43 protein-coding genes, 2 tRNA genes, 1 other RNA gene and 1 pseudogene (2 of these 47 cut by a window edge) are annotated in these 57,671 nt (G+C 44.6%); 9 read left to right on the forward strand and 38 right to left on the reverse strand.

Translation table 11 applies throughout. The annotated features are described in order from the left end of the window. From BACSA_RS08910 to BACSA_RS08930, 5 genes are all read right to left on the reverse strand, one after another. Positions 1-127, reverse strand: the 5' portion of a protein-coding gene (locus BACSA_RS08910; RefSeq protein WP_041584327.1) for a Fur family transcriptional regulator. The gene continues 335 nt to the left of window position 1, outside the view; the window shows 127 of its 462 coding nt (coding positions 1-127); the start codon lies at positions 125-127; the stop codon falls past the left edge of the window. Between the two features lie 73 nt (positions 128-200). Next, positions 201-467, reverse strand: coding sequence for a hypothetical protein (locus BACSA_RS20195; RefSeq protein WP_041583963.1), 267 nt, complete (start codon positions 465-467; stop codon positions 201-203). Positions 468-663: 196 nt separating this feature from the next. Next, positions 664-1,320 (reverse strand): DNA alkylation repair protein, encoded by a 657-nt coding sequence (locus BACSA_RS08920; protein WP_013617781.1) that lies wholly within the window; start codon positions 1,318-1,320, stop codon positions 664-666. 218 nt (positions 1,321-1,538) lie between these two features. Beyond that, positions 1,539-3,497, reverse strand: a complete 1,959-nt coding sequence (locus tag BACSA_RS08925; RefSeq protein WP_013617782.1) for a dipeptidyl-peptidase 3 family protein — start codon at positions 3,495-3,497, stop codon at positions 1,539-1,541. Between the two features lie 3 nt (positions 3,498-3,500). Next, on the reverse strand, positions 3,501-3,968 hold the full coding sequence (locus BACSA_RS08930; RefSeq protein WP_041583964.1) for a helix-turn-helix domain-containing protein: 468 nt from the start codon (positions 3,966-3,968) through the stop codon (positions 3,501-3,503). Positions 3,969-4,140: 172 nt separating this feature from the next. On the opposite strand from BACSA_RS08930, the gene recQ reads away from it, so the two are divergent. Then, a complete protein-coding gene (gene recQ / locus BACSA_RS08935) occupies positions 4,141-5,961 on the forward strand; it encodes a DNA helicase RecQ (RefSeq protein ID WP_013617784.1) in 1,821 nt (606 codons plus the stop codon). A gap of 59 nt (positions 5,962-6,020) precedes the next feature. Here recQ and BACSA_RS08940 read toward each other — a convergent pair. Next, a tRNA-Phe gene (locus BACSA_RS08940) sits at positions 6,021-6,093 on the reverse strand. A 182-nt stretch (positions 6,094-6,275) separates the two neighbouring features. Here BACSA_RS08940 and ssrA point away from each other — a divergent pair. After that, positions 6,276-6,672: a transfer-messenger RNA gene (gene ssrA, locus BACSA_RS19030) on the forward strand. 538 nt (positions 6,673-7,210) lie between these two features. Here ssrA and BACSA_RS08950 read toward each other — a convergent pair. The 12 genes from BACSA_RS08950 to BACSA_RS09015 form a co-directional block, all read right to left on the reverse strand. Further along, positions 7,211-8,368 (reverse strand): lipocalin family protein, encoded by a 1,158-nt coding sequence (locus BACSA_RS08950; RefSeq protein WP_013617785.1) that lies wholly within the window; start codon positions 8,366-8,368, stop codon positions 7,211-7,213. A 7-nt stretch (positions 8,369-8,375) separates the two neighbouring features. Continuing rightward, a complete protein-coding gene (locus BACSA_RS08955; protein ID WP_013617786.1) occupies positions 8,376-8,738 on the reverse strand; it encodes a hypothetical protein in 363 nt (120 codons plus the stop codon). Between the two features lie 377 nt (positions 8,739-9,115). Beyond that, on the reverse strand, positions 9,116-9,676 hold the full coding sequence (locus tag BACSA_RS08965; protein WP_013617788.1) for a hypothetical protein: 561 nt from the start codon (positions 9,674-9,676) through the stop codon (positions 9,116-9,118). Positions 9,677-10,274: 598 nt separating this feature from the next. Further along, positions 10,275-10,550 carry a Txe/YoeB family addiction module toxin gene (locus BACSA_RS08970; RefSeq protein ID WP_013617790.1) on the reverse strand — a complete coding sequence of 92 codons (276 nt, stop codon included), beginning with the start codon at positions 10,548-10,550 and terminating at the stop codon, positions 10,275-10,277. Further along, positions 10,538-10,828, reverse strand: coding sequence for a type II toxin-antitoxin system Phd/YefM family antitoxin (locus BACSA_RS08975; RefSeq protein ID WP_041584328.1), 291 nt, complete (start codon positions 10,826-10,828; stop codon positions 10,538-10,540). The genes BACSA_RS08970 and BACSA_RS08975 overlap by 13 nt, the downstream gene beginning before the upstream one ends. A 133-nt stretch (positions 10,829-10,961) precedes the next feature. Further along, on the reverse strand, positions 10,962-11,978 hold the full coding sequence (locus tag BACSA_RS08980) for a DUF3871 family protein (protein ID WP_013617792.1): 1,017 nt from the start codon (positions 11,976-11,978) through the stop codon (positions 10,962-10,964). Positions 11,979-12,451: 473 nt separating this feature from the next. Continuing rightward, positions 12,452-13,108: a hypothetical protein gene (locus BACSA_RS08985; protein ID WP_013617794.1), complete on the reverse strand. Its 657-nt coding sequence runs from the start codon at positions 13,106-13,108 to the stop codon at positions 12,452-12,454. Continuing rightward, positions 13,068-13,253, reverse strand: coding sequence for a hypothetical protein (locus BACSA_RS20600; RefSeq protein WP_013617795.1), 186 nt, complete (start codon positions 13,251-13,253; stop codon positions 13,068-13,070). Before BACSA_RS20600 ends, BACSA_RS08985 begins: the two co-directional genes overlap by 41 nt. A gap of 396 nt (positions 13,254-13,649) precedes the next feature. Continuing rightward, positions 13,650-14,741 carry a hypothetical protein gene (locus tag BACSA_RS09000; protein WP_013617797.1) on the reverse strand — a complete coding sequence of 364 codons (1,092 nt, stop codon included), beginning with the start codon at positions 14,739-14,741 and terminating at the stop codon, positions 13,650-13,652. Between the two features lie 263 nt (positions 14,742-15,004). After that, positions 15,005-15,904: a hypothetical protein gene (locus tag BACSA_RS09005; protein WP_013617798.1), complete on the reverse strand. Its 900-nt coding sequence runs from the start codon at positions 15,902-15,904 to the stop codon at positions 15,005-15,007. Positions 15,905-15,981: 77 nt separating this feature from the next. Beyond that, entirely contained in the window at positions 15,982-17,202 is a 1,221-nt protein-coding gene (locus tag BACSA_RS09010; RefSeq protein ID WP_013617799.1) for a site-specific integrase, read from the reverse strand. 128 nt (positions 17,203-17,330) lie between these two features. After that, positions 17,331-17,405 (reverse strand) — tRNA-Pro (locus BACSA_RS09015). A 348-nt stretch (positions 17,406-17,753) separates the two neighbouring features. Between BACSA_RS09015 and BACSA_RS09020 the strand changes: the two genes are divergently transcribed. Continuing rightward, a complete protein-coding gene (locus BACSA_RS09020) occupies positions 17,754-18,659 on the forward strand; it encodes an ADP-ribosylglycohydrolase family protein (RefSeq protein ID WP_052306027.1) in 906 nt (301 codons plus the stop codon). A gap of 363 nt (positions 18,660-19,022) precedes the next feature. Beyond that, a complete protein-coding gene (locus BACSA_RS09025) occupies positions 19,023-19,805 on the forward strand; it encodes a hypothetical protein (protein WP_013617801.1) in 783 nt (260 codons plus the stop codon). 74 nt (positions 19,806-19,879) lie between these two features. Here the strand turns inward: BACSA_RS09025 and aroB are convergent, their stop codons facing one another. Next, positions 19,880-20,941, reverse strand: a complete 1,062-nt coding sequence (gene aroB / locus BACSA_RS09030; protein ID WP_013617802.1) for a 3-dehydroquinate synthase — start codon at positions 20,939-20,941, stop codon at positions 19,880-19,882. 157 nt (positions 20,942-21,098) lie between these two features. Between aroB and BACSA_RS09035 the strand changes: the two are divergent. Together BACSA_RS09035 and BACSA_RS09040 are read left to right on the forward strand one after the other, a co-directional pair. Further along, positions 21,099-23,946 (forward strand): annotated as a pseudogene (locus BACSA_RS09035) (TonB-dependent receptor). Between the two features lie 298 nt (positions 23,947-24,244). Beyond that, positions 24,245-28,654: a hybrid sensor histidine kinase/response regulator transcription factor gene (locus BACSA_RS09040; RefSeq protein ID WP_013617803.1), complete on the forward strand. Its 4,410-nt coding sequence runs from the start codon at positions 24,245-24,247 to the stop codon at positions 28,652-28,654. A gap of 219 nt (positions 28,655-28,873) precedes the next feature. On the opposite strand, the gene tamL is transcribed toward BACSA_RS09040, so the two are convergent. Further along, on the reverse strand, positions 28,874-31,198 hold the full coding sequence (gene tamL / locus BACSA_RS09045) for a translocation and assembly module lipoprotein TamL (protein ID WP_013617804.1): 2,325 nt from the start codon (positions 31,196-31,198) through the stop codon (positions 28,874-28,876). Between the two features lie 27 nt (positions 31,199-31,225). Beyond that, complete coding sequence (locus BACSA_RS09050) at positions 31,226-35,824, reverse strand: translocation/assembly module TamB domain-containing protein (protein WP_013617805.1); 4,599 nt, start codon at positions 35,822-35,824, stop codon at positions 31,226-31,228. A gap of 137 nt (positions 35,825-35,961) precedes the next feature. Here BACSA_RS09050 and BACSA_RS09055 point away from each other — a divergent pair, with 137 nt between their 5' ends. Next, positions 35,962-36,867 (forward strand): glycosyltransferase family protein, encoded by a 906-nt coding sequence (locus BACSA_RS09055; protein WP_013617806.1) that lies wholly within the window; start codon positions 35,962-35,964, stop codon positions 36,865-36,867. 188 nt (positions 36,868-37,055) lie between these two features. After that, positions 37,056-38,369 (forward strand): NAD(P)-dependent oxidoreductase, encoded by a 1,314-nt coding sequence (locus BACSA_RS09060; protein WP_013617807.1) that lies wholly within the window; start codon positions 37,056-37,058, stop codon positions 38,367-38,369. Positions 38,370-38,423: 54 nt separating this feature from the next. Here BACSA_RS09060 and BACSA_RS09065 read toward each other — a convergent pair whose 3' ends face one another. The 6 genes from BACSA_RS09065 to BACSA_RS09085 all read right to left on the reverse strand — a co-directional run bounded on the left by BACSA_RS09065 (position 38,424) and on the right by BACSA_RS09085 (position 41,997). After that, positions 38,424-39,062 carry an FKBP-type peptidyl-prolyl cis-trans isomerase gene (locus BACSA_RS09065; RefSeq protein WP_013617808.1) on the reverse strand — a complete coding sequence of 213 codons (639 nt, stop codon included), beginning with the start codon at positions 39,060-39,062 and terminating at the stop codon, positions 38,424-38,426. An 11-nt stretch (positions 39,063-39,073) separates the two neighbouring features. Beyond that, complete coding sequence (locus BACSA_RS09070) at positions 39,074-40,618, reverse strand: glycine--tRNA ligase (RefSeq protein WP_013617809.1); 1,545 nt, start codon at positions 40,616-40,618, stop codon at positions 39,074-39,076. Positions 40,619-40,741: 123 nt separating this feature from the next. Further along, entirely contained in the window at positions 40,742-40,927 is a 186-nt protein-coding gene (locus tag BACSA_RS20200) for a hypothetical protein (RefSeq protein ID WP_041583969.1), read from the reverse strand. Between the two features lie 224 nt (positions 40,928-41,151). Continuing rightward, positions 41,152-41,307: a hypothetical protein gene (locus BACSA_RS20205; RefSeq protein ID WP_169311453.1), complete on the reverse strand. Its 156-nt coding sequence runs from the start codon at positions 41,305-41,307 to the stop codon at positions 41,152-41,154. Positions 41,308-41,651: 344 nt separating this feature from the next. Next, positions 41,652-41,822 carry a hypothetical protein gene (locus tag BACSA_RS20210; protein WP_158098125.1) on the reverse strand — a complete coding sequence of 57 codons (171 nt, stop codon included), beginning with the start codon at positions 41,820-41,822 and terminating at the stop codon, positions 41,652-41,654. After that, the gene (locus BACSA_RS09085) at positions 41,809-41,997 is read right to left on the reverse strand and encodes a hypothetical protein (protein WP_041583970.1); all 189 of its coding nucleotides are present in this window, start codon (positions 41,995-41,997) and stop codon (positions 41,809-41,811) included. The genes BACSA_RS20210 and BACSA_RS09085 overlap by 14 nt, the downstream gene beginning before the upstream one ends. 40 nt (positions 41,998-42,037) lie before the next feature. On the opposite strand from BACSA_RS09085, the gene BACSA_RS09090 reads away from it, so the two are divergent. Beyond that, entirely contained in the window at positions 42,038-43,393 is a 1,356-nt protein-coding gene (locus BACSA_RS09090) for an MATE family efflux transporter (protein WP_013617812.1), read from the forward strand. A 27-nt stretch (positions 43,394-43,420) separates the two neighbouring features. Here BACSA_RS09090 and BACSA_RS09095 read toward each other — a convergent pair whose 3' ends face one another. The 11 genes from BACSA_RS09095 to glgX form a co-directional block, all read right to left on the reverse strand. After that, positions 43,421-43,822 (reverse strand): VOC family protein, encoded by a 402-nt coding sequence (locus tag BACSA_RS09095; protein WP_013617813.1) that lies wholly within the window; start codon positions 43,820-43,822, stop codon positions 43,421-43,423. A gap of 202 nt (positions 43,823-44,024) precedes the next feature. After that, entirely contained in the window at positions 44,025-44,570 is a 546-nt protein-coding gene (locus tag BACSA_RS09100) for a nitroreductase family protein (protein WP_013617814.1), read from the reverse strand. A 10-nt stretch (positions 44,571-44,580) separates the two neighbouring features. Further along, a complete protein-coding gene (locus BACSA_RS09105) occupies positions 44,581-47,064 on the reverse strand; it encodes a non-ribosomal peptide synthetase (RefSeq protein WP_013617815.1) in 2,484 nt (827 codons plus the stop codon). A gap of 14 nt (positions 47,065-47,078) precedes the next feature. After that, the gene (locus BACSA_RS09110; protein WP_013617816.1) at positions 47,079-49,439 is read right to left on the reverse strand and encodes a TonB-dependent receptor plug domain-containing protein; all 2,361 of its coding nucleotides are present in this window, start codon (positions 49,437-49,439) and stop codon (positions 47,079-47,081) included. Beyond that, positions 49,436-50,275, reverse strand: a complete 840-nt coding sequence (locus tag BACSA_RS09115) for a sensor histidine kinase (protein WP_013617817.1) — start codon at positions 50,273-50,275, stop codon at positions 49,436-49,438. The genes BACSA_RS09110 and BACSA_RS09115 overlap by 4 nt, the downstream gene beginning before the upstream one ends. Positions 50,276-50,309: 34 nt before the next feature. After that, on the reverse strand, positions 50,310-53,324 hold the full coding sequence (locus BACSA_RS19345) for a sensor histidine kinase (protein WP_013617818.1): 3,015 nt from the start codon (positions 53,322-53,324) through the stop codon (positions 50,310-50,312). Positions 53,325-53,329: 5 nt separating this feature from the next. Further along, complete coding sequence (locus BACSA_RS09130; RefSeq protein WP_013617819.1) at positions 53,330-54,880, reverse strand: WD40 repeat domain-containing protein; 1,551 nt, start codon at positions 54,878-54,880, stop codon at positions 53,330-53,332. Positions 54,881-55,070: 190 nt separating this feature from the next. Further along, positions 55,071-55,634, reverse strand: a complete 564-nt coding sequence (locus BACSA_RS09135) for a DJ-1/PfpI family protein (RefSeq protein ID WP_013617820.1) — start codon at positions 55,632-55,634, stop codon at positions 55,071-55,073. After that, a complete protein-coding gene (locus tag BACSA_RS09140; RefSeq protein ID WP_013617821.1) occupies positions 55,621-56,034 on the reverse strand; it encodes an ATP-binding protein in 414 nt (137 codons plus the stop codon). Before BACSA_RS09140 ends, BACSA_RS09135 begins: the two co-directional genes overlap by 14 nt. 12 nt (positions 56,035-56,046) lie before the next feature. Then, positions 56,047-56,358, reverse strand: coding sequence for an STAS domain-containing protein (locus BACSA_RS09145; RefSeq protein WP_013617822.1), 312 nt, complete (start codon positions 56,356-56,358; stop codon positions 56,047-56,049). 43 nt (positions 56,359-56,401) lie between these two features. Continuing rightward, on the reverse strand, positions 56,402-57,671 hold the 3' portion of the coding sequence (gene glgX / locus BACSA_RS09150) for a glycogen debranching protein GlgX (RefSeq protein WP_013617823.1). It continues 848 nt past the right edge of the window; the window shows 1,270 of its 2,118 coding nt (coding positions 849-2,118); the start codon falls outside the window, past its right edge — the gene reads right to left on this strand; its stop codon occupies positions 56,402-56,404.

Consider the following 57,671-nt stretch of genomic DNA (forward strand, 5'->3'; position numbering starts at 1 on the left):
CAAAATGACCTTTGATGGTATAGATAGTATCAAGTATGGCATAGCGTTCGGGCGTCTTGCGATGTCCGTTCTTCTGCAGGTAATCTGTCAGAATCTGCTTTACCTTTTCTCTGATATTCTCTTCCATCCCTTCGTCATTTTGCGTCAAAGGTAATCTTTTTTACGTAATTTAGAAAAGGAATCTTCAAGGAATTAAGAATCTACTCAAAATTTCTACTGAAATTATACGAATTCCGCATTTTACCCAATTTCGGTGTGCTAATCAAACGCAGAGACGCAAAAGCACAGAGGAATAATTTAGAAACTGTTTTGAATTTCTCCAAAAAGTTTTTCTTGGCTTGATGTATCCGTTTTCGTGTGTGCTTTGGGCGATTTTTTGGTCCTTTTCGCTCCTGTTCTTCGTTAGATAGCCCGCTATCTTCCTCATCACACAAGCGAAAATGCCTCAAAAACTCATCCCAAATCATCGCACGATAAATTCAAAACAGTTTCTTAGACCATAGGAGAATTCATTTCCACAGACATCCGCTGTAGGGGCGTATTGCATACGCCCGAATGCGTTAACTAATCCGCCGTGACGTTAACATTCATTATTCAATTTCTCTAATTTATTCCTCTGCGTCTTTGCGTCTCTGTGTTCGATTTCTTAGAATAGTTTCCACTTCAGAACACGGGAAGTACATTTTCCGCCCACAAGCGCACATCGGGTTTCTCCGATTTCAGATACGGAGACAACTGCTTATGAAGCTTCTTGCGATTGGGCTCTGATTGCTCTGCAAACTTGCGCAACGCCAACGCCGTAGCCCGGCGTACCGTAAGGAATTCACTTTCAACCGAAGCAAATGACTGATCCAGAAATTCAGCTTCGGCACGCTCGTTCAATATCAAGCCTTTCCCCAAAAGGCGCGCCATAAGCAAGAAGCCGCACAACTGGAAATATTCACGTTCGTCCGCTATCCATGCAAACACAACTTCCGATGCATACGGAAGACGCTGGAAAAGATTCATGACGGTATACTCCGCCAGTTCGGGATAACGCATGCCTTCTATCCATATCTCTGCTATTTCGGGATAAAAAGTCTCGGCGGGCTGAAGCAAGCCTGCCATAATCTTGCATTCGCGGATATCTTCTTTCCACAAAGCCTGCGCCAGTTCATGACTCATCGGATATGCCGCGGCAATCTCCTTGACGCGGGGATATTCGATGCCGAAATTGACTTTATAATCCATCCCCTTCTCGCGCATGCTTTGCGATACCGGCCCGTTCATGAACAAACGGAACCTTGACTTGATTTCCTTTATCGTTTCGTGTAAATCCATTTTTAGTTGAATAGATGATTAGGAACCAGGCGAGGGTGTATCAAAATAAAGAATGACTACCAAAAAGTAATGCCATTCTGAGCAAAGCGAAGAAACAACGTCCGACGAAGTCAATCTCGCATGCATCAGCTTCTGTTTTCGAGATCCTTCACTACGTTCAGGATGACAAAATGAAAACTAATTTCTATTTTGATACATTCTCATATAGTACATAGTACCTAAAGATTTGAATACTCACGGCTATACCGTAACATCTGTTCGGCATACCCTTCCGTGTAAGCTATTTGTACATCGGTCACATTGCCTTCCGCATCGGTTTGAAGCGTGTAAACCGGATTGACAAAACCTTTATAAGGAGCCAAATGCAAACGCTCATAACGCTGCAACACTTCGGCATGCAACGCCGGATCTATCTGTACGCCATACGTTTCTACCAAACGGCGCGCAGCTTCATAGTCGCCTTCGCTCTTGATGCGTTGCACTTCCGCCAATAATTTTCCGAACAAGGCACGGAGCTGCACATAGTCGTTGACCCGCACGTATGTTTTCCCTTCACGCACAACCAACTCTACCACCTTCGCTTCCCTGCCTTGCTCCAATACCCAACGGGCTATCAGCTGACGGTTCCGCATGTGTGCTTCTTCTACCGTACGCCCCGGTTCTATCCGTACCAGTTGAGTCATCAGCCCGTTCATCATATAAGAATAATATTCTGCCTTATAAGCCTCGGCATCGGGAACAAGCCCCCATTCCACCAGCTTGGCATCGGCAAGATAATACAATCCGAACAAGTCGGCACGAGCTTCTTCAATGGTCGAACCGTACGCCCGCAGCGCATCGGCGTCTACGCCCGGAAGCAATTTGCCCGAGCCATGCCCCACACATTCGTGCAAATCGGTATGCAGGTCGTCGGTAATGTCGGCATACGTATCCAACAGCTTGCGTTCTACATCACTATACACAAACTCTTCGCGGAACCCGTTTCCACGTGCGGCACGGTTATAGGCTTCGGTCAAATTTCCGATAGTAACCGATTTCGAGCCATGTACGCTCCGAATCCAATTAGAATTGGGCAGGTTGATGCCGATAGCGGTCGAAGGATACAAGTCGCCTGCCAAGATTGCCGCAGTAATGACTTTAGCCGAAACGCCTTTTACCGCCTCTTTCTTGAAGCGGGCATCCACCGGCGAGTGGTCTTCAAACCATTGCGCATGGCTGCTGATAAGTTCGGTACGCCGGGTAGCTTCGGCATCCTTGAAATCTACAATCGACTCCCAACTGGCTTTCATGCCCAAGGGGTCGCCGTAACTTTCGATAAACCCGTTTACGAAGTCAATATGCGAGGCTGTATCTTTCAGCCAGGCGATGGAATACACATCGAATGTATGCAGGTCGCCCGTGCGGTAAAAATCTATCAAGAGACGGATGACTTCATGCTGGGATTCATTTTCGGCATATTCTCCGGCTTTCTCCAACCATCCGATGATTTTCCCGATGGCTGCCGAATACATGCCTCCTACCTTCCACACCTGTTCCTGAATCTGTCCGTCCACCTTCGCCAAACGGCTGTTCATGCCATACATAACCGGTTCCGTAGGACTTCCTTCCGCTTTCCGGGCTGCATAGAAGGCCTCAGCCTCAGCCTGCGTCACTCCTTCGTAATAGTTTGCAGCCGAAGTCAATACCAAATCCTCACCATCTGCCTGATTTACCCGCTTGGGCATTACATCCGGATTGAAAATTACAGGAAAGAGCTTGTCGCACATTGCCCGGACGCTTTCTCCTTTATTTACAGGAAGGACTGAGGGGTCTACCGATGCCATCAAATGGGTAAGATATTCCGCCGAGAAGCCGGGTACAAGCTTATCACACGCATAATGATGATGAATGCCGTTCGAGAACCAAATCCGTTTCAAGTAAATTTCGAACTGCTGAAAATCTTCCGTCGTACGGTCGCCCTGATAATGTATATAAACGGCTTCAAGCAACTTCCTGATTTGCAGGTTGTATTTCCCGTTCTGATCGAACAGGATATCCCTTCCTTCCAATGCAGCCTGCGAAAGGTAATACACCAGCATCTTTTGCTTCAGAGACAATCGCTCAAAGCCCGGCACACGGTAGCGCAAGATTTGCAGGTCTGCAAACTGCTCTACCGTATAATGAAATGTTTCCTCCATATTTTATTTGTTTGTAAGTTTCCGCTTCCGATATCCGTTCGGAGTTTCGCCCACATTCTTGTAAAAGGCAGCATAGAACGACTGGCGATTGGAGAATCCTACCATGACACTGATTTCTTCTATATTCTTATTGGCATACCGTTTGTCAATCAGCAGGTGCATGGCATCTTTGATGCGATATTCGTTCACCAAACACGAATAGTTCATCCCGAAACGGGAATTGATGACTGCCGACAAGTAACGCGTATTGGTTTTTAATTCCTTTGCCAACTCCTTTGCAGAATAATTCGCATCCTTATATTTTTTCTGCATAACCAAAATGTTCAGAATCTTATCATACAGTTCATCTGCAAGTTCAGCCCGGATCATATCGCGGTAAGCAGCTTCCTTGATTTTACGTTCTCGCATGTTGTAGGGCTTCCTCATAGGAGTTTCGTTAGGTTCTGTTTCTGTTTTGAAATCCTCTCTCATCTGTCTTATATTAATTGAATAGTTATATTTATACAAAAATCGAAGTTTTTTTTCTATTTCACAACATATTTACCGCTTATTTTTGGGAGAACCTCATTTTTTAGCAATAATTTCCATTTCCGAGGTATATTCGCATTATTCATTATCTTTGCACCGGAAATTTCAAACGCTTATGTTAAAGACACTCAAATCTTATTTCGGATATACAAGTTTCCGTCCTTTGCAAGAGGAAATCATCTCGTGCGTTCTCCAGAAGAAAGACACGCTGGTCTTGATGCCGACCGGAGGAGGGAAATCGCTCTGCTATCAGATTCCGGCATTGCTGACGGAAGGGACAGCCATCGTGGTCTCTCCCCTGATTTCATTGATGAAAGACCAGGTAGAGGCATTGCAGAATAACGGCATCATTGCCCGTGCACTGAACAGCAACAACGATGAGACCGCCAATGCCAACATCCGCTTCGAATGCCGCCAGGGAAGAGTGAAACTGCTTTACATCTCCCCGGAACGCTTGCTGGCTGAGATAAATTATTTACTGAAAGACATACACATTTCGCTTTTCGCCATTGATGAAGCGCACTGCATTTCGCAATGGGGACATGATTTCCGCCCAGAATATACCCAACTGGCTGTATTGCGCGAACAGTTTCCGCATGTGCCGATTATCGCACTTACCGCCACAGCAGACAAAATCACCCGGGAGGACATCGTAAAACAACTGGCAATGCGGGACCCGCAAATATTCATTTCGTCTTTCGACCGTCCCAATCTAAGCCTTGACGTAAAGCGGGGGTACCAGCAGAAAGAGAAAAACCGTGCCGTCCTCGAATTCATAACCCGCCACAAAGGAGAAAGCGGCATCGTTTATTGCATGAGCCGGAATACGACCGAAAAAGTAGCGGACATGCTGGAAGAACACGGTGTCAGCACTGCGGTATACCATGCCGGACTAAGCTCCACCATACGCGACAAGGCACAAGAAGACTTTATCAACGACCGTGTACAAGTGGTTTGCGCCACCATCGCATTCGGCATGGGCATCGACAAGTCGAATGTACGATGGGTCATTCATTACAACTTGCCGAAAAGCATCGAAAGCTTTTATCAGGAAATCGGACGCGCCGGACGTGACGGGCTGCCAAGCGATACCTTATTATTCTACTCATTTGCAGACATTATCATGCTTTCGCGGTTTGCCAGCGAAAGCGGACAGCAAGAAGTGAACATGGAGAAACTGAAACGCATGCAGCAATATGCCGAAGCCGATATTTGCCGGAGACGCATCTTGCTGAACTATTTCGGCGAGACAATGGACCACGATTGCGGCAATTGCGACGTATGCCGCAATCCGCCCCAACGCTTCGACGGAACGATACTGGTACAGAAAGCACTGAGCGCCATTGCCCGTACCGGACAACAGATTGGCACAAGCATCCTGATTGACATTCTGAAAGGAACAGCCAGTGCCGACGTAATCGAACGGGGATATGACAAACTGAAGACTTATGGAGCAGGACGCGATGTGCCGGCACGCGACTGGCAAGACTATTTGTTGCAAATGCTCAACTTGGGGTACTTCGAAGTGGCATACAACGAGAAGAATCATCTGAAAATCACCGAAGCAGGCAAAAAGGTGCTGTTCGGCCATGAACAGGCACAGCTGGCAGTCATCAAACGTGAAGAATACCCGTCTAAAACGACACGCCGGAAAAAGAAAACCGAACATCCGGCTCCAGCACCCGTCATCCCCTTGGCTTTCGAAGACGAAGACCAATCGCTATTCGAAGCCCTTCGCGCCCTTCGCAAGAAACTTGCCGACCAGCAAGCCATCCCTGCCTACATCGTCTTGTCCGATAAAGTCCTCCACCTGCTTGCTTCTTCCAAACCGACCACAATCGAAGCCTTCGGAGAAATCAGCGGCATTGGAGAATATAAAAAAGAGCGTTACGGCAAAGACTTCATCCAAGTCATCCGCCGCTTCACCTCCTCATAAAGACTGCCATAAAAGAAAAAGCAGCTATCTTTGCAGATAGCTGCCTGATTTTCGTCCGGTGGTGCCAACGGGAATCGAACCAGTGACACAAGGATTTTCAGTCCTTTGCTCTACCAACTGAGCTATGGCACCGAGATTTTTATTTTATGCCGCAAAGGTAAGCAAAATTTTCAGAACTGCAAACTTTTTGGAAAGAAAGTACATTTTTCGGTCAAGAAACATAGGACGTTATTGTCTCACCAAGATTTTTTCGTGGAAAAAGCAGATAAAATCAAAAATAATATGTACCTTTGCACCGAATCATATATACCGAAGGGCTTGACTGGATTTGACAGCAAGAGATGTGGTATGTAAGCATGCAGTGCGTCAGTGATTTGCACTATAATCTCAGTTACTGAACAATTATCTGGCAACGAAAACTATGCTCTCGCTGCTTAATCGAAGTACAGTAGATTAACTTTATTTCCGTCACAGTGACGGAAACGAGACATCGCTCAAAAGCTCTTGTTCCGAGGCGTTTGATCAAGCGGTGCAGCAAAATCGGGAATAGTTCCAGTCTAGCCTTGCGGCTGGAATGAAATTTTAAAGGCTAAGGCGCAAGTGGGTGGCTCTGGTCTTGCTTACGCACGAAAACCGGAGGCAGAGATAAGCATGTAGAAAGCATATGGCTTCCTTGTTTGGACGAGGGTTCGATTCCCTCCAGGTCCACTGGTTAAACGACAAAAAATCCGCTGAAAATCAGCGGATTTTTTGTTTTGATATGCCATGACCTGTTGAAATGTTGTAGATTTTTTGTAGGAGGAAAACAAAAAGGAGCTAAGTTTATCACTTAACTCCTTCATTTTCACCAGTCGGGGTGACTGGATTCGAACCAGCGACCACACGCCCCCCAGACGCGTACTCTATAGCGTAATAATCTTTGATTATCAGCACCGTATATTTCTCTTTAACTATTGGTTGACTTTATGGTTGACTTTGCAGCCAAAAACCAAGAATGAATTAATAATAAAGTTAATAATCTCTTTGTGACTAAAACCACATTACAAATATAATAATTTCACTTCTTAAAGACAACGGGATTGCGATATTTGTTGCTTCGTATATATATCTTTTTATGATTGTGCCTACTACAACATTTTAGTGAGTGGGGTTATATATGAAAGTTTCTCTTAAAAATGTAGTAGCCCTATAAAAGAAAAACAGCATAAGAGTTCCCTCAAATGCTGCTTCCTTATATATGTTTACTTGATTATTGCTTGAAATAGACCTCTGTATGTCCGTCCTCGTAAGTCAGTTTCATTTCATTGCCAGCTATTTCATAGCGGTAGGTTTCAGGCGAGCCGTCTCCAAAATCAATGATAACCTCATTCTCATTCACAGTATAAGAGAATGTATCTGTGCTTGAACTGTTATCATAAATATCTATGGATTCCCAACTTCCTGTATTGTCGCCATTGAAAGTAATAATTTCCTTGTTTCCTGCCCCTGTTGTATAGAGCCATTTGCCAATTAAAGGAGAAGCATTGGGGTTTTCAGAGATAGTACCATTATCTATATTTAGATAGAATGTATAGTCTCTTTGCTCTCCGCTATAATATAAAAGATGTAAGTTGTATTTCCATATATTAGTGGAACTGTCAAGCAAGGTATATTCTTTTTGGGTATCGCTAAGGACTTCAAAAGGAAGTTCATATTCTGTATTCCAAACTGTCTGCCCTGACTTACAATTATCTCTTGAAGCAAGGATATATTGCGGCTTATAGCCATAATTTATAGAAACACTAATAGCTTCCTCATAAGAAATGGGTACACCTCCAATAGTACCGTTTGGAAATGGACTTACATATATTGTGTCTCCCATGTCATTGTAGCAACAGTTTCCTACAAACACGGATTCCTTGTACCAATCAACAACGTATGACTGCTTAGCGTCTTTCATTTCTTTTAGATTACCTGTTGCTGTTTGAAACAGAATATTGTATTCGCTGTATGATTCACCGCTAAAGCAAACACTTGCCACGAATATGTTATTCTTGACACAAGCCCCATAGGTAGTAATGCTTGATATTTCAATATCCTTATATTCTCCATAACCTAAGTGTACAGTCCGCTTTCTATCAAAAGACCTGCTGTCAGTCCATTCCAATAATCTCTCTTTAGTAGTTCTGTCATAAGCACTAATCCACAAATGGTCATCTTTTAATCCTGAGAAATAGTTAATATTTCCCATATAGTTTGACCCTCTACATTCATAATCCATGATATTTAATCCATAAGTAGAAAAGGAATCTCCATTAGGATATATTTCTTCCATTTGAACTTGTTCCAATTCATCATCCCCACAGGAACTAATTCCCATGCTTAATGCAACCAATAAGGAGGTTGCTAATAATCTAAATGCTTTCATATTTATTTTAAAAGTAAAATCTATAAGTATTATCAGACTGGGAAACAAGCTCTACTTTAGAATATTGACAACCGTATAATGCCGAAGCATTCAGTAAGCCATTTGCATTATGTACGGTTACAGCGAGCAGTTTGTCATTATCGCCAACGTATATAACCATTGAACTATGTTCCGCTTGGCAAGCACTTGTTGGGAATATCTGAATGAATATTCTATTTGCAAAAGATAAATCTATATTTTCTGACATAGCGCATATCTTAGAATAGGTAAACATGTCATATTCCTCACTATCATTGATGATAGTATAAGGGATATAGTTATCAGACAAATAGTTTCTAACATTGCGAACGAAAATCTCTGAATTTACCATATAAACAGTTGTAAATTAGTTGTTCAATTTATTATAAAGATGTGGTATTTTTCCATTCTTATAAATATCCATAATCGCATGAATTATAAAGCCTATCATCCATTCCCTTGTTGGGTTAGGTGGATAGTGATAGAGTTTATAATCCCAATAATGAACTTCAACTCTCCAAGCAAAAGACTTATTATCCAAAATATATCTGTAATCTGTCTTGTCCTTAAAGAATATAAGTTGTACTCTATCTCCCCAATGCCTACCGTACCAAATAACCATATTGGTACATTCTTTATAGTAATCTTTTTGGTCTTGGTCTATATTGGATTTAATCCATATAGAATAAACGGATAAACATTGCTGATATGTATGGAGATTCGACTGCATTAAAAAGAAAGGTTTCCTTTTATTCTATGATTGGCATATATCATTCCTATGCAAAACATGGTTGTACATGTATCTTTCCATGCTTGCCATTTGGTTTGCCCATCCGTTGCATTATAGATATAGCATAAATCATTAAATGTGTCTTCACTACATTGGGTCAGCCAACCGTTTATAATAAAATCTTCCCTTGCATCCATATTTATTGCATCTTCAACATTTTCTATTAATCTTGAAATGTTGTTTATCGTAAATATTTGGAATAAGGCACTTTCATTTACAAAGCCTCTTTTCTTAAATTCATAAGTGGCTAACATTCCAGCAAAAGCACAAGATTTGAAAATTAATCTTGTTTGCTGACCGTCAGGCAAAGTAGAACGTATATTCTCAAAATATTGCCACATCATTTTAGTTATCCGCTCTGAAATGTTGTGTTCTATGGTAAGTAACTCTGGTATTTCCAAGACTTCGTTGTTGGGAAGTTGCCCCAAATTCACGCCTAAATTTATGGCATTCTTTTTAACCTCTACAAGTCCTTTAATTCTTGATAATGCGTCTATCATATTTTGCATATATTATGCTCACCTGTCCCCTATGGATAAGCAATAAAAAATAAGGTGTGGGAACTATATTTGTCTTATCCTGTGATGGGGCTTCTCGCATTGCCTTGACTGTGGATAAAACAATAGCAACCCACACCAATTTGACAATATCTAAGCCTTACAGATATAAGGTAAGTATATATCAATGGTGTGGTGCTATTGCTATCATCTTCACAGTCAGTTGAAATTTTGCGAGAATTTCATCACGAAGATAATTTCAATAACACCTTTCGTTAATTATGTCCTTTCAGTTTCCCAACTCAATGGGTTGCTGAAATTGGATGCAAAGATAACGAAAGGTATTTGAATAAGTATAGTCATAATAGAATAAATCCTGTTCTACATGTTCCAAAGCATATATACTGGTATAAAACAGGCTATATTTACACCTTGACTTTATAAATTGGGGTAGGTATCAAAATGAAGAATCCCCTTATAAAGACAGAATTTCTCAATTTGTTACCCACCTTGATTTATAAACTTCATTTGCCGATGTTTTTCATTTTATGTAAAAAAGAAAAGGACACCTCAACTTTAAGATGTCCTTTCCTCGTAAAAGTTATTTCTTTGAATAATGGTATCTCATGGAGAATATATAAACCTCTATGGTATCATCATGTACAGAATAAACAATCCTATGTTCCGAATTGATGCGCCTTGACCATTTCCCTGCCAATTCATATTTAAGAGGTTCGGGCTTGCCGATGCCTGTGTAGGGATGTGTTGCTATATCTTCCAACAAAACCCTAATTTTGTTCAGAATCGCTTTATTCCCGCTTTGCGAGAAGTATAGGTATTCTTTCCGTGCCTGTTCTGATAATGTTATTCTGTACATGCCACCCGTTTTAAGAAGTCCTCCATGCTTTCACCTTCGTTTTGAGAGATGCAATTACCATTCTTAATATCTTCTTCCCCCTTGCGTATAGCTTCCATTGTTTCGGGTGACGACATGATATATTCGGTTTCCTTTAAAGAATTGTATTCATCCAAAGAAATCATTACAACTCCCTTACCATTTCCACGATTAACTACAACGGTATCGCAATCATCAATGACCGAATCAATGTAACTTTTCAGATTAGTTCTTAAATCTGTGTAATTGGCTGTTCTCATACTTCCTCCTTTGTTGTGCTGCAAAGATATGTACTTATTTGCGTACTTACAAATATAAATGGTTAATTATTGAATATTTAAGGAAAGGACACCCATAAAGAATGTCCTTTCCTTTCTCAATCAATAAGCCCACTTAATCAATGAACCATTTGTAACGCTCATCCCCATGTAAAGCCGCATTGATTCCCAAAGCCATTTCAGTAGCATTAAGAGAACGGTCTAAGAATGAATCAATATAGCTTGACTTATTTGCACCCGTAAGCAGGTTATAAAATTTCCACATATTAAGCTCACTTCCAAAGCTGCCAAAGTTTTCATCGTGAATGTATGCTTTGGCTACGCTGTTAATCTGTGTATCTGTAAGCAACATTCTTGGCAATGCCTTTTGGTATCCTGTTGGCAGACATTGGTAAAGCCGCATCTTGCCCAATATCTGTGCGAACTGGTGTTCACTCATGGAAGTGTTGCCTAATTGCTGCATCAGATAAAGATGTTTGGCAGGGTTGTAGTTCCCAAACAGTTCCAATGCTGCACGATAGAGTTCTGTCGTGTTGCTTGCCCTCAAATCATCCTTGTAGCCATTGGTAAAGATGCACATGTTACAACAGACTTGGTTTTTAAAGCCTATTGCAAGACGGAACAATTCAGGAACTTTCTTTGAATAAAGATTCATCTGATTGTACGCCCTTACGCCTACAATAGAAAGATTCAGCCTGTTTCCTCCAACAGTTTCATAAATGGTTGGAATGTCAATGCTGAAAGCCGCCCTTTCATAGTAGATAGTCTTGTCAGATTCCAAAAGTTGGTTGGCAGGTTTGTGGATGGCTTCAGGGATTCTGCCTTTAATGATATGGCTTACACGAATGTCTGCCTGTCTTACGGTTTCACCACTAAAGAAAGACAGTGCCGCTTCTTGTATGGTTTCCACAAATGCGGCATGGTTAATGGTCAGTTCGTTGTCTTTGGCGAACACGGGAGTAATGCAGTCATGTTTCAGATGATGCAAGGTCACTTCCTGCGTGTTGGCTTCAATGAAATGGTTGGCAGGTCTTACAGGTTCGTCCACGATAATGGTTGCTTCTTCTGCAAATTCACCCAAATTCATTCTCTCACGGTTCTGTGCCTGTAGCATGATAACTAAATTTCTCATAATGATAAATTGTTTAATGGTTATTGATTGATTTAACTTTGGAATTGCACAAAGCCCATATCGCTTTGGATTGCTCCATAACGATTTTTGCTTTACTACAATTCGCTGAATTACTTTTGAGTGTTATTACAGTTAGACTATCTTACATTTATGCTGTATTGTGCCGCTCATTAGCAAGTCAATCAATAGGGTTGGGGTGGGTAATAAATTTTATGAAGTTGGCGGGGTGGGTAGGTGTCTGCCAATTTTCATTTTTCTTTTGCAGGGTGAGAGGGGGCGTAAATTGGTGGTATGGTATCTCCTGCAACATTTTGGAGATTGGGATTATAAAACTCATTTTGCATCCTGTATGTTGCACCCAACTAAAAAAATCAGACTTTATGTGCTTATAAAGTGGAATTAAGGTAGGACGGGGATTTTTCGTACCATCTATTAATTTAATAATAATCAGTATAAAAAATCCCCACTACCTGTTATTTGGACTTGAAAGCCATTTTAAGAAGGTCTTTTGGGGGTTGGATAATCCACTCCTTACGTTGCTTGGCTATATCATTGTCTAATAATAGCTCTTTTGGGGTAAGCTCTAATCCGTTGGGTATGAATTTCAACAAACCTGCATTATATAAATCCAAATTGTAACTTTCCACACTCTTTTTACCCATTTTTAATTTTTCAGCCAGTTTGTTAGAAGTAAGCAATATCTTGTTATCCTCCGCTATCAATAGGAGCTTGATATAATATCCTTTCACTTTAATATCCAAATCCACTTTCATAAAGAGGTGGGACAGGGTTATAAAGTTGGGGCGTTCTATGGGTGGGATGCAGTAAAGACTTCTCATTATAAAATCAAGATAGGGAATTGATGTAGGTACAGGGTATCTCTTTCTGACCAACACGGCTTCTATATCCTTATTGAAATTCTTTAGTGCAGTTTCTTCCTCTCCAGTCCGCTTAGCTAAATCCTTAATTCTCCATCTGACTTTATAATAGTCATTTCTGTATAAGGACAGGCAGAAGAACCTGTACATGTTGGGTGGGGTGAGTTTATCCACTATGGATTTGTTAATGGTGGCATAATCCTGTCTGGTGCTACTTACCCTGTTTTGCAGGTGCTTTAATCGTATCTTCATATTCATTAGTAGCTGATTGAATAGTATTGGTAAACTTTAAATCTTTTTTCTCACGTTCCATTTTATAATAGTAGGCAGTTCCAAAGTATATCTTGGCTTCCTTTCTGTTATGGAACTTCTTCCCTGTTGGCAAATGAATTATCATGTAAACTCAAGTATTAGTAAGTTAATAAGCCAGTTTCTGCAATGAGATATAATAGGTAGTAACCTTTCCATTCTTCTTTCTCCTTGTCTTTAGATAGTTGTTGAGATTAGCCCACAACCCAATATGGACTTTGTTATCTTTCACTCCTTGTCTAAGAGCCTTAGCCCTTATCTGCTCATAGGTAAATTCTTCCATTTTAGAAATTCTGAATAGTTTGTAGTCCGTCAATCTATGTGGTGGAATTATCTGTCTGTGGTACTGTAAAGATAATAATTCCATAAGTGGGGAACTAATGGTAAGACCACACATTTAGTAATCAGACTTTAAACTATTCAGAATGTCTAAGAACTTGGGGAGAGCAAGCCCACCTGTCACATGGGCTTTGTTGTTGGTGGCTTATGCTTCCAGAGCCTTTTTCAATATTTCTATAAAGTCATTTTCTTCTTTGACCTCTTTCCAGTCTTTTTCTGTATAGTTCAGCTCTTTCAATTTGTTTAATGCTTCAAATGCCTGTTCCTCGCTTGTGGATTTGGCATAACTGTTGAAGTCTTTGATGAAGTAACGTTTGGTAATGAAACTGACGCTCATATTGGCAGCCTTGCATAAGTTGATGAAATTGTTACCTCTTTCTATTTTAATTTCTACGCCATTGGGAAATGTTATTTCCTCACCTTTTAAAGCCTTGTTCACTTGTTTGTCAGATATGCTTTTACCTGTATAAATCAGCATGGCGGTAGATGGATTGAAACCTTCATTCAACAATTCTGCCACATTTTGGAATAGTTCATCTTTAGTGGTCAGAGAAGCTACAATCAATCTGTCTTTCTTATCCCAACTGCTGCCTACATTATTAATATCAACCAAATATTCTCCTACGTTTTCAATGTCTCTTACATGAACATTTGGAATCAGATTCTGATATTCTCCAGTTGCAATCAATTTGGCAAACGCTGTACTTCTGTGCTGCCCGTCAAGGATAACGAAGTAGTCTTTGGCTTCCTCTTTAGTCAGTTCCTTTCCATTGATGTCCGTTACAGTATAACCAGCTTCAATCAGTTTGGATGCTTCCATTACGATAATGGGGAAAGCCTTGTCATATTTATTGGCGGCTATCAAAGCCATAAAACCATCCACTTTCTTGGAACTTACAGGTCGGTTGTTCTTGACAAATGCTATCTTCTTCTGCTGTTCAGTTCTTGCACCTGTTTCTTCATCCACTACTGAGAAAGTGAAAGAACTATTAACTGCTTTCTCTTTGGATATTCTTTCAAACTCCTGTGCCTGTTCCATTTGAGCTTTGGCTTCATCAACCACTTTCTGCTGTGCGGCGATTACAGCATCGTTTCTTTTGCCTTTTATAAGGCGGTTCAATTCTTTTTCTTCTTGTTTAAAGACCTTAGTCAGTTCTTCTATGTTAACCATAGTTACGTTGTTTGATTTTGTACTCTTATTTTCCATCTCTACTGCTTTAATATTCAAAGTTTCCATATTCTTTTCTTTTTTAATTGTTATTAAAATGTTCTGTGTAACCGTCCAACCTATGTACACTTGGCTTTCTGATTACGCTGCAAAGGTGAGAACTTTGGAGAAAATTAAAGGAGAGTAAAATTTTGAGGATTTTGGTTCTCCCTTAACTTGCCGCTTTGCAAGTCCTGTCCCTTTGACGCTGCAAAGGTGGGGAGAAACCATGAGGATAAGTGAGAGTAAAAAATAAGGGAGATGTTACTCTCCCTTAGACAAATGTTTGATTTTCAATAATTCTTGTTCTGTACATTCCATGCAAATTTCTTGTTCTTGCTTAAATATCCTTTTAGTGTAGTCTTGTCTGAGAGGAAATTATCATTGTCTGAGATTCCTGTTAGATAGATAAGCTGTGATATTAGGAATGTGACATCGTATGCGTTCTTTCTACCTTTCCTATAATTGGTGTCAAAAGGTGATAGGAAATTGAAGAACATTTTGAATGTTTGGGCAAACAGGCAGATTCTTTTCGTGTAGCTTGTTGTAATTTGCTGTTGTTTGGGATAAGTGCTTACCATTTCTATATTGTCATATAGGTGTTCTGTGTCAAACTCATCTTTAGGGTTCAAATCATCCAAATGTTCTTGGCAACATGAAAGTATGAACTTGATTGCATTGGCGGTTTCTATGGTATGTATGGTTTTCCCATTCACTTGTAAGGATAAGGTCAGTTCTTCCTTGAATGTTATATGCTCTGTAAGGGGATTGGCATTGGGATGTTCTTCATATTGGGATATGTTTTGGAAAAGTTTCTTTATCTCGCTTGCAGGTGTTTCCCCATATTCAAACGCTTGCCAGCACTTACCGTCCACGTAATCCTTTATAAACAGAATGATAAACCAAAACTTATCCTTGTCTAACTGCAAAGCTGATAGGGCAGTTTGAATTTCCTTGTCCTTTTTATATTCCTCATAAGTCAGCGGCATTTCAATAAGCCTGTTGTTGTACCTTTCTTTAAAGGTGGGTATGGCTTCGCTTCCCTCTAATGTCCCTCCCTGTACTTCTTTAGGCATTGCAGGATGTATTATCATGGCAAACTGCCAAACATAATCTAAAATATCATCTTCCTCTTTTGCTTCTAAAGTGGGGTAAACCGCATCTATATTTGTGAACTTGTCTATTGGTTGCATATTCTTATGTAATGGTTGTATATGCAAAGTTAATGAATAAACCCTACCTGCATGGAAACAGATAGGGTTATTTAAGATTAGAGTAAATTCTTCATGGCATCATCCACCTGCTCATTATCAAATTTACTTAAATAAATCTGTGTGGTTTTTATATCTTGGTGTCCCAATGCTTGTGAAATGATTCCTATGTTTACTCCTGACTTCTTCAAAATTGTGGCGAATGAATGCCGCGCAACATAAGTGGTGACTTCTGCCGTAATGCCTAACTCCTTTGCAAATGCTCTTAATTCTGTATTGATTTGGTGGCAAATTTTATGCACCCTATTGTTTTGCTGCATAGGTGTAACATGGCGTTTGTTATGAAGTATAGGAAACAGATAGCCAGTCTGACGCTGATAGTAGCTATATTTTTGAATAATCTGTTTGGCTCTGTCTGTTAGCATTAAATTTATGCTCCCATGCGTCTTTTGCCTTTTATAAAGCAATCTATCTTCCACAATATTTGTCCCTGTCAAGTGGGCTATATCTACAAATGAAATTCCACCACACAAATAAGAGAACGTAAATATATCTTGTGTAAACTGTCGTCTCTCGCTTGCATGGCTGCAATCTGCATCTATAATTTTAAGAATATCATCTTTAGATAACGCTCTCTTGGCTGTCTTGGTATTGAAGCGACTTAGTTTGTATTCAATGAATGGAGTTTTATCCCTGCTGACAATTTTGGCTTCAATGGCTTTGTTAAATGCAGCCCTTAGACTTCTGAACTGATAACTTATGGTAACATCGTTGTTGCCTTTCCTGCGCATCCATTTCTCAAATTTCTTACAAAACTCTACATCAATATAGCTAAAGGTGTAATTTAGTTTCTTCCCTTTATTGAAGTTCTTTAGTGTTCTGTATGAATTAAGGTAAGCATAGCTTGTCCCTATCCTACCGTCCTCTTTCAACTCTTTTATTAAAGACAGGTAGAACTCTTCCACCGTTTGGGCTTTGATGTTCTTGCGTTGTTCATAAACTAAAGAAGTCGCTGTAAACTCTTCCTCTCTTGATAATTTTTCTATTACCTTAGTATGGTATTCCGCTTTGACTTTTAAAATGATGCTTTGAATTAATTCCTTGTTAGGACATTTGGGCTTTGGCTCTCCTTTGGTAAAATCCCAATATTGGGGATTAACGGAAATGCCCAAACTTTTCATTACTCTTTTTCTGTCTTGCGTGATTCTTAACATCAAAGGATGTTCCCCATTGGCAAGTGTCTTGCTCTTGAAACAAACTACTGCAATCGTTACGCTCATAATTTTGCGGTTTACACAGCGGTTTACACAACTACCCTTGCGAGGGTATGTTTGGGAGCATATAAACAAAAGGCATAAAAACTAAAAAAGGACTGACAATCGTTTGATTATCAATCCTTTTTCACCAGTCGGGGTGACTGGATTCGAACCAGCGACCACACGCCCCCCAGACGCGTACTCTAACCGGGCTGAGCTACACCCCGTCACTTTTGTTTTGCGAGTGCGAAAGTACACATTTACGGGGAAATAGCAAAATATTAGAGCACTTTTTTGCTATAAAATATGCTTTAATTTCGATTTCAAAAGATAACGCACTGTATATTAGAGGCATACGTTCGTCAGTCGTTTTTCCTTTATTTGTATAGAGTCATATCTAATATTTTAGGATGAACTTCTCGAATTTATCCTGTGCATTGGAATATCGCAACTATTACTTGCGATTATTCATGAAGAAAATATTCGATAAATATTTTGACAATCAATACTTTTCAAATATATTTGCATATAAAGACAAACGGAAGATTTTCAGCCGTATAAACAATGATAAACTTATGATAGGAGCAATAACGGGTGACATAATAGGTTCTGTATATGAATTTAACAACATAAAAACAAAGGATTTCCCTTTGTTCAGCAAAGATTCAACTTATACAGACGATACCATTATGACGATAGCAGTGGCTGATTGGCTATTGCATGGAGGTGATTTGGCTAAAGTCATGCAACATTATGGAAGGAAATATCCTAATCCTATGGGAGGATATGGAGGACGCTTCTCGATGTGGTTGCACGAAAAAAATCCGAAGCCTTATAACAGCTGGGGAAACGGAGCGGCTATGCGTGTAAGTCCTGTAGGTTGGTATTTCGATACGTTAGAAAAGACAATGGAGGTTGCAAAAGAAACCGCTATGGTCACTCATAATCACGAAGAGGGAATCAAGGGAGCACAAGCTGTAGCAGCCGCTATATTTTTGGCTCGAAAATCATATTGGCCAGATGATTTTGCCGATTATGATGACGACAGGAAAAAAAGAGAACGCATCAAGAAGTTCATAGAAGAGACTTTCGGTTATGACTTGAATCGGACTTGTGACGAGATTCGTCCTACTTATGGCTTTGACGAAAGTTGCCAAGGTACAGTTCCGGAAGCTATCATAGCGTTTTTAGAAAGTAAAGACTATGAAGATGCCGTGAGACTAGCTGTTTCGTTAGGAGGCGATAGCGATACGCTGGCTTGTATTACAGGTGGAATTGCACAAGCCTATTATCTATACAAATTTCCTCTTGACATATGGAAAAAAGTTTACTCTCTATTAGACAAAGATTTACAGAATATATATATGGAATTTCATCGTGCCAGATTTGAATGGTTTGTACATCCCAGGTGGTGGGAACCTCACGATGTTAGATTAATAGAAGGCTCGAAAGAGGAAAAAGAAAGACTTGAAAGAACGTGAAGAATAAATCAAAAAACAAACTCTTCGAGAAATGGCAGAAAATAGAAAAAGAAACGAAGAAAAACGATAGTTAGATGAATCTAAGAGAAAGAATGAAGCATAGTATCTTTAAATGTTGTTTTGCGACATAAGCAGATTGCATTTATTCTACAATTTATAAATAATCCTACATTATCGTAAAACAAAATTGGTTTACGAAAAATAGAATAGAACACAGAGACACAAAGGCACAGAGTTTTATTTTTGAGAGAACAGAGTTCACGGAGAGTTGCCTAAAACTAAAAGAAGAACTATCTTTAGGCACGAATGACTAACACTTGAAATTATGAGAAAATTATCTGCTAATTTAAAATTAAAACAATAATGACTAAAGAAGAATTCTTAAACGACAAAAACGTTGCCGGATTTATCCAATGGTTCAGTCACAAGCTATCGGATTTTCCCTATTCATATTACAACCATAGAGAAAAGAAAAATTGGCGATGCAGTTCTTTTTATGAAGCATGTGAAAAATACAACTGGAATAAAAGTAACTGGAAAGATACTCAAAAAAAATTAGAGAATTTTTCTAGCCGCTTAAGAGAAAGCATCAGTCATGCCAACAATGACGCTTGTAAAGATGTATGCTGTGATATTCTAAAATGGGGCGGTGTCCTAAAAGGGAATCAAACAAAATTAGAAGAAATCAACAATAAAGAAGGACTCTGTTCTTATCTGATAAAAGCAAAAGTTTTTCTCAGCCACGATTCTATCGGTAATCCCGAAGAGGAAATCTTCATGAATTCCGGATTTACCAAAATCTATTCCTTATATATTGACGATTTCATTATTTACGATAGCCGTGCAGGAGCCGCATTATGTTACATGGTGAAACTCTATTGTGAGGAGCAAAAACTAAAGGAACTTCCGGTTCCGTTAAAATTCGCTTATGGCAATAGCCGAAATCCGAAAGTCAACCGAAATCCCAATAACGACACTTATAAATTTTCATTACTCGATCAAGGTAAAATCCATATAGAATGTAATATGAAAGCCAATTGGCTGCTAAAAGAAGTGCAAAATGCACCCATATGCGAATTCAAAGATTTGCGTTCATTAGAAGCTGCCCTATTTATGATTGGATATGATATTCCACGAGGCAAATAATCTGCAAAATATTATGGGGATATATCATAATAACATATCCCCATTTATCTGTTGAAAGCACTTATATCATACGTTTACCCCATCGTTTCAGAATAAAAGTCCAGCATGTCGTAAATGTCGTCTTGCGTGGCGGTCTGGTTGATATGAATATCACCTACTTCGCTTATCAAAGTAAAATTAACCTGCCCTTCGGTGCCATTCTTCTTATCGTGCCGCATAAAGTTATAAAGACGCTCGTAATCCTCACACGTGAAAGCTATACGACCGTAATTTTCCTTGATAAACCGGATGGTCTGGCGAAGCTTGTCCTTGGGGAAGCCCATACGGAGATGCGAATAGTACAATTCGCAAACCATTCCGGCGGCTACGGCATAGCCATGCAACACCGGATGTCCGACCGCTAAAGCAAAACTTTCAAAGGCATGCCCTGCGGTATGCCCGAAATTCAGCGCTTTACGGATGCCTTTCTCGAAGGGGTCTTGCGCTACGACACGCTCTTTTACCGCTATCGACTCTCCTACCAGCCGTTGCAAATGAACATAGTCTATATGGCCCATATCAAAGCCCACCAATTCACTCCAATGCTGCGTGTTGCTTATCAAGCCATGCTTTAACATTTCGGCATAACCGGACAAAAGATTGGCACGGTCGAGCGATTTCAGGAACTCACAATCTATCAGCACCGTATCCGCCGGATAAAACGCCCCTACCTCATTCTTCAATCCGTTGAAATTAATGCCTGTCTTCCCTCCGACTGAAGCATCGACCATTCCCAACAAGGTGGTCGGAATGTTAATCATCGAAATGCCCCGCTTAAAAGTCGCAGCCGCAAATCCGCCCAAGTCAGTCACCATTCCCCCTCCTAAATTAATCATCAACGAATGGCGCGTAGCCCCTTTCGTACTTAATTCAGTCCAAACGTATGCCAACGTTTCCAGGTTTTTATGAATATCTTCTACACCAATGCATATTTCTACGGCATCCTTCAGGAACGGGAACTTATCGATAACCGGAAGGCAAAACAAGTGTGTGTGTTCATCGGTCAAGACAAACACCTTGTCATGTTCACATTTTGCCAATGCCTTTTGCAAATCATTTTCCAAATGATTACAGATAACAACTTCTTGCGTACTCATAGTGGTTTATTTCTTTGGAGGGCAAAAATAGAAAAAAGTCAGGAGTAAGACGAAAACATTAACAAATATTCAGGATGAAAGATTAAACCTTACTTTCTTTTCTCTGTCAAAAAGGAAATTAATGTTCAATTTTCAGACATATACAAATCTTCAGAATATGAGAAAGTGGGTAATGGGGATACTACTGATGCTGATAGGAGCATCTGCTTTTGCACAAAACAACAGGGGACGGGTTTCGGGAAATGTGATTGACGCCGACGATAAATCGCCGGTAATACAAGCCACAGTACAATTATTGTCCCTGCCGGACAGCACGATGATTACAGGAAACGTAACAGACAACAACGGACGTTTTTCCCTCAGGGCAAAGCCGGGAAACTATGCAGTGAAGATTTCATTCGTAGGCTACATACCGGTCATCAAACCGGTTACGATTTCCCGGAACAAACCAGCCGTTAATATCGGACAAATCGAATTGCATTCCGATGCCATCATGCTGGAAGGAGCGGTTATCGTAGCCCAAGCCCCAGAAGTAACTGCAGTGGCAGATACCTTAGTATATAATAGCTCGGCATACCGCCTGCCCGAAGGTTCGGCACTGGAAGAACTGGTCAAGAAACTTCCGGGAGCCGAAGTAGATGAAAACGGGAAAATCACCATTAACGGAAAGGAAATCACCAAAATCATGATTGACGGGAAAGAGTTCTTTGCCGACGACCCCAACATCGCCATGAAAAACCTGCCCGTAAACATCATTGACAAAGTGCGTGCATACGACAAACAATCGGACATGGCACGTGTAACAGGCATTGAAGACGGAGAAGAAGAAACGGTGCTCGACCTTAGCGTAAAACCCGGGATGAATCACGGATTCTTCGGAAACGTAGACGGAGCGTACGGTACCGAAGACCGGTATAGCGGGAAATTGCTTGCCAACTATTTCCGGGACAAAAAACAATTCACCGTTATCGGTTCTATAAACAATGTAAACGATAACAGCTTCCCCGGAGGAGGAGGTTTCCGCAGGCAAGAAAACGGATTGACCACGGTCAAGATGGCGGGAGCCAACTTTGCCACAGAAAACGAGAAGTTCAAGTCGGAAGGAAGCGTGAACTTCAATTACAAAGACGCGGACCAACGGAGCAAACAAGCCTCGGAAACCTTTGTATCTACCGAAAGCAGTTCGTTCAAGAATGCCCTGGACAATAGCCGGAACAAGACCACCAACCTGACCGCCGACGCTTTCCTGGAATGGCGTCCCGACACGATGACGACCCTTATCCTACGTCCCCGCATCCGCTATGGAAAAACGGACAACGCAAGCCTGCAAAACTCGTACACCTTCAACCAAGACCCAGAGCATTCTACCGACGAGCTCTTCAACACGGACGACCTGACCTCGCTGGTGCCCGAAGAGAACATTGTCAATACGGTATTAAAAAACACATTGAGCAAAAGGAGACGACCTGACGGCAGGAGGTACCTTAATATTAAACCGCCGGCTGAACGATGAAGGAAGAAACATCACGTTCAGGGGCAGATACAACTACACCAACAGTACCAGCGAACAATTCTCTGTATCCGAAACCGAATATTTCCAGCAAACGCCTGAAGAGCGCATGGAAATATTAAACCGATACATCAACACCCCGACCAAAACCAGCGAATACAACGCAAGGCTGACTTACAGCGAACCTATATTCAAAGGAGGCTTCATCCAATTCAGCTACAATTTCCAATACAGCCGTTCCACGACCGACAAGTCCACATACGATATGCCCGATGACTGGACGACAGGCGGAGGTACGGCAGGAGGCAGTTTCAATGCCGATTTAAGCCAAAACGCCATCTACAACTATTACAACCATCAGGCGGAAGTATCTTTCCGCTGGATACGCGAGAAGATGCGCTTCAATATCGGCATGTCTTTCCAGCCTCAGCGCTCTACCCTTTCGTACACAAAAGGCGAATACCAGATAGACACCGTACGCAATGTCTTCAACTTTACGCCGACCTTGGATTTCCGTTACCGTTTCTCGAAAACCAGCCAGCTGCGCATACGCTACCGCGGACGGACTTCACAGCCCGACATGATTGACTTGCTTCCGATAGAAGACAATACCGACCCGCTGAATGTAACGATAGGAAACCCGGGCTTGAAACCGACGTTCACCAACAGCCTGCGCATGGAATACAACACATTCAATGCCGAGACCCAACGAGGCATGTTCTCGTTCTTCAATTTCCAGAACACGATGAACGACATCAGCAACCGGCGCATCTACAACGAGGAGACCGGAGGATATACCACCAAACCCGAAAACATCAACGGAAACTGGAGCCTGTTCGGCATCGTAGGAGGCAACATCGCCCTGAAGAACAAGAAATACACCATCAACACGTTTACACGGGCAAACTACCAGAACATGGTAAGCTACATCAGCAATAATACAGAGCTAAATGAAGCAGGCAAGAACACAACCAAACGCCTTTCATTGGGCGAACGCCTGCGCGGTACCTACCGGAACGACTGGTGGGAGGTATCGCTGAACGGCTCGCTGGACTATACGCATTCGCGGAACAGCTACCAGACTTCAAACAACATGGATACGTACCAGTTCGCATACGGAGCAAGCACCAACATACGCCTGCCCTGGAACATGACCCTATCCACCGATATCTCGCAAAACTCCCGCCGGGGATATACCGATGCCAGCATGAACCGGGACGAGCTGATATGGAACGCCCAAATCGCGCAAGATTTCCTGAAAGGCAATGCCGCAACGATAAGCGTACAGTTCTATGACATCCTGAAAAACCAAAGCAACATCAGCCGCACCATCAGCGCCGCCATGCGCCAAGATACGGAATACAATGCCATCTACAGCTATTGCATGGTCCACTTCATCTACCGCCTAAACCTTTTCGGAGGAAAACAAGGGCAGGGAGGCGCCGGATTCCAAGGCGGGCACGGTCCGGGAGGCAGAGGACCGCGACGTTTTTAGTTACTTCCATACATATTACTAACAACCCGACGCATATATCTTCTCAAAGCATCATGAAGATATATGCGTTTTTTTACATATAGCCGCACGGCTTGTAAGATTATTAATCTTGCGGCTTGAAGATTATTAATCTTACAGGCGGAAGATTATTAATCTTACACCAAACGGGGCTATACGTGCCAGGATTTTCAGCTTGCTCCGAAGCGATACGCCACTGGCGAAGGAAGATTTCAGGACACTTGTTTTGCGGATAACCTCATTTTTCCCTATATTTGCTCTTCATTTGTCAAGACCATTTATGAAAAATTACCTGTATACCCTTTGGCTCCTGTTCGTGTCCCTTTCCGTCAAGGCACAGTTAAACAGCACATTCACCCATTACTCACAAGAAAACGGGTTGTCCGAAAACACCGTTATGTCCATCGTACAAGACCATGACGGCATGCTATGGTTCGCCACTTGGGACGGAATCAACCGTTTCGACGGATACGACTTCCATGTATACAAAGCGCGTAAAAGCAACGACGTAAGCTGGGCGTCAAACCGCATAGATTATCTTTACGTAGATGCCAAAGGAAACGTCTGGTGCATCGCTTACGACGGACATGTATTCCGGTTCGACAAACGCATGGAAACCTTTATCGAAGTGCCCTCCGAAGGTCCGGGCAAAGACCTGGCTTATACATCCATACAACCCTTAGCCAACGGAACGGTGTGGCTATTGACAGACCATAATGGAGGCATGCGCATCCATACCGAAGCACACACGGGGGAAACCCTTACCGAGAGATGGGCCTCGACAACCGCCAGCAACCAGGCGATACACATCAACACCGTCTTTCTGGACAACAAAGGGAACGAATGGATATTGACCGACAACGGACTGCAACGCATCAGCCCCGACGGAAAACGGAACACCTATTTTACAGACATGGAAAACAACAGGTCCAACCAGTCTTTCTTTGCCGCGGCACAACAGGGAGAAAACCTTTATTTCACCTCCAGACAGGGACGTATATGGACCTATTCGCTAAAGGATGACATCTTCACGCTGACGGAACTTCCCTATCAAGATGACATCACCCACATCTTTACATTACCCGACAAGCGGATGGCACTGACAATGAAACACCAAGGTGTCTTAATTGCGGACGCATCGCTGCATCCCATACGCTTTTACGGCTCTACGGAAGGAGTGGATTTCAGCAAGTCCCCTATCCAAAACACGTACGTAGACCGGTACGGGGAAATATGGATTGCCATCGACCGCATCGGATGCGTGTGCCACATCAATCCCGGTACCGGCACGTTCCGCATCGAACAAATGAAGGTAGAGCAAGACGCCGCAGACCGTTCGGTTCCGATGTTTTCCATCTGCGAAGACCAGCGCGGAAACCTATGGGTACACCCCGTAGGAGGAGGACTGGCATGGTTCGACCGCACCCGGGGCAAGCTATTGCCGTTCTACGACGAAACCGGCTCGCCCGACTGGCGTTTCTCGAACAAACTGCATGCCATGACCGTAGACCGGCAAGGCAATTTATGGCTGGGCACCCACTCGAAAGGATTAGAAAAAGTATCGTTTTTCAACAGCCATTTCCGCCTGATAAAGCCCCTGTCCTGCAATCACGACACCAACGCCAATCAAGTACGGGCTTTATGCGAAGACCGTGAAGGGCGCATCTGGACAAGCACCCGCGACGGAAAGACGCTGGTCTACTCTTCCGAATTCGACTTCATCGGATACCTTACCGCTGACGGACGCATCTCTGCCACAGGCACCCCCCTCATCGCTTCGGCTTACCAGATTATAGAAGACTCTAAAGGCATTATCTGGATTGCGGCGAAAGGACAAGGCATCATCCGCCTTGCCCCGACCGCCAACGGCCTTGCCTACCATTTGTCTAACTATACATACGACGCGAACGACATCTATAGCCTAAGCCACAACAGCACATACGACATCTGCGAGGACGGGCACGGACGGTTCTGGATAGCCACCTTCGGAGGAGGCATCAACTGCATGGAACAGCAGGCGGACGGAAGCGTCCGGTTTCTCAACGCAAGAAACAACCTGAAGGCATACCCCTTGGACCGCTGCTCGAAAGCACGCGCCATCCAACGGGACAAAAACGGGACAATCTGGGTGGCAACCTCGAACGGACTATTGTCCTTCAGCGAAGATTTCACGCGTGCAGAAGCAATCAACTTCAAGCTACACGTACGCGAGCCAAACAACAAAGAAAGCTTGAGCAACAACGACATCTACGACATCCTGCTCACCCACGAAGGACGCTTGTTCTTCGCCACATTCGGAGGAGGGCTGAATGAGCTGAAATCCACCGGAATCCGGGACAGCGTACGGTTCACCTCCTACACCACGTCCAACGGGCTTCCGACCGACGTGCTGGTATCGCTCAGCGAAGACAAGAAAGGAAACATCTGGATTGGTACAGAAAGCGGATTAAGCCGCATGAACGCAATCAACCGGCATTTCGACAATTTCCTGAAAGGCGAGTTGGGCGAAGAACTCATCTTCGAAGAAAGCACAGCCCTCACCCGTACCGACGGCACCCTGTTGTTCGGCTCAAACCGAGGACTGCTCACCTTCGACCCTGCCGATATACAGACCAACCGGTACGTGCCCAGCATCGTATTCTGCGGATTGAAAATCGCCAACGAGAATATGGTTCCGCAAGAAGGCTCCATATTGCCCGAATCGCTGAACACCCTGAAGCATCTCACGTTATCCCATAAGACCAACACCATTTCGCTTGCCTTTGCCGCACTCGACATGAACTTCCCCGAAAACATCAAATACGCCTACATGCTGGACGGATTCGATAAAGAATGGAACTATGTAGGCAAGCAACGCATCGCCACCTACACCAATTTGCCGCACGGGGACTATACCTTCCGCATCCGTTCTACCAACGGGGCAGGAATCTGGACCGACAACGAACGCCGGCTTGCCATCACCGTCAGCCCCACATTCTGGGAAACGCCATACGCCTACATCCTCTACACGTTCGCCTTCTTATGCGTATTGCTGGGAGGCGCCTACATCTTGTTCGTCTTTTACCGCCTGAAACATGAAGTATCCGTCGAACAAGAGGTGACCGACATGAAACTGCGCTTCTTCACCAATATCTCGCACGAGCTGCGCACTCCCCTTACCCTGATAGAAGGCCCGGTAAGCTACATCCTGAAGCGGAACGACCTGACCCAGGAAGTACGGGAACAATTGCAGACCGTAGAACGGAACACGAACCGCATGCTGCGCCTGGTCAACCAAATACTGGACTTCCGCAAAATCCAGAACAACAAGATGAAGCTGTGCATCGAACAGATAGACATCGTGCCTTTCACACGCAAAATCATGGAAAACTTCGAATCGGTAGCAGAATCGAACAAGATAGATTTCATCTTCGAGAGCGAACAGCCCTCCCTGAAACTATGGGCAGACGCAGACAAAGTGGAAAAAATCATCTTCAACCTGCTCTCGAACGCATTCAAATACACAGAGCCGGGCAAGGCGATTAAAATATTCATCCACGAAAACGAAAACACCATCGCCATAGGCGTGCAGGACCAAGGCATCGGCATCCCCGAAAACATGAAGGAATCGCTCTTTGCCCGCTTCGAGACCCTGCTCGACAAAAACCTCTTCAACTACAAGAACAGCACCGGCATCGGGCTTTCGCTGGTAAAAGAACTGGCGGACATGCATCATGCTTCCATCCGCGTAGACAGCAAGGAAGGAGAAGGAAGCTGCTTCACCGTCGAATTCAAGAAAGGCAAGGCACATTACGGGAAAGAGGCGGAATTCATCCTTTCGGACAACATCGAACACAACACCCAAGCGGAACTTGCAGACCCTGCCGCTTCAGAAGAAGGCATAACGGAAGACCGGAACACGATGCTGCTGGTAGAAGACAACCTGGAACTGCGCGCCTTCCTCCGCAGCATCTTCAAGGCACAATTCCAAATCATCGAAGCCTCTAACGGAACAGAAGGCATCGACAAGGCCAAAAAACACATACCCGACATCATCATCAGCGACATCATGATGCCCGGGCAAGACGGAATCGCCCTGACCAAAGAACTGCGCCACGACGTGGCAACAAGCCATATTCCCATTGTCCTGCTTACGGCAAAGACCGACATGGACAGTAAGCTGCAAGGCATGGAGCTGGGCATCGACAGCTACATCACCAAGCCTTTCAGCGCCATCTATCTAAAGGCACGCGTAGACAACCTGCTCGCCAGAAGGCAACGCCTGCGCCAATTCTATTGCGAACATCTGATGGACATCAACGATGCCGGCACCGAAGAAGAGGCAAAAGTGGAAGAAGAAGTGCAGAACTCAATTTCCCCGCAAGACAAACTCTTTATCGACCGGCTGACGGAATTCATGGAAAAACACATGGACAATGGCGAGTTAGTGGTAGACGACTTGGTACACGAAATGTCGGTCAGCCGTTCGGTATTCTTCAAGAAGCTGAAATCGCTCACCGGGCTTGCGCCGATTGAGTTCATCAAGGAAATGCGCGTGAAACGTGCCGCACAGCTCATCGAGACCGGCGAATTCAACATGACCCAAATCGCGTATATGGTAGGAATCAACGACCCGCGCTATTTCAGCAAATGCTTCAAGCAGCGTTTCGGAATGACACCGACAGAATACAAGGAGAAAGTGCGGAAATAAAGCCCGCAAGCAGCACTCCCCAAGCCCCCACGCCGTTTGCTGAGTTATTTCTCTTGAAACGCAGATTGACGCAGATAATTTTATTTTTTATCCGCGTAAATCTGCGCTAATCTGCGTTTCATTACGCCCAAACGTCACGCCGTTTGCCGTTTCCAAGGCCTCGGAAGAAGTGATGCAGGGGTGCATGGCCGTTTCCAAGACCTTTGCGGACGTAAAGTGTCAGAACGGATAGCCGATGGCGAAATGAAGCCCTTGCCCGTCCTTGAAACGGGGGATGTTGTAATAGCCCGAACGTCCGGTTTCGTAAGGCACATGCAATGCGATTCCCCAATCCAGACGGAGAACCAGGAAAGAAAGGTCGTAACGGATGCCCACACCTGTACCCAACGCAATATTGTCGAAGAAATGCTTGAACGTGAACTTGGCATCGGGACGCGCCTCGTCTTCACGCATCAGCCATACATTGCCTGCATCCAGAAAGACCGCTCCGTTCAGGTTTCCGCCGAACATATTCGACAACAGGCGGAAACGGTATTCCACGTTCGCCTCCAGCTTGATATCGCCCGTCTCATCCACATACGAATAAGCGGAGTTGTCGGCAGGATGGAAACGTCCCGGTCCGATAGAACGTACCGTAAAGGCACGGATGCTGTTCGCCCCGCCCACGTAGAACTGCTCGCTGTAAGGCGCAACGGTCTTATTTCCGTACGACCAAATGACACCTGCCATCAAACGTCCCGCCAACTGCTGCTTCTCGCTGATGTAATACAAAGGACGTATCTCGCTCGTAAACTTCAAGAACTGGGCAAAAGGCGTTCCCAAGAACTTCTTCTCCCGTTCTTTAAAGCTCCTGCCGAATGCCGCATAAATGGCTGAAGTGATATTGCCCGCCGAAGTGAACGAGTTTTCCCACCACAAGCGCAAACGCCGCTTGCGCCACGAGTCATCGTACGTAAAGGTATAGGATATGGAAGGAATGAACTGGTCGTCCAGGCTTCGGAAAAGCATGGGATTCGCCAAGGCGATGGAATCGAATGTAGGCGTACGGCGCTGCAAATGATTGAAGGCAAGATGAACCGGCGTCACAGTATGCTTCATGCTCCGCGATTTCTGAAAGCTATAAGACACGCTTCCGCCGAAAGAAAGCATCTTGAAATAACGCGCACGGTTCACCTGCTCGGCATAGATACGGAAATGGGTCTCCGAAGGGAAACGGAACGGGTCTATCCGGTCGCGCACCCACGGCAAGACAATGCGCGGGAAGTCGAGCGAAAGCGCCGCGCCCAGCTCGTAGGAGTTCATCACCGACTTGTCTCCGTCTACCGTCGAACTGGTCTGCCACTCGTACGAGCCTTTCAGTTCCAGGTTGAGCGAAGCCCCCATGCGCCGGAAGTTGCGCTTCGAAAGCTTGAAAATGGCTCCGGGACCGGTCTGCTTGGTGCTCTTCGTTGTCACGTTCAATTCCAGTTCACTATCGTAAGGCAGGTCGAACATCGCGTTGACCCGCACGTCAAGCGTATCGCTATCCGGACGGGGAAGGTATTGCACCTCGTTGAACTTGAACACGCCCAGGCGCGAAAGGGCTTCCTGCGTATAGTTCTGGCGGGTCTGCGAATACATTTCCCCTTTCCGGTAGATAAAACGTTTGCGCAACACACCGAAACGAAGCCCGGGTTTCTCGCCGGCATAATGCACCGTAAAGTCGCGGAGCTTCAACGAATCCGTCGGACGCTCGCCGTTGTATCCGGTCAGGTAAACCGAGGTGTTCCCCAAACGGTACCGCCGCAAAGCTTCCTTAGGCAAGTTCGGCTCGGGCACCAGCTTCAGCGTGACATATCCGGGACGCATCAACGTATCGGCAAGAAAGGTGATGAAATCATTCCGTGCATAATAATATCCGTTATCCCGTAACAGGTCAATTATCCGCTGGCGTTCCTCATTCAACGTATTGACATTGAAATGCTCGCCGCTACGCACCAGTTTCCCAGCCATATTCGCATGAATCAGGCTATCGGTCAGAGGCGCAAAGCCTTCATACAACAACGTGTCGATGTAATACGGACGCCCCATGTCGATGTCATAACTCAACTTTACCGCACGCGGATTCTTGGTACTGTCCACCCGATACGTGACATGCCCGTCGAAGAACCCGTAATCCCGAAGCAAGTTGCTTGCCACCTTGGCACGGGTATCGGGATTGACCGTCGACACATAGACCGGGTCGGCTGCCAATTTCCGGAAAATCCACCGTCCGAAGCCTTTCTCATACCTTACGAAACGATTGTACACCCACAGGCCGAAAGGTATGGGGAAACGGATATTGGGATAGGTCACGATGGCATTGTTGGGAGCGATGCTGATAGCTCCCTTCACCTCGTCCAGCGCCGCCTGCCCCGCTTTGGTCTCGTCCTCATTCTGTACGGAAATGTCCTTCAAGCCTAAATACAAGGTCTCTCCTTCCGGCAAATGCTTGGTAATAGAGCACGAAGACAACCCTATCAGCATGCCCAACCAAATCCATATATATGCGTTGCGTCTTTTCATTAGCTGCTATACCTTATTAATATATATTCATTGCCCTTCGCTCTTTTCTTCATCCGCAGGGCGGTTTTTCTTCCGCGAGCGGAAGATGAAAAGCTCGCCCAGCTTGCTCACTTTCTTGCGCAGGACGATACCGGCTCCCGTCTCTATCACTTCCCCGTCGAGTATGCTCTCGTAGTTCTTATCGTGGAAAATCTTGATGTAGCGCGTGCCGCTATTGTCCAGCCGGTATTCCAACGAGATATTGTCGATGAACGACTCGTCCTGCTGCTGGGCATCGTTTCCGGTAGATATCTTCCCGCCTATTATCACTTGGAAACGGTTGTTCCAAAAGCGTTTGGCGAACTGGAAATTATAATCGGTACGCGACGTTCCGCTCTCCTGTTCGGTGGTCTCCATACCGAAATTGATGTCGATAGTCTTCAGGGCGCTCCCGGCTATCTTGTTGATTTCGCTCTGGAGGAAAGAGTTCAGCATGCTGTTCGTGTCAAAACCGCCTCCCGAAGTGTTTCCTTCCGCCATATACATGCCCGTCACCAGCATCGTCACCGCCAGCTTGTTCTTCTCCTCCGCCGACTTCGAAGCAAGCTCGTTCTGCATCGTCCCGTCTTCGGGAGCCTCTAAGGTAAAGGTAAAGCCCAAGTCTTCCAGGCGGTTCGTAAGGTTCACCCCTACATCGAAATTCACCATACGCGAGCCGCTCTCTTCCGAAGCCACCGAAGCGCGCACCCGTTCCGAAGCCTTGATATTCAGATTGGGGTTCATCAGGTCGCCCGTCCATTCGATGTAGCTCCCGCTTTGGATGTGGAAAGTCTTCAGAGGGATAATCGGCATTTCGTATTTCATCTCGCCGCTCATCAACGAATAACGTCCGTTCAAGACCATATTCCCGTCGGGCTGGTATTGGAAAGAAAGGTCGCCTCCCCCCTCCAGAAGCATGTAATTGCTCCCGTCTTCGTTCAGGTCGACCCGTGCCTGTACCGCCTCGTCGATATGCAGGGTCATCAGCACATCCATGCCTCCCAACGATATGGGTTCTGCCTGCGTGAGATCCACGCGTGCCGTATCCCGGAAGTCTACAAACGTAACGGTCTCGCTCAGCTTATCTTCCACCGTAAGAGGAGAATCTTTCAAGACATACGTAAAGTCGCTATTCCCCAAGATATTCATATTCCCGCGCATGGTCAATGCATCGGGCGAGCCTTTTACAACCGAACTGAAATCGACATACAACTTGCCGTACACCAACGATTCTTTCGTCCGTTTGGCGTTAATCAGCTCAAAATTGCGTGCCATCATGCCCAAGTTGACATCTATCGCCTCGAAATTGCCCATGTCCACATAGCCGTCCACGGTGAAAGGCGTTGCCCCTTCGGTATAAATGTTGAACCGCTCGAACTCCAGCCGGTTATCCTTTATTTTTATCGGACGATTGTCTAAACGCAAGTTCAACGAAGCCTGCGGAACTCCCACCTGCACGCTATCAAGGCTCAAGTCTCCTGCCAGCAAAGGGGAAGAAGCAGCGCCGCTCACTTCCACCTTCCCGTCCAGGCCGCCTTTTAATGTAGCCAGCCCTGCCGGGATAAAGGCATTGGCAATATGCAAAGGGAAATGATGCAACCCGACACTTGCATTCAACCGGTCGGGGAGCGTTTCGGTAGCCGGAGCATAGCTTCCCCCCAGGCTCACCACCTCCGTGCCGTTTATCGTGACCTGTCCCTTAATGCCGTGCGCCCCGTCTTCTTGCGGAAGATAAACCGCCGACGCGCCCCAGTCGCCCAACGGGTAACGGTTGTATGCCAAGCTATCTACCCGGACATCCGCCTCCACCTGCATATCCGTTCCCTGCTGCACATAATGCGCTTTGGCGTCAATCAGACCGGCTATATCGGGCATATAAGGAACCACCCTCCGGAACTCTCCGATGCTTATCCGATGAAGCTCCAGCGTCAGGTCTTGCCCGCTCAACGTATCGGAAGGAGAATAAAAAGCCAGTCCCGTATTCCGGCTATCCGCCAGACGCAAATCGGCATATACGCGTCCGTTATCGTTCAGGAAAATGTAATTGCCGGGATTCGCCTGAAACTTACGGTATACCAGCGTAGGCTCATCAGGAGACACATGCACGCTGATTCCTTCGGGATGCATACGTGCCTCCAATCCCAGTTCGACGCCTTTTTCAAGCTTGTTGTTCAAATAGCTGATGTACGTACGGGCACGCGTAGAATCAACGCTTCCCCACAAGCCGATGCCGAACGCCTCCTGACGCTTGCTTGCCAAAGCTTTCACCCCGCTATGGAAAAGGAAGCGCGCGGTATCCTGACGGGCATCGAAGAAGATGGTATCCAGCCGCAGGCTATCTGTGCGCAAGCCATACAGGCGCATATCGGCATTCAAGCCTTCATCGGGCGAAGCAGACATGGCTATCCGAAACCGGTCGTACCGGAGATGACCCGCAGCCAGAAGGTTCGCTATCGGATTGTCCGGACCTGAAAAGATACGGAGCTCGGCACGAGGCAAGATTGCCTTCAACACGCGTTGGTCTAATTTCTTGCCTTTCCATTGCCGGCCGAATTCCGCCATCAATGCCGTAGCGCCCGAAGCCAGACGCTCTACGCCATCGGGCGAACGGAAGAGGAAAGTAAGGTCTCCCGCGTTGACAAAACTCCGGATAGAATCGGAAGCCATCTCCACTCCGGCATGCAAGTCTTTCGTATGAAACGTATTTTCTTCCGTGGCAAGATGGATATCGGTGAGCGACACCCGTACCCGATGGTTCTGCTTCATATCGGTTTGGGCATGCGCCTCTATGTGCAAAGCCGGATTCAGCTTCTTTTCCATCAGCTCCAAAGCTTTCAGGTCGAGCCGTTTCACTTGCCCGTCCAAGTCGGCTTTCACCTGATTCGGAAGAAGCGAGGCATTCAGATTCATCCGGGCATCTACCGCATGGTCGGACACCGAAAGCGAAAGCTTTCCCTGCGAATGTTCCAGTCCGCCTTCCAGCTCCAGCCCAGAGAACAAACGGCGCCCATAACGCAAATGAGAAACGCCGCCCTTCACCTTCATCTGCGTACGGGGAGAAAAGAAATCAAGCCCCCTTCCCTCCGCCCAGAGGGAGGCATCGAACCGATAAAGAGAATCGTCCGGAAGAAAAGCATGCAGGTTCAACGTATCAATCCGTATCTGTGCCCGATAGCTCTCTTCCTGCAAATCATATCCTGCGGCAAGCGTTACCCTGCCCCGCTTTCCTTCACGCAAGTCCATATCCACCCCCACCCGGTTCCCTTTAAGCGAGACAAGCCCGTCCAGCCGCATCCCTTGCGGTATGGAAACACCGCCCGAAAGCGTTTCTACAAAGCCCAAATCTCCGGTGCCCATAGCCAAATGCAACGTACCGTTCCGCCGCGTACTATCCAACACAAAAGCAAGATGTCCGTCCGCTTCGGCACGGAAAGCCCCCGGAAGCGCAAACGAGAGCTGGGTCAGTTTCAAGTCGTTCAGGCTTCCGTCTATTCCGGCGCGCACCTGAAGCGGACGGGAAGGATATTGCCGGACAAAGTCTGCGGGAATCCCCGTCACGAGCTTCAGCAAATCATTCTTGCCGATGTCTGCCATCAGGCGTGCCTGAACAGTCCCTTCCTTACCGGCATCCATGGCATCCCAGTCCATCGAAGCGTTCAACTCTAAAGCCGAATCCTGCGTCTTGATACTGAACGAAGGCACCTGCAAGGCATGGGCATCCGAAACCAGACGCCCCTCTCCCGAAGTGATTTCCAATCCCGAACGCTCTTTCAGCTCAAACGTACGGATGAATGCCCTGATGTCGTTTCCGGCATAATAGAGGGAATCCATGCCGATATTCAAACCGGTAACCGCAATGTGCGAAGGGTCAAGCCCCACTTCTGCCGGAGGGAGAGAGCCTGTATCAAAACTGAACCTGCCTTCTTCCAATGCAAACGAACGTGCCGAATAAGCCATGCGGTGCAGGTCGGCATTGCCTTCGCGCAAGGCAAGACGATGGAGCGAAACCGCCATGGAAAGTGTATCCAACGGCATCTGTAAGGCAAAAGACACATTCTCGAAGTCAATCTTCTGCAACTGGAATTTCCAATATACCGGTGCCGAGGCGGCCGTATCTTGTGCCGCCGTATCGGCAAGGCACATCGACAAGCGTGTGTCTTTCAGGGTCAGCTGGTTCACAACAGCCGTTTCAGGACTCAAGTCTACTCCATGCGAAGAAACAAAGACACTCCCTATTTCGCCCTCTAACCTCATGCCGCTGATTAAGTCCGCCGTATGAAACCGCGTATCTGACAATTCCAGCCCGTCCAGCTCCACTTGTTTCTTCAACAAAGGAAGAAGCTGCACTTTTGCGGTAAGCCTTCCGGCATCGGCAATCGTATCACCTTGATTTACCACCAGCGCCCGATGCACGACCAAATCGAGCGGGAAACCTAACGAAATACGCCCTATCGAAATCTGCATGCCCGTGGCTTCCGACGCATACCGGGTAGCGGTACGCACCAGAAAATTCTGTATGGGAGGCAGATATACCAACACACATATCAGAACAAACAATATAAACGGGGACGCTACGATAATCCCCAACCGGCGGATATTTTTCTTCATACGGACATGCAATCGCTTTTATTGATGCGAATATAGGCAAAATAACCGAAAATACATCACATTTTGATTGATTTGATAATGCCAACTAATCGAAAAATAATTAACTTTGCAATATCACTAACCTAAAATAAAACTATATGAAACCAACTTTATTCGTTCTTGCCGCCGGAATGGGAAGCCGTTACGGAGGTCTTAAACAACTGGACAGCCTGGGTCCGAACGGAGAAACCATCATGGATTATTCCATTTACGATGCAATCCGTGGAGGATTCGGCAAACTCGTGTTTGTCATCCGTAAAGATTTCGAAAAAGATTTTCGCGACAAAATCATCAGCAAATACGAAAACCACATCCCGGTAGAAGTCGTATTCCAGTCTACCGACAAACTTCCGGAAGGCTTTACTTGCCCAGCCGAACGTACCAAGCCTTGGGGGACCAACCACGCCGTACTGATGGGTAAAGACGTTATCAGCGAACCGTTTGCCGTTATCAACGCCGATGACTTCTACGGACGTGACAGCTTCGCCGTAATCGGCAAATACCTGTCCGAACTTCCCGAAGGCGCGAAAAACCAATATTGCATGGTAGGCTTCCGGGTAGGAAACACATTAAGCGAAAGCGGAACCGTGGCACGGGGTATCTGTTCGACCGATGCGGAAGGACACTTGACCACCGTAGTAGAACGTACCGAAATCATGCGCATCGACGGCACCGTATCTTATAAGGACGATGACGGGAAATGGGTGGGCATCGCCGACAACACCCCGGTATCGATGAACATGTGGGGATTCACGCCCGATTATTTCAAGTATTCGGAAGATTATTTCGTAGATTTCCTGAAGGAAAATATCGACAAGCCGAAAGCCGAATACTACATCCCGCTCATGGTGAACAAGCTCATCAACGAAGGTACCGCCAAGGTGAAAGTACTCGACACCACTTCACGCTGGTTCGGCGTAACGTATGCTGCCGACCGTCAAGGTGTAGTAGACAAGTTCAAAGCACTTGCAGATAGCGGCGAATATCCTTCACCCTTATTCTGATAAATCACTTATTTTCACCACAGATTACACGGATTTTATTATCATCCGGGTATTCTGTGGTGTTTTGTATGCATTTTATTCATGTATAATAAATGTTAAACAGTACATAAATGTAAAGACTATATAGCAATACAAGAAATAAATAACCTACTTTTGCAAACCATAGTTTACAAAAGTAGGTTATTTATATGAACGAAGCAAAAGAAACCTTTCGCGAATTGAATGAAAGCTTCACCACCAAAGAAGCTATCGACGAAGCAAAACGATGCTTGAACTGTAAAAATCCTTCCTGCAAAAAAGGATGTCCCATTGAAAATGATATCCCCGGCTTTATCCACCAGCTTTCTATGGGGAACATGGGTGACGCCATGCGCATCATCAACGAAAAGAGCAACCTGCCTGCCATCTGCGGACGTGTATGCCCGCACGAAAAACAATGCCAGGGACATTGCGTGCTCTATGCCAAAGGAAAAGGCATCCAAATCGGCAAGCTGGAACGCTTCATTGCTGATTTCGATACCGAAATGAGCCTGATACGGGAGAAACTTCCGCAAAAAACACGAGGGAAAGTAGCGGTTATCGGCTCAGGGCCCGCCGGACTTACCGTAGCGGGCGACCTGGCACGCCAAGGGTTCAGCGTCACCATCTTCGAAGGGCAAAGCGAAGCGGGAGGAGTCCTGATGTACGGCATTCCCGAATACCGCCTTCCCAAAGCCGTAGTGGCTAAAGAAATAGAAAAGATAGAGGCGTTAGGAGTCAACTTCGTGCTGAACTGTCTGGTAGGAAAAGACATTACCGTAGACCAAATGTTCGAACAAGGCTATGACGCCATTTTCATCGGAACAGGAACAGCCCTCCCGAAATCATTAGACATTCCCGGAAACAAGCTCCGGGGAATCATCCAATCTTCCTATTTGCTCCACATGGTCAACATATTCAACCAAAACATCGTGGAACGCAATGCCGTGCCCTTAAAAGAAGGAGACCGGGTAGCGGTTATCGGATGCGGAAACGTGGCAATGGATGCCGCACGCACCGCCGTACGCATGGGAGCAGCCAGCGTGCACGTGATTTACCACCGCACGGAAGCGGAAATGAGCGCTATCCCAAGCGAATACCAAGACGCGGTAAAAGAAGGGGTGCAATTCTTATGGCAGACCTCCACCCAAGAATTTCTTGGAGACGACGAGGGAAAAGTCATCGGGCTTCGTGCCGCAACCCCGGAAGGAATCCGGGATTTTACGTTCGACCGGGTATTGCTCGCCATCGGTTCACGCCCTGCCAACCGCATCGTGTCGACCACAACGGGTATCGAAGTAGACGATACGGGCTATGTCATCGTGAAAGACCGCCCGTACGGGATGACCACCCGGCGGGGTGTATTCGCCGGAGGCGATGTAGTGCACCGTCCGCACACCGTGGTACTGGCAATGAAAGCCGCCAAACAAGTAGCCGCAGGCATCGCGCAATACGTAGATGCGGTAAAACTGCTTGAGGAATAATAAAAAATGAAGAATGAAGAATTCTCATCGGGGATATTCTTCATTCTTCATTCTTCATTCTTCATTCTCCAAGGCGTTCCGGCTCCGGTCGTCCGGACCTTCCGGATGAATCACCCTTTCCAAACGTATATCAAAAATCAACGTTGAATAAGCAGGAATATCACCATAATCCGAAGTACCATATCCCATAGTATAAGGAATATAGACTTCCCAATGCTCACCTTCTTGCATGTGAAGCAGAGCAGTAGTCCAACCGGTTCTTACCCCACTTACCGCGAACGAGACCGGCACATGAACCTCCGGATCCCAGTCTCCACTATAGCTCTGGTCGAACACTTCTCCGTTTATAAACCAGCCCCGATAGTGCACCAATACCGTATCGGTCGAGAACGGCGTTTCGCCTGACTCCACATCCGCCTCGGTCAAATCCTTTACATACACATAATCGGAAACGGGTAAAATCGTAGTGCCTTCCAACCCTCCGCCACTTTGAATCTTATAATTCGCATACCGCGTCCAACGCTCACCGGCAGGCGGATTCTCCACGACATTGGCGATGGAATCAAGATAAGCACTGTTACGCGCCTCCCAATTCTGATAAGGGTCGGCAGACAGGTCTGTGTCTTCGCTACATGAGGCAAGGGCGCACATCAGCACGAGCACGCCCCAAAGACACATCACATAATTCTTCATGCACACATTCATTATTGCAAGGTTTTCAGCAGACTGGTGATGCTCACCTTGTCGGCGATAATATTGTTCAGGTCGGCAATAGCCACACGCTCCTGCTCCATCGTATCGCGGTTACGCAACGTCACGCAGTTGTCTTCCAGCGTCTGATGGTCTACCGTTACGCAATACGGCGTACCGATGGCATCCTGACGGCGGTAACGCTTGCCGATAGAGTCCTTCTCGTCGTACTGGCAATGGAAATGGAACTTCAGGTCGTCCATAATCTCGCGCGCCTTTTCGGGCAGACCGTCTTTTTTCACCAACGGCATCACGGCAAGCTTCACCGGAGCCAGGGCGGCAGGGAGCTTCAACACCACGCGTGTCTCGCCGTTTTCCAGCTTCTCTTCCGTGTACGAAGCGCTCATCACGCTCAGGAACATACGGTCTACGCCGATAGAAGTCTCGATGACATACGGAGTATAAGATTCGTTGATTTCGGGGTCGAAATACTTGATGCTCTTGCCCGAGAACTTCTCGTGCTGGCTCAGGTCGAAGTTGGTGCGCGAGTGGATGCCTTCCACTTCCTTGAACCCGAACGGCATCAGGAACTCGATGTCGGTGGCTGCATTGGCGTAATGCGCCAGCTTCTCGTGGTCGTGATAACGGTAATGGTCATCGCCGAAGCCCAGTGCCTTGTGCCATTTCAGGCGGGTTTCCTTCCACTTCTTAAACCATTCCAGCTCGGTGCCCGGCTTAACGAAGAACTGCATTTCCATCTGTTCGAACTCGCGCATGCGGAAGATGAACTGGCGTGCCACGATTTCATTACGGAACGCCTTGCCTATCTGGGCGATGCCGAAGGGGATTTTCATGCGCCCTGTCTTCTGCACGTTCAGATAGTTCACGAAAATACCTTGTGCGGTTTCCGGACGAAGGTAGACTTTCATCGAGCCATCAGCGGTAGAGCCCATTTCGGTAGAGAACATCAGGTTGAACTGGCGCACCTCGGTCCAGTTCTTCGTGCCCGAGATGGGGCACACGATTTCTTCATCCAGGATAATCTGGCGCAGCTCGTTCAGGTCCGGTCCGGCATTCATCGCCTGTGTATAGCGTTCGTGCAGGGCGTCACGCTTCGCCTGATGCTCCAGCACGCGTGCATTGGTCGAACGGAATTCCTGCTCGTCGAAAGCATCGCCGTATTTCTTGGCGGCCTTTGCCACCTCCTTGTTTATCTTTTCGTCGTATTTCGCAATCTGGTCTTCAATCAGCACATCGGCACGATAACGCTTTTTCGAGTCGCGGTTGTCGATAAGCGGGTCGTTAAATGCGTCTACGTGCCCCGAAGCCTTCCAGATAGTGGGGTGCATGAAGATTGCCGAATCGATTCCCACGATATTTTCGTGCAAGAGCACCATGCTCTGCCACCAGTATTGCTTGATGTTGTTTTTCAGTTCCACACCGTTCTGTCCATAGTCGTAAACGGCTCCCAGCCCGTCGTAAATTTCACTCGACGGAAACACAAAGCCATATTCCTTACAATGCGAAACCAATTTCTTGAAAACGTCTTCTTGTGCCATTTTTCTTTATCTTTAAATTATTAATTCCGAAACTCATAAATGCGCACAAAGATACGGATTTATCCATAAAAAAGAAGCACAAGTTTATTAATTTATGCGAATCAGGAACAAATCGCCCCGTTTTCATTCGGGCTTCTCGTGAAAGAGCTGCACCGCACGCGCAAACTCCCCACTGATTTGCACCGCCCGCGGATGGTCGATGCGGAACAAGAGGGCAACAATGTTCTCCACGCCTTCATCGTCCGTTATCGTCGAGCTTAAATAATTAAATGAGTATTGGCAAACATCCCATGTAGGAGCGTATCGCATACGCCCGAATGCGTCCACTTATCCACGCGGATGCTTTCGGGGCGTATGCGATACGCCCCGAAAGTCAATTAGGTAAAATGTGTGTCACGCCGGATTTGTAATCCGGAACCATTAGCTGATAATGCGGATTGCAATTGGCTTCGCCGACCTACGGTTTCGCACGCAGAATTACGCTGGATTATAAATCCAGCGTGACAAAACATTCACCCATTCCAAATCTATCTTCACCATACCTCAAAAGATTCGGGTTCCCGTCCTGTCCGTTTTTTACATTCTTCTTTCAAATAATCCTCCATCATACGGATTACTTCTTTTTTCTTCCTCCGGTGTTCCTCCAGCCTGCGCATCAGTTCCTTGCGGGTAAAAGCAGCCTGTTCCATAATTTTATTCTTTTGGTTGAGGTCAAAGATAAGCAAAAGAATCCGTATAGCCCTCAAATCTTGCTTACTACACGCATTCATCCAATGCTTTTATGAGATTTTATGAGATTGCTGTTTCCGCAACTGATTCACTCCCCACATAATAATCCCTAAAGCTATCAATCCGAAAAAAGACAAAAACAAAATCAATTCCATAACTCATTTTTCTTTATTAGAATTTGCCAATAATATACATATAAGACCCGCAGCTACCGTCAATAAGACAACAACTGTTCCCAATCCGAACAACAAGGCACGATTTACGTCCAGTTTCATAATACCAGCCAAAACCACGCCACCAAAAACTAAGAAGCTGTTTTGAATTTCTCCAAAAAGTTTTTCTTGGCTTGATGTATCCGTTTTCGTGTGTGCTTTGGGCGATTTTTTGGTCTTTTTCGCTCCTGTTCTTCGTCAGATAGCCCGCTATCTTCCTCATCACAGAAACGAAAATGCCTCAAAAACTCATCCCAAATCATCGCACGATAAATTCAAAACAGCTTCTAACTTAGAAATATCAATACAATATTTTCCAAGTTCACCAAGCATCACTTGCTTATTTGTTTTCCTTTCATCCTCCATCTTTACAAAGATACGCCTTTCTCCTGAAAGCGCCAATCTTTTTCTTCCTTTTTTCAGTCCACCATCCGCCAAATTCACTAAATTTGCACCGGCAATCCATGAAAAAACGGTTATGAAACACAAGCACATCGACAAATATACCCTGATGACCACCGCCCCCATCCCCCGGCTGATAGGGTCGCTTGCCATACCCACCATCGTCAGCATGCTGGTCACTTCATTCTACGTGATGATAGATACCTATTTCGTAGGGAAAATCAACACCCAGGCCACCGCCGCCGTAGGGATTTCCTTCTCGGTCATGGCTATCATACAGGCGTTCGGATTCTTCTTCGGACACGGGTCGGGCAATTTCATCTCGCGCCGGTTGGGGGCGCGCGACTATCAAAGCGCCGAGAAAATGGCGGCAACGGGATTCTTCAGCGCCTTCATCATGGGATGCCTCATCACGCTTTTCGGGCTCTTGTTCCTGACCCCTATCTGCCGCATATTGGGCTCTACCCCCACTATCCTGCCCTATACCGAGACCTATCTGGGCATCATCCTGCTGGGAGCGCCCTTCATGGCATCGTCGCTGGTGCTGAACAACCAAATGCGCTTTCAGGGCAACGCCGCCTACGCCATGGTGGGCATCACCGCCGGCACGGTGCTCAACATCGGGCTGGCTCCGCTGTTCATCTTCGTATGCGGCATGGGCATCGCCGGAGCGGCATACGCCACGCTGTGCGGACAGGTGTGCAGCTTCGGCATCCTGCTCTACATGGACAGCCGGGGAGAAAACATCCGCATCCGCCTGAGCAACTTCACGCCACAACCAGCTTATTTCCGCGAAATCCTTTACGGAGGAAGCCCCTCGCTCTGCCGGCAGGGACTGGCAAGCCTTGCCGCCATCCTGCTCAACGTAGCCGCCGGACGGTATGGCGACGCCGCCATTGCGGGCATGTCTATCGTGGGACGTATCTGCATGTTCATCAACTCTTTCCTCATCGGTTTCGGCCAAGGCTTCCAGCCCGTATGCGGCTACAATTACGGCGCAGGCATCTACCCACGCGTACAACAGGGCTTCTGGTTCTGCGTAAAAGTAGGGGTAGTGTTTCTCACCCTATGCTCAATTGTCGGCTACATCTACGCACCCGAAATCGTGGCATGGTTCCGCGAAGACGACGCCGAGGTAATCGCCGTAGGCGCGCGTGCCTTGCGCTGGCAGCTTATCACATTGCCATTGGGCACGTGGGTCATCCTTTGCAACATGCTGCTGCAGACCATCCGCAAGCCCGTGCGCGCCGTGCTGCTCGCCTCCGCACGCCAGGGGCTGTTCTTCATCCCTGCCATCCTCCTGCTGCCTCACCTCTTAGGCCTGCAAGGGGTAGAGATGAGCCAGGCTGTAGCCGACTTCTGTTCGTTCATCTTCGCCCTGCCCGTAGCGATTCCGGTACTCCGCTCGCTCCGGCAAGCCCCTGCCGCGTAGAGCAACTAATATATAAGTTATTAACACTTACTTTTCTAACAACTCAACATAACCGATATCCGGATGATGAAAGTAACAAATGCGCTTACCTCCCAAGACTCCGACAGGAACCGGATGAAACAACCGCCGGTATCCTTGTGCATCTAATTCGTGGCAAGCTTCATCGAAAGCGTCTGCCTCATACCCCAAATGGTAAGGCATGACACCTCCTGCGCGAAGCAATTCCGCCTCTAACGAATCGGACTGCAACTGACGCACCAATTCTATTACAGTCCCCTCTTCTTTCGTCAAATAGCAAAGTTCGACGTTTAACCCTTCATCGTAAAGCACTTCTCCCACCTGATATCCCAACAATGCAAACCGCTTTGCGGAAACACGGATATCAGCAACAGTGTAACCCACATGATGTAATTTCAAATTCACTCTCATAGATTCAAATTTTCAAACAGACGAATGCCCGAGAACAGGCAATAGAATTGCATTAAAAACGAACATATACTGACTTTGCCAATGAAGATATATTACTTGACCAACGAAGATATATTATTTGGCCAACGCAGTATATATTACTTTTTAATAGGCATTCCACTCCTTTTACCGCAATTCTTACCACTTAACAGGACACTCTTTCTTAATATTTATCGTAATGCAATTTCTTTTCATCCCACTTCTCCTTAGGAAGAGGAAGAACAACCGGATGCCCTACCAAAATCAAATTCAGCGGCACTATGTGGGCAGGAATCGCCAACAATTCACGCAACTTGCCCACACGGCTTTCCAACGGATAAATGCCCGTCCACACTGCTCCCAGCCCGATAGCATGTGCCGCCAACAACAAATTCTCGGATGCAGCCGAACAATCTTGCACCCAATAAAGCGTATTGTCTTCTTTATCAACCTCATTGATATGCTCATAGAGAGAAATGTCCCCGCACACCACAATGCCTGTACATCCCCTGTTTATCATCTTGGCATAGGGCAAGCAGTCTTTCAAACATTGCTTCACTATTTCATCACGCACCACAATAAAATGCCAAGGCTGCAGATTCATGGAACTGGGTGCAGCCATTGCCGCCTGCAGCAAGATGTGCAACGCCTCATCGCTTACCGGCTCGTCTGTAAACCTCCTGACCGTAACTCGTGTCAGGATATTGGTTATTGTTTCGTTCTGTATCATTTCTACTTCATTATTTTAAATCGACCTTATCAGTATCTTCGCCTCTATTTTCAACAACCAATGAACGGATATACTCAACGATTGGTTCAATACTTTCTGGAGTATGCAAATAAGACCAATGATCAGCTTCTACATAAAACAACACACAATCCGGATAATATTGTTTCCATAATTTAGGAGTACGATTATAAAAATATCGTGCTTTCTGCCTCTGTTTTTCCGTTACCGTTGATTTTTTTGAAAGAGGCATAAAATCACTCATAAACTGATTAGCCAAAATAGAAGTAACCTTCCCTTCATAATGAAAATCAGGCATCGTACAGACCATCCTTAAATCCCGTTCAAAACGAGCTTGATTTATTTCACTTGAAAGAAAATCCATATCCAAAGGTATATAATCTTCTTTATCTTTACTGCGTTTTACTTCTCCATCTAATACTATAACATGAGGAAATAAAGAATATTCATTACTTAATTTATAAGCCAATAACAGACCTAATTCTCCCCCCACACAAAATCCAGTAATAGCAGCTATTTTATACTGAGAAACAACGGAAGCTAGTTGTTTCATATAATATTTAACAATATCATCACATGAAACAGTAACTTGCCACGGAGCTTCATGATAAGATTCCAATACGTAAATAGCATACAAATCAGATAGAGCCTGAGCTAGTTTCGTATATAGGAAAGAAAAACTAGTATAACCACTTACAATTATCAACACAGGTTTTCCTTTTACAGGTTGATTAAACCAATAGTTTCGTTTCATGGAATGATTTTTTATGATCTTTCTGATAGTACGATTTTCATATATATCGTTAACAGATACATATATTCCTAAAATTTCCAACGATATGGGAATCTGCATTATTTGAATGGAAGTCATTCCTAAATCATCAAAGAAATCACTATCAATATCAACAAAATCCTGACCTATTATATGCCCTATTACATGCGCCATCATATCTTCTTGAGAATTCCTTTTTTTATCTAGTTTTTTTACAAAATTTTGTTTCACATTTTTCAATTTTTCTAGATCTACTTTCCCATTAATTGTACGAGGAAATTCGTCTATAATAACCCAAGAAGATGGTTGCATATAAAAAGGAAGAAATTCTTTCAGTTTCCATCTTATCTGTTTTATAACAGATTCTACTAAACAGTTATTTTTTAATTTAACATAAGCAACAAGTGAATCATTTACCACCAGCACACAAGACTGTACAACGTCTTCACATGCATCTATTTGTTGAACTATTTCTCCTAATTCTATTCTATATCCATTAATTTTAACCTGCGTATCTTTTCGACCTATAAAATCAAAACTACCATCTTTCATAAGACGTACCAAGTCTCCTGTTTTATAAAGAATAGGTGCTACTTTTGCATCAGCAAATGGATTTGCAAAAAATTTTTGTCGATTAAGTTCAGAACGATTTAAATATCCTAAGGTCAACTGACCTCCTCCCAAACACAATTCACCAATCTCACCAACTTTTACACAAGTTAAGTCCTCATGAACCACATGTGCTACAACTCCAGGCACAGGAGTCCCTATATTTTGAATATTAATATCAGAATCTACAATTTTTACCGTACTCATCACTGTATTTTCTGTTGGACCATAACCATTAATCAAACGATAAGAATATTGATTTACACGTTGCACTATATTAGGAAGCATTTTTTCTCCAACAACGGCCAATGTATCTAAGGATTTAAAATTCAAATCTTGGAATAATACAACTAAAGAAGGTGGCAATGTCATAAAAGTCACACCTGTTTTACGAATCAATTCAGACAATAATTGTACATCACGACGCTCTTTCTCTGTAGCCATTATCAAAGTACCACCATAAAACAATCCTGAATAAATTTCAAGAATAGATGCATCAAAATTAATACTTGCAAAATTTAAAATTTTACTCTTTTCTGAAATGTTAAAAACTGAAGGCAATGATAAATTATGCAACATATTCAAAAGATTCTGATAAGTAATAGGAACACCTTTCGGTTTCCCTGTTGTTCCAGACGTATAAATAACATAAGCGTTTTTTTTATTCACGTCATCAATCAATGAAATTTCTCTTTCTTTATTATCCTCAGCTTCTTGCTCTAACAAATCAATTACAGTTATATCAGAAAATTGCTTTGTCAAATTACCTTCAGTAATAATAATTGGCATTTTACAATCTTCTATAATATATTTCATTCGTTCTATCGGCAATTCAGGATCTAAAGGGACATAAGTATAACCTAATTTACATATTGCCCAAATAGCAGATAATAAACAAAATTTTCTAGGAAGACATACTCCCACATAAACGCCCTTATCATCAACTATTTTTGATTCTCTTATTATTCGTTGTGCAATTCTATCTGCAAATTCGTCAAGTTCTCGATAAGAATAACACTTATCTTCTATTTCAAGCGAAGTCTTATCTAAATACTTTAATATGTTATTATTGATTATTTCCTGTATAGTATCCATTGAAGCTATTTTATTTAATTATTAAATTTATAAGATAAAGTTAACATATACCATAATCCACGTTGACGAATTGGGGCTATACTACTTCCTCCTTGCTCATATGTTTTATTCAAGAGATTATTAATATTAAATTCGACATTAAACCTATTAAATTTATAATCAATCCCTACATCCCAAACAGCACGTGCTGGGATACCTAATTCCTCAGAAAACATATTCCCCTGCTCATCAGGTATTTCGTATAATGAAGTCTGATCTGATAATACATTTAAATGGGTATGAACATTGAAATTTCGAAAAATTTCATACATCAAAATGAGATTTGATGAAATTGTCGGTACGTTATACACATCATGACCTTTCACATTATATTTATCAGAAGATAAAACATACTGCCAAGTCAAATTAAACCAACCTTTAAAGCGTCGAAATGAATATGAAGAAGATAATTCACAGCCAATATTTTCCAACCTACCTGCATTCGTATAAACCAATCCATCGGGTACTATAAAATCAGTAGCTTTATTATAAAAACAATTAATATCAAAATTCAAATCTTTAAACCAATCATTAGCAACAAAAGTTAACTGATAAGAATGCAAATACTCCGACAATAAATTTTCTCCTCCTGTAGTTGTATCAAGCGTATTATTCCGATAAAAATAAGGTGCATCCACAAAAGATTTAGCATAACTAAATTTCAGATTCCATTTAGGTTGTATCAAAATTAAAGCTAAACGAGGAGAATATTCTTGTATTACTTGATTATTCCGACGTTTTTTATAATCATAACGTAAGCCTGCATTCAAAATCAAAAAATCTTTCCATTGGTGTTTTACTTGCGCATAAGCACTCACACTTATTTCAGACCCAACATATAAATTTTTTTTATCATCATAAGTAACAAGGACTCTATCAAAATTATCTCCTTCAACATAATAAGAATCACTAAGATGAAATCTATCGAATTGCAAGCCCGCGCTTATTGTACCTTTATGATTTTCACTTAAATTATATTGATAATTTCCCTTTAAGAATCCCCCCCAAGTCGTTTCTTGCCAATTATGATATTGAAATGCACCTTTTGTCGAAATAATTGTATCATTTGTTCCAACAGGGAAAAACATATTATATCCTACATCTGGAACAGTATCTCCTGCTATTTGGTATCTACTTTGATTTTCCATATCCAAAATAAATCCAGCATTCATTTGAAAACGTTCCCATTGCTTTTCGATAGAAGCATTTAAATGATGAGATAATTTAGCAAACCCAGGAGCGTTACCTTGAAAAGTTCGATAGCGGTCATACGAATAGGGAGCAAAAAAATAACTCATTGAATAAGGTGCTACAGTTTTACTAAAATTTGTATTATACAACAAACTAAAATCTTTCCAACCTAAATTCAATCCTACATCAAATGACGGTTTTTTGTTAAAACCACCAATAATTATATCACCGGGAACAGGCAAAACCCCCATTTGCTCTTCAACCGGAACATTCACCTTTTCTCCTGAAGAATTATAAACAGATGCCCATCCCATAATGTTCCAATCCAAATATTGCTTTCCAAACAAAAAGCTACTCTTTACCTGACCATAGTTTCCAACGCCTATTTTTACTTCAGCCCCATTGATTTCATAACCAGTATGTGTAATAATATTAACCACAGCGGTTAATGCCACACCACCATAAAGAGAAGAAGCCGGACCACGCAAAACCTCTATCTGTTTCACTTTATCTAAGCTAATACTAAAATCAGGACGCGAAGTATTCGTTGAATAACTATTCAAACGGTGTCCGTTAAGCATTATAAGTATTTTCTCTTGACCAGATGAATATATACCACGCATAGCAATGTTCATTTCTTCATTTGACTCAATATCTGTCATACCTGGAACAAAAGCAAGCAAGGCCTCTTTTAAATTCCTTGCCCCCGATGCCTTAATCATCTCTTCCGTTATCAATGTAACCGGTACCGGAGCTTCTTCTATGGATTCGGCCTGTTGTGAAGCTGTGGTAATAGTAGCTTCTTCACCTCGTTTCAGACGTTCTATCATATCTGCAAAGCGCAAGGGGTCATGGATGGATGTGCTATAATACGGGTCTTCTTTCAAAAGGAGAGAAGCATATTTTTCAGCATCCTGTACATGGTCTTTTCCTAAATAGCACAACGAAAGCAAGCGGTAGGCACTGGTCTTCAATGCCCCGTCAAACCCTGCGATATTCTCATTCAACAAACGAATGGAAGCATCAAAATGTCCTATGGTATATTCTTCTTCTGCCTGCATATAAATCTGGCGCAGCTCACTATCGTCTTGCGCCCATGCCATGGATGCTGCCAGCAAAAAGAAAGTAACAATCCATTTTCTCATGCTTTAATCGGTATTATTAATGAAAATGTAGTAAACCGGCCCTCTTCTGAATCAAACTCAATGCGTCCGTGATGTTTCTCCTCAATGATACTACGGGTGATAAACATTCCCAGCCCCGTACCTTGTCCTGTAGGCTTGGTCGTAAAGAAAGTCTCGAACAGCCGTTGTTTCACTTCAGGGCTCATCCCTACCCCATTATCGGTGATTGAGATAACCAACTCTTCCGCCTGCCGTGCCACCTTGACCGAGACCGTCGGCTTATAGTCGGCATCCCCGTTCTGCGCCTTATCCCACACAGCATAACAAGCATTGTTCATCACATTCAATACGGCACGGCTCAAATCCTGAGGCACTACAGACATCATCGGAATATCCTTTCCATAATCTTCCAAGATAGAGATATTAAAATTCTTCAGATTTGCCCGCATCGCATGATACGAAAGCCATACATATTCCTTTACCAGCTTGCATACATCCGTCGGAATAAACTCGTCTTCTTTCCCACGCGAATACAATAATATATTCTGAATGATGCTGATAGCCCGGTCGCCATGTTCCTTTATCTTTTGCAGGTTCTCTTTCAGGCTTTCCATTATATCCCGGATATCCTCTACGTCATCCCCGTCAATATCTGCCGTATTGGCTTCGATATCTTCTTCCAAATCTTTTATCAAGTCTCCAGAAAGCTTGCTGAAATTGATGACAAAGTTCAACGGATTACGTATCTCGTGTACGATTCCTGCCGTAAGCAAACCCAATGTAGCCATTTTTTCCTGCTGCCTTAACTGGTCTTGCAAACTTTCTACCTGCCGCTTCAATTGTTCTATCGTTTCCATATCTTGAGATTTTTGAGTTAATCTTTTTGTTTTCTTAATTATTCTCTTCCCCTTTCTCATCCGCATCATTCTTTTTCCCATTTTCCGGATGGTGGACAGGTACAGAAATAACAAATTCGGTATATTCATTCTTAACCGATTGTATAGTTATGTCCCCGCCATGATTGAGTATGATTTCCCGGCTAAGATACATACCTACTCCCACCGCTTCTGCCGTAGTTTTCGTGGTAAAGAACGGATCAAATACCTTGTCTATAATAGAGGACTCAATGCCAACACCATTATCATAAATACTTACTTTCGCCTGGCTTGAATCGGCATCAATGAAAACCCGCAACCGTATCAAGGGTTCGAAAGCCTTACCTTGCTGACGTTTTTTCCGAAGCGCATACATGCTATTTGCCAGCATACTCATCACGACCTTGCTGAACTGTTCTGCATCCACTTCCGCTACAACCATCGCTTCCTTATCCGGTGATTCTATCCGGATATGACACTCAGCTATATCTTCAGCATAATACGCATGAAGCATCTCTATATTCTTACGGCAAATCGATGCCAGATTAATCAGCGTCGGATTCACACTCCGGTCTTTCAGCATTTCCTCCATTGCTTTCAATATACGCGTCGTGTTCAATCCATGCTCTTCAATCTTCTTCAGGTTCGTATTCAGCATATCAAGTGCGTCAACGGAATCTTCGTAAATGTCCGAAGTCATATTCTCCTGGTCATCGTCCAGGTTATCCTTGATGTCTTTTACCAGCCCGATGCTCATGTGCGAGAAATTGTTCACATAATTCATCGGGTTCAGAATACGGTCTACAAGCCCTTTGGTCAACGCACCCACCGTAGCCATCTTCTCTTGACGGATAAGCTGGTATTGAGCCTTGCTCAAATCATCGAGGGCAATCTCCAGCTTTTTGGATTTTTCTTCAATCTCGTCCTTCTGATTACGTATTTGCGAGGTCCGTTCTTCCACGATATGCTCCAGACGCATCTTCTCCGCCAAAAGCCGGCGCATACGCCACCTTATCAAAAACAGGATGAGCAATGAAAGTGCAACGATATACAATACGATGCTATACCAACGTACATAAACAGGATAACGCACGGTTAAAGGCAATGTCAACGATTCCATCGTACGCCCGTACCGGTCGCGTGCCATAACCTGAAATGTATAACGCCCCGAACGTGGATTGGCAAAACGTGCCGAAGTCTCCGTACTCCAATCCGACCATTCGTCACCGGCATCCAACCGGTAACGGTATTCCGTTGCCCCCAGAACAGAGAACAAGTCCGAAGAGAAATACACCTTGATATCACGGATGCCGCTATTAAATGAAAGCTCTTTAAAAGGAAGCGTAACCCCCAGGCAGTCTCCCTCATCAAATCCGCCCCATACCACCGAATCATTATCAATCACAATGCGCCGGATGTATACATGAGATTTCTTTGCATAATCCGGTTCTTTCACCGCCATATTCCAATGAATCAGTCCGAAATTTCCTCCCAACCATACATCATCCCCGTCGGTCTCCATTGTTCCTATTGTCAAATCATGTATGGGACGCAAAAGGGCATTTATCTCCTCTATCCCTTGTTTTTTGGTGTATATATGCAGGTTTTTCCCGTCATTATTTGTTCCCCAGACACGCCGGCCCGGCTCGGGATAAACAAACTGGGGATATTGGATATCCGAAGACCACAAAGAGCGGTCCGCCACTTCTACCAACTTTTTCCCTGCCTTATCCCACTTAAACAACCCTACATGGCTCAACACAAATATGATTCCATTCTGGACGAAAAGCGTATTGTTAAAACTGTCTTTCTCCCCTTTGGCATTTTCGGGAGCCAGAATAACATACCCGGAATAGTCTCCTTCGCAACGGAACACCTGTCCATAAATATTCCTTACCCACAACGTCTTATCGTCATCTACATAAAAATAGGTAGCCTTCTCGATAATGTTCAGCTGTTTCCTTTCACCCTGCCGGACCTGATAAACACCATCCACTTCACCCGTATAATACGTTCCATCTCCGCAAACATAGGCAGAAAGCGTATGGCTGCCCGTTATTTGCCGTGCCTGCCTGCCATATACGGCATACAAGCCGCCAGCCGTAGAAGCATAGACATTCCCTGCCGCATCTTGCTGGAGCTGCCAACAGGCATGCTGGATTGCCCGAATCGGTTCAAAAACATCACCTTCCTTGTAGAACAAGCCCTGCAAAGTGCCTACGTAAAGCCCGTCGGCGGTATGGCAAATGGACTGCACTTCACCCGATAAGCCCTCGTTAGAGCGGAAATAAGTATATGCCGTATGTATATTTACTAAAAAAAGACCATTATCGGTAGCTCCCCACACATAACCTGACGAGTCTACATAAATGCCATTCACATTGTTATTGCACAACCCGTTTTGCTCTGTCAGCGCATACACTTCATTCCCCTCTTTATCCAACATCACAAAACCATTTCCAGCCGTAGCCAACAAGACCGAGCCATCCTCCAGCGTCAACCGCTTGTTTACCAATGCCTCTTTATAATACCGGATATCATCGGATTTGTCCTGATTAACAATAAAACCGTCCATGGAATCATCCTGAATATCCGCATCACCCAGCGAAGTCGTAACATAAATCTTCCCATCCTTCTCCCCGATATCCGTCACTTCGCCCAAAAAGCCTTTATTGTTTTTAGAGAATACCATCTGCAATTCCAGTTCTCCATTCCCGTCTGAGGTCAGATATCCGAACAGATTGTATCCGCCTACCCAGATTCGTCCCCGGTTGTCCTTAAATAATTTCGTAATCCGGAATACCCCCGGAGCATGAATCGTATGCCACTCCGTCTGGTCGTAATACAATACCCCTTCGAAATTGGCAACATACACCCGCCCGCTATCATCACTCACAATATCAAAATTACGGTTGTGCGCATGATAAACCGCAGGAGAATAATTGACAAAGAAAGGAATCCCGCCCTTTGCCTCTATTTGCCCTATACCGGCAAGCAGCAAAAACACCAGACACAGAAGATATCGTTTCATCGTCTTCAATCTTTAATTTTGTTTACTAATTTAAGCCGTATGCGGGGAACATTACGCCCTACATAATACGACCATTCATCATCGGTAAAATCCCGCTTCAGTTTGCTTTGGATAAGAGCAGCCATCTCGTCGGGAGAAATCATGATGCGCGACACTGCCCCACTCTCATCTCCTGTCCATATCGTATTATCTTCCGCCATGCAAATGCAATGCACCCATCCGGATAAAGTCTTCAACGATACCGCCTCCTGCTTGCTGGCACTGATGTCCCACAAGCTTACGGTGCAATCATAACTGGAAGAGAACAAGTATTGCCCTTTAAATTCAAGTTGAGTTATACGGGAACGATGCCCCACAAGCGATTTTACCACATTCCCCGTCTCATCTATCAGATAAATATTTCCATTCTCTACTCCGACCGCTCCCATTTTCAAGTCAGACGACCAGGAAAAAGCCGTAACTTGCTCTTTAATAAAATGTTCCTGAGGAACCAGTTCCCCTTCACGCCCTATCCTCCATAAGCCGTTTTCCTTACCGAATGCCAACCATTGGTTTTCTTTACATCCCAAAGCGGCAAGAGGTTCTGATAGAGAAATGGTTTTCTTTATCCGGTCCTCCTTCTTATCATATATATAAAGGTGCATAGCCGAAGCCAAAAGCAGCTGTCCATTGCCGAAAGGAACAATCCTCATCCACCCGTTATCTTCCGGCAAGAGAAAGGTCTCTGCCGATTTCCCGTTTATGACAAGCATCCTCCCATCGTATGACAAGGCATACACCACATTATTTTCATCCCAATAAACATCTCTGAAACTATACTCCGGATTGCTGAACAACACTTCATTCCCAACAAATCCCTCATCATAACGCCATCGGTTCACCTCTCCATAGTTACTCACCGAGACATAACTGTTTTTACCGTCCGAAGACTGAACTATCTTCGTGACACCTCCCTTATGGAGATTCCTGGACACAAAACTTTCACTGGTCTGTCCCAAGGCATTAAAAATAACAGGCTGATACACATTCCCTTTATATTCGGATGTATATTTCCACGAAGCATACGCAAGCAAAGCCGCCACATCTTTATTGCCAGCCCTATATTGCACATTGGAAAGCAAAGCCAAAGCACGTCCCAATGCCACATTGCTCAACGTATCAGCCACATTCCTTGCATATTCGGCACGAAGTTGCTGTTGTACGGCAAGCTCACGCTGGTTCTCCGCCATATTTCTAGCTTCAACCGCATTGCGGGAAAAAGCTTCCGCCTTTTTCTGCTCTTCTTCGGCACGTATGCGCATCTGCTCGGCCACTCCCATCTGGAATACCGCTTCTTCGCGTTGCTTCTCGGAAATATCTTTTTGCTGATAAGCTATGTCTTCCATCTGTTTGCTGATACGTTCCACCACATACGACTTACCTTCTTTTTCCTTATACTCATCCAGCTGAGCCCGTAAAGCATCCACCCGCCGGGATAAGCCGATATTGAAATATCCCAATATCACCACCACAACGAGAAGAAAAACACTCAAGATATGCCAACCATGCTTTTTCACTTCGAATTTCAGTATATATCATTTAACAAAGAAAACGAAACTGGCTCCGATGGCTTATGAAGCCAGTTCCGCCGTCCGATGGAACTATCTCCGTCCGCCCATGCAAGTATATGCGTTTTTACCAGCAACAAGCCGGCCTTACAACATACCCACACTTGCGGACAAAAGAAACGTCCCCTTTTAATAGGTTTTATTTGCTTGCCAACGTTTTCAATATCTCGAAAGCCAGCAAATAACAATGCCCTCCGGTGCGCGCCGAAACCAAGTCTCCGTCGACCACAACATCTGCATCAACATACTCTACACCATAGTTCTTGGCATCGCCCAACAGATTATTATGCACGGTCATCTTTCTTCCTTTCACCAGTTCGGCTACAGGAGAGAACAACCACAAGCCGTGGCAAATCACTCCCTTAACGATGTCCTTGCGCGCAAATACTTTTTGCAAGAACACACATGCAGGAGGAAGCTTCGTCACATCTTCGGTATACCGAAGACGGTCTGACACCATACCTGCAGGCACGATAATAGCTGCATAATCATTAAGAGCCTCATCATCAAGCGCCTCAAAGCTCTCATTACAATAAAACGGTGCCCTGAATTCATGCCCGCTAAACGTAATGCCCTCGTTGCCCCAAAGACGGGACAGAAAATGAACCTCATACCCGGCTTCCTTGAAACGGAACTGATAATAGAAGATTTCATTTTCATAGAAATCGCTTTCTATAAGTATTCCTATCTTATTTTTCATCATCAATCTTTTTCTTGATAGTCAATATATTTTCATTACCTACATGTTCATACGACACGTTATCCATCATCTGAACCGTAAGGAAGATTCCAAGTCCCCCTATCTGGCGTTCTTCCAGCGGAAGAGAAACATCCGGCATATCCCTTTCCAACGGATTGAACGGCACACCTCCATCAATAAACTTCAGCGTGATGCATCCGTCGGCCTTCTCTATCTGAATCTTCAGATAACCTTCCACGCCTTCAGGGTAAGCATAACTTACCACATTGACCACCAGTTCCTCGCAAACCAGATGAATGGCATACAATTCCTTGGTGCATGATGCCACCTCCCCGGTCTGGAGGATGGCATCAATGATTTCTTCCGTTCTGCCTGCAATAGGCTTGAAAACCAATTCTTTCATAGCATTACCTGCTTACTTGCTTACGAAAGAAATGTAGTTCTGCAGACCTGTCATTTCAAACACGCTACGGATATCAGCAGCGCAATTCACAAACTCAATTACAGGGTTTCCGCCCAATTTCTGCTTGGCAAAAATAATGGTACGTATACCGCTACTGGCAATATAAGCCAGCTTGGTGGCATCAAAGACAACTTTTTCTATGCCCTTGCCTTTGTATCCGTTCAATTCTTCCATAAGGGCAGGAGCATTGCCTGTAGTAAGCTGGTCACCTAAAACGATAGTCAAGGTATTACCTTCCTGATTGATTACAAATTGATTATCCATATCTTTTTAATTTATAATTTTACAATTTACTATTTACAGTTTTCTATTTCCCAACCAAAATCATGATAGAACGCGGCCCTACCAGGATTTCCTGCTGGTTTTCAATCATACACTCTTCTCCCGGTTCGCAAATATCGTCCGGAGCAGCCATTTCCGTATTGGCAAATACATGCCATGCCATGCCTTCGGGCAATTGCGGGAGTTCGAACCCATGCATGTCCCAATGCATATTCATGGCTACATAAATAAAATCATCAGGCACCCCGTCTGTCTCCGCATACCGTCCGTTCAGCATAAAGGCTGCGGTCAGATTGTTATATCCGGTATCAGGACGCCATGCTTTTACACCGTGCCATGAGAAATCGGGATATCCCAGATTACGGTAATCACAATGCCCGAAATGATATTCGAAACGCAATGCTTTATGAGCCTGACGGAAGCGGATAATCTTACGGAAGTAATTATAAATGTCCTCATTCTTCTGCAGATTCGTCCAATCGAGCCATCCGATTTCATTATCCTGACAATAAGCATTGTTATTTCCATATTGGGTATTCCCCATTTCGTCACCCGATAATATCATCGGAATACCCTGGCTTACCATCAACAAGGATATTGCATTCTTTATCTGTTTATGACGCAGGTAGTTGATTCCCGCATCTTCACATTCGCCTTCCCAGCCGCAATTCCAGCTATTGTTATTGTCTTCTCCATCCCGGTTGTCCTCGCCATTCGCTTCATTGTGCTTGCCATTATACGATACAAGATCCATCAATGTAAATCCATCATGTGCTGTAATAAAGTTCACACTTGCCTTAATGCCTCGGTTTTGAGAGGCATACAAGTCGGCTGAACCTGCGATACGTTCTTTCACATCGCCCAATACATGTTCGTCACCTTTCAGGAACCTGCGGATGCTATCCCGGTATTTCCCGTTCCATTCCGCCCAGCGCCCCCATGAAGGAAATGCACCTACCTGATACAAGCCTCCGGCATCCCATGCCTCAGCTATCAATTTGGTTTTACCCAAAATAGGGTCATGAGCCAATGACTCCAGCAAAGGCGGATTAGGCATCGGACATCCATTCTGGTCACGTCCCAAGATAGCCGCCAAATCGAAACGGAATCCATCCACGTGATAATCGGTTACCCAATAACGCAAGCTTTCTACAATCATATCCCGCACATTGGGGTTATTGCAATTCAACGTATTGCCGCACCCGCTGAAGTTAAAATAATAACCTTCCGGAGTCAACATGTAATAAGTCTTATTGTCAATACCCCGATACGAGATATAAGGCCCATTCTCATTC

The sequence above is a fragment of the Phocaeicola salanitronis DSM 18170 genome, assembly GCF_000190575.1.
In the GTDB taxonomy this organism is placed as follows: domain Bacteria; phylum Bacteroidota; class Bacteroidia; order Bacteroidales; family Bacteroidaceae; genus Phocaeicola; species Phocaeicola salanitronis.

Excerpts from the sequence above, each read along its gene's own strand:
- BACSA_RS08970 (WP_013617790.1), bottom strand. The coding sequence starts at position 10,550 with ATGTACAGAATAACATTATCAGAACAGGCACGGAAAGAATACCTATAC.
- BACSA_RS09065 (WP_013617808.1), bottom strand. The coding sequence starts at position 39,062 with ATGAAGAATTATGTGATGTGTCTTTGGGGCGTGCTCGTGCTGATGTGC.
- BACSA_RS09050 (WP_013617805.1), bottom strand. The coding sequence starts at position 35,824 with ATGAAGAAAAATATCCGCCGGTTGGGGATTATCGTAGCGTCCCCGTTT.
- BACSA_RS08930 (WP_041583964.1), bottom strand. The coding sequence starts at position 3,968 with ATGAGAGAGGATTTCAAAACAGAAACAGAACCTAACGAAACTCCTATG.
- BACSA_RS08920 (WP_013617781.1), bottom strand. The coding sequence starts at position 1,320 with ATGGATTTACACGAAACGATAAAGGAAATCAAGTCAAGGTTCCGTTTG.
- BACSA_RS08955 (WP_013617786.1), bottom strand. The coding sequence starts at position 8,738 with ATGGTAAATTCAGAGATTTTCGTTCGCAATGTTAGAAACTATTTGTCT.
- BACSA_RS20210 (WP_158098125.1), bottom strand. The coding sequence starts at position 41,822 with ATGATTTGGGATGAGTTTTTGAGGCATTTTCGTTTCTGTGATGAGGAA.
- BACSA_RS09105 (WP_013617815.1), bottom strand. The coding sequence starts at position 47,064 with ATGGATACTATACAGGAAATAATCAATAATAACATATTAAAGTATTTA.
- BACSA_RS08925 (WP_013617782.1), bottom strand. The coding sequence starts at position 3,497 with ATGGAGGAAACATTTCATTATACGGTAGAGCAGTTTGCAGACCTGCAA.
- BACSA_RS09135 (WP_013617820.1), bottom strand. The coding sequence starts at position 55,634 with ATGATGAAAAATAAGATAGGAATACTTATAGAAAGCGATTTCTATGAA.
- BACSA_RS09020 (WP_052306027.1), top strand. The coding sequence starts at position 17,754 with ATGATAGGAGCAATAACGGGTGACATAATAGGTTCTGTATATGAATTT.
- BACSA_RS20195 (WP_041583963.1), bottom strand. The coding sequence starts at position 467 with ATGATTTGGGATGAGTTTTTGAGGCATTTTCGCTTGTGTGATGAGGAA.
- BACSA_RS20205 (WP_169311453.1), bottom strand. The coding sequence starts at position 41,307 with ATGGAACAGGCTGCTTTTACCCGCAAGGAACTGATGCGCAGGCTGGAG.
- tamL (WP_013617804.1), bottom strand. The coding sequence starts at position 31,198 with ATGAAAAGACGCAACGCATATATATGGATTTGGTTGGGCATGCTGATA.
- BACSA_RS09095 (WP_013617813.1), bottom strand. The coding sequence starts at position 43,822 with ATGAGAGTGAATTTGAAATTACATCATGTGGGTTACACTGTTGCTGAT.
- BACSA_RS08950 (WP_013617785.1), bottom strand. The coding sequence starts at position 8,368 with ATGAAAGCATTTAGATTATTAGCAACCTCCTTATTGGTTGCATTAAGC.
- BACSA_RS09005 (WP_013617798.1), bottom strand. The coding sequence starts at position 15,904 with ATGCAACCAATAGACAAGTTCACAAATATAGATGCGGTTTACCCCACT.
- BACSA_RS08980 (WP_013617792.1), bottom strand. The coding sequence starts at position 11,978 with ATGAGAAATTTAGTTATCATGCTACAGGCACAGAACCGTGAGAGAATG.
- BACSA_RS09115 (WP_013617817.1), bottom strand. The coding sequence starts at position 50,275 with ATGGAAACGATAGAACAATTGAAGCGGCAGGTAGAAAGTTTGCAAGAC.
- BACSA_RS09100 (WP_013617814.1), bottom strand. The coding sequence starts at position 44,570 with ATGATACAGAACGAAACAATAACCAATATCCTGACACGAGTTACGGTC.
- BACSA_RS09070 (WP_013617809.1), bottom strand. The coding sequence starts at position 40,618 with ATGGCACAAGAAGACGTTTTCAAGAAATTGGTTTCGCATTGTAAGGAA.
- BACSA_RS09025 (WP_013617801.1), top strand. The coding sequence starts at position 19,023 with ATGACTAAAGAAGAATTCTTAAACGACAAAAACGTTGCCGGATTTATC.
- BACSA_RS08975 (WP_041584328.1), bottom strand. The coding sequence starts at position 10,828 with ATGAGAACAGCCAATTACACAGATTTAAGAACTAATCTGAAAAGTTAC.
- BACSA_RS09040 (WP_013617803.1), top strand. The coding sequence starts at position 24,245 with ATGAAAAATTACCTGTATACCCTTTGGCTCCTGTTCGTGTCCCTTTCC.
- BACSA_RS09145 (WP_013617822.1), bottom strand. The coding sequence starts at position 56,358 with ATGGATAATCAATTTGTAATCAATCAGGAAGGTAATACCTTGACTATC.
- recQ (WP_013617784.1), top strand. The coding sequence starts at position 4,141 with ATGTTAAAGACACTCAAATCTTATTTCGGATATACAAGTTTCCGTCCT.
- BACSA_RS09110 (WP_013617816.1), bottom strand. The coding sequence starts at position 49,439 with ATGAGAAAATGGATTGTTACTTTCTTTTTGCTGGCAGCATCCATGGCA.
- BACSA_RS20600 (WP_013617795.1), bottom strand. The coding sequence starts at position 13,253 with ATGATAATTCATTTGCCAACAGGGAAGAAGTTCCATAACAGAAAGGAA.
- BACSA_RS09000 (WP_013617797.1), bottom strand. The coding sequence starts at position 14,741 with ATGGAAACTTTGAATATTAAAGCAGTAGAGATGGAAAATAAGAGTACA.
- BACSA_RS09010 (WP_013617799.1), bottom strand. The coding sequence starts at position 17,202 with ATGAGCGTAACGATTGCAGTAGTTTGTTTCAAGAGCAAGACACTTGCC.
- aroB (WP_013617802.1), bottom strand. The coding sequence starts at position 20,941 with ATGAGTACGCAAGAAGTTGTTATCTGTAATCATTTGGAAAATGATTTG.
- BACSA_RS19345 (WP_013617818.1), bottom strand. The coding sequence starts at position 53,324 with ATGAAACGATATCTTCTGTGTCTGGTGTTTTTGCTGCTTGCCGGTATA.
- BACSA_RS09090 (WP_013617812.1), top strand. The coding sequence starts at position 42,038 with ATGAAACACAAGCACATCGACAAATATACCCTGATGACCACCGCCCCC.
- BACSA_RS09055 (WP_013617806.1), top strand. The coding sequence starts at position 35,962 with ATGAAACCAACTTTATTCGTTCTTGCCGCCGGAATGGGAAGCCGTTAC.
- BACSA_RS20200 (WP_041583969.1), bottom strand. The coding sequence starts at position 40,927 with ATGCGATACGCTCCTACATGGGATGTTTGCCAATACTCATTTAATTAT.
- BACSA_RS09140 (WP_013617821.1), bottom strand. The coding sequence starts at position 56,034 with ATGAAAGAATTGGTTTTCAAGCCTATTGCAGGCAGAACGGAAGAAATC.
- BACSA_RS08985 (WP_013617794.1), bottom strand. The coding sequence starts at position 13,108 with ATGAAGATACGATTAAAGCACCTGCAAAACAGGGTAAGTAGCACCAGA.
- BACSA_RS09060 (WP_013617807.1), top strand. The coding sequence starts at position 37,056 with ATGAACGAAGCAAAAGAAACCTTTCGCGAATTGAATGAAAGCTTCACC.
- BACSA_RS08965 (WP_013617788.1), bottom strand. The coding sequence starts at position 9,676 with ATGATAGACGCATTATCAAGAATTAAAGGACTTGTAGAGGTTAAAAAG.